The 55916-nt window shown below is 63.8% G+C and carries 55 protein-coding genes (2 of these 55 only partly in view); 25 read left to right on the top strand and 30 right to left on the bottom strand.

The window, feature by feature from the left end:
- A protein-coding gene (locus tag EV669_RS02445) for a helix-turn-helix transcriptional regulator (protein ID WP_132097791.1) crosses the window boundary here: on the bottom strand, positions 1-189 show its 5' end (the start). It extends 489 nt beyond the left edge of the window; the window shows 189 of its 678 coding nt (coding positions 1-189); it begins with the start codon at positions 187-189; the stop codon falls past the left edge of the window.
- A gap of 334 nt (positions 190-523) precedes the next feature.
- Between EV669_RS02445 and EV669_RS02440 the strand changes: the two genes are divergently transcribed.
- From EV669_RS02440 to EV669_RS02430, 3 genes are all read left to right on the top strand, one after another.
- Positions 524-919, top strand: a complete 396-nt coding sequence (locus tag EV669_RS02440) for a hypothetical protein (RefSeq protein WP_055433585.1) — start codon at positions 524-526, stop codon at positions 917-919.
- Positions 920-958: 39 nt separating this feature from the next.
- A complete protein-coding gene (locus tag EV669_RS02435; protein ID WP_054284979.1) occupies positions 959-2104 on the top strand; it encodes a hypothetical protein in 1146 nt (381 codons plus the stop codon).
- A 114-nt stretch (positions 2105-2218) separates the two neighbouring features.
- Positions 2219-2503: a hypothetical protein gene (locus tag EV669_RS02430; protein ID WP_132097790.1), complete on the top strand. Its 285-nt coding sequence runs from the start codon at positions 2219-2221 to the stop codon at positions 2501-2503.
- A gap of 65 nt (positions 2504-2568) precedes the next feature.
- Here EV669_RS02430 and EV669_RS02425 read toward each other — a convergent pair whose 3' ends face one another.
- Positions 2569-3231, bottom strand: a complete 663-nt coding sequence (locus EV669_RS02425; RefSeq protein ID WP_132097789.1) for a YecA family protein — start codon at positions 3229-3231, stop codon at positions 2569-2571.
- Between the two features lie 91 nt (positions 3232-3322).
- Entirely contained in the window at positions 3323-5011 is a 1689-nt protein-coding gene (locus tag EV669_RS02420) for an AMP-binding protein (protein ID WP_132097788.1), read from the bottom strand.
- Positions 5012-5156: 145 nt separating this feature from the next.
- Between EV669_RS02420 and EV669_RS02415 the strand changes: the two genes are divergently transcribed.
- The 9 genes from EV669_RS02415 (at position 5157) to EV669_RS02375 (ending at position 15316) form a co-directional block, all read left to right on the top strand.
- Positions 5157-5561 (top strand): MerR family transcriptional regulator, encoded by a 405-nt coding sequence (locus tag EV669_RS02415; RefSeq protein WP_132097787.1) that lies wholly within the window; start codon positions 5157-5159, stop codon positions 5559-5561.
- A gap of 100 nt (positions 5562-5661) precedes the next feature.
- A complete protein-coding gene (locus EV669_RS02410; RefSeq protein WP_055433583.1) occupies positions 5662-6831 on the top strand; it encodes an isovaleryl-CoA dehydrogenase in 1170 nt (389 codons plus the stop codon).
- A 58-nt stretch (positions 6832-6889) separates the two neighbouring features.
- Positions 6890-8488: a carboxyl transferase domain-containing protein gene (locus EV669_RS02405; protein WP_132097786.1), complete on the top strand. Its 1599-nt coding sequence runs from the start codon at positions 6890-6892 to the stop codon at positions 8486-8488.
- 5 nt (positions 8489-8493) lie between these two features.
- A complete protein-coding gene (locus tag EV669_RS02400) occupies positions 8494-9009 on the top strand; it encodes a GNAT family N-acetyltransferase (RefSeq protein ID WP_054284985.1) in 516 nt (171 codons plus the stop codon).
- Positions 9006-9800 carry an enoyl-CoA hydratase/isomerase family protein gene (locus tag EV669_RS02395; protein ID WP_054284986.1) on the top strand — a complete coding sequence of 265 codons (795 nt, stop codon included), beginning with the start codon at positions 9006-9008 and terminating at the stop codon, positions 9798-9800. The genes EV669_RS02400 and EV669_RS02395 overlap by 4 nt, the downstream gene beginning before the upstream one ends.
- Complete coding sequence (locus tag EV669_RS02390) at positions 9797-11851, top strand: acetyl/propionyl/methylcrotonyl-CoA carboxylase subunit alpha (RefSeq protein WP_318271281.1); 2055 nt, start codon at positions 9797-9799, stop codon at positions 11849-11851. The genes EV669_RS02395 and EV669_RS02390 overlap by 4 nt, the downstream gene beginning before the upstream one ends.
- 38 nt (positions 11852-11889) lie before the next feature.
- On the top strand, positions 11890-12393 hold the full coding sequence (locus tag EV669_RS02385; RefSeq protein WP_132097785.1) for a GyrI-like domain-containing protein: 504 nt from the start codon (positions 11890-11892) through the stop codon (positions 12391-12393).
- A 13-nt stretch (positions 12394-12406) separates the two neighbouring features.
- Entirely contained in the window at positions 12407-13300 is an 894-nt protein-coding gene (locus EV669_RS02380) for a hydroxymethylglutaryl-CoA lyase (RefSeq protein ID WP_132097784.1), read from the top strand.
- 60 nt (positions 13301-13360) lie between these two features.
- On the top strand, positions 13361-15316 hold the full coding sequence (locus EV669_RS02375; RefSeq protein ID WP_132097783.1) for an acetoacetate--CoA ligase: 1956 nt from the start codon (positions 13361-13363) through the stop codon (positions 15314-15316).
- A 60-nt stretch (positions 15317-15376) separates the two neighbouring features.
- Here EV669_RS02375 and EV669_RS02370 read toward each other — a convergent pair whose 3' ends face one another.
- The 5 genes from EV669_RS02370 to EV669_RS02350 form a co-directional block, all read right to left on the bottom strand.
- Positions 15377-17023, bottom strand: a complete 1647-nt coding sequence (locus tag EV669_RS02370) for an ArnT family glycosyltransferase (RefSeq protein WP_132097782.1) — start codon at positions 17021-17023, stop codon at positions 15377-15379.
- A gap of 100 nt (positions 17024-17123) precedes the next feature.
- Positions 17124-17339, bottom strand: a complete 216-nt coding sequence (gene rpmE / locus EV669_RS02365; protein WP_054284991.1) for a 50S ribosomal protein L31 — start codon at positions 17337-17339, stop codon at positions 17124-17126.
- 113 nt (positions 17340-17452) lie between these two features.
- On the bottom strand, positions 17453-18826 hold the full coding sequence (gene cysS / locus EV669_RS02360; RefSeq protein ID WP_132097781.1) for a cysteine--tRNA ligase: 1374 nt from the start codon (positions 18824-18826) through the stop codon (positions 17453-17455).
- Between the two features lie 159 nt (positions 18827-18985).
- Positions 18986-20623 (bottom strand): bifunctional UDP-sugar hydrolase/5'-nucleotidase UshA, encoded by a 1638-nt coding sequence (gene ushA / locus EV669_RS02355; RefSeq protein WP_055433576.1) that lies wholly within the window; start codon positions 20621-20623, stop codon positions 18986-18988.
- Positions 20624-20717: 94 nt separating this feature from the next.
- Positions 20718-22400 carry a glutamine--tRNA ligase/YqeY domain fusion protein gene (locus EV669_RS02350; protein WP_132097780.1) on the bottom strand — a complete coding sequence of 561 codons (1683 nt, stop codon included), beginning with the start codon at positions 22398-22400 and terminating at the stop codon, positions 20718-20720.
- A 205-nt stretch (positions 22401-22605) separates the two neighbouring features.
- Between EV669_RS02350 and EV669_RS02345 the strand changes: the two genes are divergently transcribed.
- From EV669_RS02345 to EV669_RS02330, 4 genes are all read left to right on the top strand, one after another.
- Positions 22606-24885, top strand: coding sequence for a YgiQ family radical SAM protein (locus tag EV669_RS02345; protein WP_055433574.1), 2280 nt, complete (start codon positions 22606-22608; stop codon positions 24883-24885).
- A 51-nt stretch (positions 24886-24936) separates the two neighbouring features.
- Positions 24937-26412 (top strand): protein adenylyltransferase SelO, encoded by a 1476-nt coding sequence (locus tag EV669_RS02340; RefSeq protein ID WP_132097779.1) that lies wholly within the window; start codon positions 24937-24939, stop codon positions 26410-26412.
- 89 nt (positions 26413-26501) lie between these two features.
- Positions 26502-26939, top strand: coding sequence for a GNAT family N-acetyltransferase (locus EV669_RS02335; RefSeq protein ID WP_054284997.1), 438 nt, complete (start codon positions 26502-26504; stop codon positions 26937-26939).
- A 55-nt stretch (positions 26940-26994) separates the two neighbouring features.
- On the top strand, positions 26995-27924 hold the full coding sequence (locus EV669_RS02330; RefSeq protein WP_132097778.1) for a 2-hydroxyacid dehydrogenase: 930 nt from the start codon (positions 26995-26997) through the stop codon (positions 27922-27924).
- A 49-nt stretch (positions 27925-27973) separates the two neighbouring features.
- On the opposite strand, the gene EV669_RS02325 is transcribed toward EV669_RS02330, so the two are convergent.
- Positions 27974-29230 carry an MFS transporter gene (locus EV669_RS02325; protein ID WP_132097777.1) on the bottom strand — a complete coding sequence of 419 codons (1257 nt, stop codon included), beginning with the start codon at positions 29228-29230 and terminating at the stop codon, positions 27974-27976.
- A gap of 110 nt (positions 29231-29340) precedes the next feature.
- Between EV669_RS02325 and EV669_RS02320 the strand changes: the two genes are divergently transcribed.
- Both EV669_RS02320 and ppk2 read left to right on the top strand, forming a co-directional pair.
- A complete protein-coding gene (locus EV669_RS02320; protein ID WP_132097776.1) occupies positions 29341-30279 on the top strand; it encodes a LysR family transcriptional regulator in 939 nt (312 codons plus the stop codon).
- A gap of 310 nt (positions 30280-30589) precedes the next feature.
- Entirely contained in the window at positions 30590-31441 is an 852-nt protein-coding gene (gene ppk2, locus EV669_RS02315) for a polyphosphate kinase 2 (RefSeq protein ID WP_235445403.1), read from the top strand.
- Between the two features lie 45 nt (positions 31442-31486).
- Here the strand turns inward: ppk2 and EV669_RS02310 are convergent, their stop codons facing one another.
- Both EV669_RS02310 and EV669_RS02305 read right to left on the bottom strand, forming a co-directional pair.
- Complete coding sequence (locus tag EV669_RS02310; RefSeq protein ID WP_132097774.1) at positions 31487-33145, bottom strand: SulP family inorganic anion transporter; 1659 nt, start codon at positions 33143-33145, stop codon at positions 31487-31489.
- 103 nt (positions 33146-33248) lie between these two features.
- Positions 33249-33593, bottom strand: coding sequence for a DMT family protein (locus EV669_RS02305; protein WP_054285002.1), 345 nt, complete (start codon positions 33591-33593; stop codon positions 33249-33251).
- A 63-nt stretch (positions 33594-33656) separates the two neighbouring features.
- Between EV669_RS02305 and EV669_RS02300 the strand changes: the two genes are divergently transcribed.
- From EV669_RS02300 to EV669_RS02285, 4 genes are all read left to right on the top strand, one after another.
- Positions 33657-34220: a peptidylprolyl isomerase gene (locus EV669_RS02300; protein WP_200906430.1), complete on the top strand. Its 564-nt coding sequence runs from the start codon at positions 33657-33659 to the stop codon at positions 34218-34220.
- A gap of 16 nt (positions 34221-34236) precedes the next feature.
- On the top strand, positions 34237-34728 hold the full coding sequence (locus EV669_RS02295) for a peptidylprolyl isomerase (protein WP_055433568.1): 492 nt from the start codon (positions 34237-34239) through the stop codon (positions 34726-34728).
- A gap of 56 nt (positions 34729-34784) precedes the next feature.
- Entirely contained in the window at positions 34785-35507 is a 723-nt protein-coding gene (locus tag EV669_RS02290) for a UDP-2,3-diacylglucosamine diphosphatase (protein ID WP_054285004.1), read from the top strand.
- 244 nt (positions 35508-35751) lie between these two features.
- Complete coding sequence (locus EV669_RS02285; protein ID WP_132097773.1) at positions 35752-37428, top strand: L-lactate permease; 1677 nt, start codon at positions 35752-35754, stop codon at positions 37426-37428.
- Positions 37429-37509: 81 nt separating this feature from the next.
- Here the strand turns inward: EV669_RS02285 and EV669_RS02280 are convergent, their stop codons facing one another.
- Complete coding sequence (locus EV669_RS02280) at positions 37510-38403, bottom strand: LysR family transcriptional regulator (protein ID WP_054285006.1); 894 nt, start codon at positions 38401-38403, stop codon at positions 37510-37512.
- A 284-nt stretch (positions 38404-38687) separates the two neighbouring features.
- On the opposite strand from EV669_RS02280, the gene EV669_RS02275 reads away from it, so the two are divergent.
- From EV669_RS02275 to acs, 3 genes are all read left to right on the top strand, one after another.
- On the top strand, positions 38688-38999 hold the full coding sequence (locus EV669_RS02275; protein ID WP_054285007.1) for a DUF485 domain-containing protein: 312 nt from the start codon (positions 38688-38690) through the stop codon (positions 38997-38999).
- Positions 38996-40663, top strand: a complete 1668-nt coding sequence (locus EV669_RS02270) for a cation acetate symporter (RefSeq protein WP_054285008.1) — start codon at positions 38996-38998, stop codon at positions 40661-40663. The genes EV669_RS02275 and EV669_RS02270 overlap by 4 nt, the downstream gene beginning before the upstream one ends.
- Positions 40664-40731: 68 nt before the next feature.
- Positions 40732-42696 carry an acetate--CoA ligase gene (gene acs / locus EV669_RS02265; protein ID WP_054285128.1) on the top strand — a complete coding sequence of 655 codons (1965 nt, stop codon included), beginning with the start codon at positions 40732-40734 and terminating at the stop codon, positions 42694-42696.
- A gap of 102 nt (positions 42697-42798) precedes the next feature.
- Here the strand turns inward: acs and EV669_RS02260 are convergent, their stop codons facing one another.
- From EV669_RS02260 to fliI, 18 genes are all read right to left on the bottom strand, one after another.
- On the bottom strand, positions 42799-43059 hold the full coding sequence (locus tag EV669_RS02260; protein WP_054285009.1) for an acyl-CoA-binding protein: 261 nt from the start codon (positions 43057-43059) through the stop codon (positions 42799-42801).
- A gap of 103 nt (positions 43060-43162) precedes the next feature.
- Positions 43163-43963 (bottom strand): energy transducer TonB, encoded by an 801-nt coding sequence (locus EV669_RS02255; protein WP_165922681.1) that lies wholly within the window; start codon positions 43961-43963, stop codon positions 43163-43165.
- Positions 43929-44666: a DsbC family protein gene (locus EV669_RS02250; protein WP_054285011.1), complete on the bottom strand. Its 738-nt coding sequence runs from the start codon at positions 44664-44666 to the stop codon at positions 43929-43931. The genes EV669_RS02255 and EV669_RS02250 overlap by 35 nt, the downstream gene beginning before the upstream one ends.
- A 12-nt stretch (positions 44667-44678) precedes the next feature.
- Positions 44679-45836, bottom strand: coding sequence for a UbiH/UbiF family hydroxylase (locus tag EV669_RS02245; protein WP_132097771.1), 1158 nt, complete (start codon positions 45834-45836; stop codon positions 44679-44681).
- Positions 45837-45868: 32 nt separating this feature from the next.
- The gene (locus EV669_RS02240) at positions 45869-47035 is read right to left on the bottom strand and encodes an FAD-dependent monooxygenase (protein WP_132097770.1); all 1167 of its coding nucleotides are present in this window, start codon (positions 47033-47035) and stop codon (positions 45869-45871) included.
- 29 nt (positions 47036-47064) lie between these two features.
- Positions 47065-48360 carry a Xaa-Pro aminopeptidase gene (gene pepP / locus EV669_RS02235; RefSeq protein WP_055433562.1) on the bottom strand — a complete coding sequence of 432 codons (1296 nt, stop codon included), beginning with the start codon at positions 48358-48360 and terminating at the stop codon, positions 47065-47067.
- A gap of 73 nt (positions 48361-48433) precedes the next feature.
- Entirely contained in the window at positions 48434-48817 is a 384-nt protein-coding gene (locus EV669_RS02230) for a VanZ family protein (RefSeq protein WP_054285014.1), read from the bottom strand.
- A gap of 80 nt (positions 48818-48897) precedes the next feature.
- Complete coding sequence (locus tag EV669_RS02225) at positions 48898-49623, bottom strand: YebC/PmpR family DNA-binding transcriptional regulator (RefSeq protein ID WP_054285130.1); 726 nt, start codon at positions 49621-49623, stop codon at positions 48898-48900.
- A gap of 75 nt (positions 49624-49698) precedes the next feature.
- Positions 49699-50475: a flagellar biosynthetic protein FliR gene (fliR, locus tag EV669_RS02220; protein ID WP_132097769.1), complete on the bottom strand. Its 777-nt coding sequence runs from the start codon at positions 50473-50475 to the stop codon at positions 49699-49701.
- Positions 50475-50744, bottom strand: coding sequence for a flagellar biosynthesis protein FliQ (gene fliQ / locus EV669_RS02215; RefSeq protein ID WP_054285016.1), 270 nt, complete (start codon positions 50742-50744; stop codon positions 50475-50477). The genes fliR and fliQ overlap by 1 nt, the downstream gene beginning before the upstream one ends.
- 49 nt (positions 50745-50793) lie before the next feature.
- Positions 50794-51540, bottom strand: a complete 747-nt coding sequence (fliP, locus tag EV669_RS02210) for a flagellar type III secretion system pore protein FliP (protein ID WP_132097768.1) — start codon at positions 51538-51540, stop codon at positions 50794-50796.
- Positions 51537-51992 carry a flagellar biosynthetic protein FliO gene (gene fliO / locus EV669_RS02205; protein ID WP_245622697.1) on the bottom strand — a complete coding sequence of 152 codons (456 nt, stop codon included), beginning with the start codon at positions 51990-51992 and terminating at the stop codon, positions 51537-51539. Before fliO ends, fliP begins: the two co-directional genes overlap by 4 nt.
- A gap of 3 nt (positions 51993-51995) precedes the next feature.
- The gene (fliN, locus tag EV669_RS02200; protein WP_054285018.1) at positions 51996-52436 is read right to left on the bottom strand and encodes a flagellar motor switch protein FliN; all 441 of its coding nucleotides are present in this window, start codon (positions 52434-52436) and stop codon (positions 51996-51998) included.
- Positions 52433-53437, bottom strand: a complete 1005-nt coding sequence (fliM, locus tag EV669_RS02195) for a flagellar motor switch protein FliM (protein WP_132097767.1) — start codon at positions 53435-53437, stop codon at positions 52433-52435. The genes fliN and fliM overlap by 4 nt, the downstream gene beginning before the upstream one ends.
- A gap of 7 nt (positions 53438-53444) precedes the next feature.
- Complete coding sequence (gene fliL, locus EV669_RS02190) at positions 53445-53966, bottom strand: flagellar basal body-associated protein FliL (RefSeq protein ID WP_132097766.1); 522 nt, start codon at positions 53964-53966, stop codon at positions 53445-53447.
- A 101-nt stretch (positions 53967-54067) separates the two neighbouring features.
- On the bottom strand, positions 54068-54994 hold the full coding sequence (locus EV669_RS02185) for a flagellar hook-length control protein FliK (protein ID WP_132097765.1): 927 nt from the start codon (positions 54992-54994) through the stop codon (positions 54068-54070).
- A gap of 47 nt (positions 54995-55041) precedes the next feature.
- Positions 55042-55491 carry a flagellar export protein FliJ gene (gene fliJ / locus EV669_RS02180; RefSeq protein WP_054285022.1) on the bottom strand — a complete coding sequence of 150 codons (450 nt, stop codon included), beginning with the start codon at positions 55489-55491 and terminating at the stop codon, positions 55042-55044.
- Between the two features lie 11 nt (positions 55492-55502).
- Positions 55503-55916 carry the 3' end of a flagellar protein export ATPase FliI gene (gene fliI / locus EV669_RS02175; RefSeq protein ID WP_054285023.1) on the bottom strand. Its footprint extends 984 nt past the window's final position, so 414 of the gene's 1398 nt are visible here — the last part of the coding sequence; its start codon lies off the right edge, out of view — the gene reads right to left on this strand; the stop codon is at positions 55503-55505.

The raw sequence follows: 55916 nt of genomic DNA, 5'->3' as shown, positions 1-55916 counted from the left end.
CGGCAGCGTAGCCCCGGTGATGCCGGAAGCATCCATCACCAAGAGGGCGGCTTCCCGTAGGGTACGGTCCGCGGTCATCTGGCTCAGGGGCTGGATGCTGCAGTGCACACCAAGCTTGGCTTCGATGACCGAAGTCAGGAGGTCGTCCTGCGTGGAGGGGTGGTCCACCAGAAACACAACGTTTTTCATTGCATTCTCCCTACATGGTTTGCATAGCCCATCAATCCTCTCTCCCTGTGTTCCGTTTCCCGTCTACGAAAAAAGCATTAATCCGCTCTTTCAAGTGTTTTTATAAGTCCTGCTTATAGGCGCGCCCATCATCGTCAGCGTTTATGACAGTGTCTATCCGTAGTTCTACGTACCCCTCACCGGATTAGCTCAAAAAGCCGCTTCTGCAATGTAAGCCAATGAAAAATCAGTAATAGGTGGGAAAACGCGCTGTTGCAAATTCAGGCTTTGCAGCGATAGGAAAAACCCCGGGCGTCGCCGATAGTGCAGGCAACCACAGGGAGCACGATGCCAAATGAAAGTTGCCGTGATGTTGCTGACGCTTATGGCTGCCACCGCCTGGGCAGGAGGTCCGGCCGAAGAGGCCCTGCTGAAAGAGCTGCGCCTGCAGCCCCCAGCCTATACCGCCCCGGCCCCAGCCGCGCTGGGCAACGCGGCGGCCGTCAGTCAAACGGGCGAGGCCAATCTGGCCACCGTGCTCCAGAGCGGCCACGGCAATGTGGCCGGCCTCCTGCAGGTGGGACAGGGCAACGAAGCACACATCCAGCAGCAGGGCCTGCTCAACTTTGCGCTGGTCTCACAGAACGGTACCAACAACCTTGTGAACATCACCCAGTTTGGAACGGGGGGGATCGCCTCCGTTTGGCAGCAAGGCAGCAATCAGGTCGTCAACATTACCCAGATGCCCTGATCGGTTGCCCTAACTTCAACGCAGTCCCTGGAGAATGATATGAAACGCCTGAACACCATCGCTCTTGCCGTATCGCTCGCCTTCGGCGCCACCGCAGCCCACGCAGCCGGCAGCGCTGCCACCGCTTATCAGGAAGGCGATGCCAACAACGTGGTCATCACCCAGACGGGCAGCACCTTGGCCAACGCCACCAGCACCCAGCTTGGTAACCGCAACCAGGCCACCATCGACCAGAACGATGCGCCGAAAGCCAAAGCTGCCGTAGAGCAGAAGCAGGACGGTAACAAGGCCACCATCACCCAGAAAGTGGACGCCGGTAACGCCGAAGCCGCGATCCGGCAGGACGGCCTGAACAACGTAGCCTCCATCAAGCAGACCGATACCGACAACATCAAGATGTGGGCCGAGATCGTTTCGAAGGGCGAAGGCAACACCGCCGATATCGATCAGAAGTGGTCGTACAACGCCGAGGCCCAAGTGCTGCAGACCGGCAACCTGAACAAGGCCGCCATCAAGCAGGATGACGCGGACGACTTCTCGCCCACCAACGGCTTCAAGGAAGCCACCATCACCCAGACGGGCAACCTGCAGACCGCTTCCATCCAGCAGCTGAACGCCGATGAAAGCCGCGCCGACATCGTGCAGAACGTGAGCCTCAACTCGCAGGCCACCATCAACCAAGGCAAGGGCGTGGGTCTGACCGCCAAGATCCTCCAGGATGATTCTTGGAACTCGCAGGCCACCATCAACCAGAAGGGCAACCTGAATGATGCCCAGATCAGCCAGACCAACGTCAGCGACTACACCACCGCGCTGATCGATCAGGACGGCAACGCCCAGAAGGCCACCATTGCCCAGAAGGCGGCCTATGACAGCGAAGCCACTGTTACCCAGAAGGGTTCGGCCAACCTTGCCGGCATCAACCAGAACAACCTCGCCTACGGTAAGGCTGTGGTGCTGCAGGACGGTCTGGCCATGGTGACCGATGTCAACCAGAGCGGTCGCTTCAACGAAGCCTACGTGACCCAAACCGGCAGCCTGCACTATGCCTTGGTCAACCAGACCGGCACGGGCACCGGCAGCAACCTGAACGTGGCTACCATCACCCAGGGCGGCCTTGGCCACACCGCGACGGTGACGCAGGCAGGCGGCGCCGGCAACGTGGCTACCGTCACCCAGAACTAAGTTTTAGCCCAAGCGAGGAACGGGGGAGCATGCTCCCCCGTTTACATCATGAAGACAGGCAAGAAACTGGCATGCGCGCTGGCGCTTTTCGCCGGCACGGCTCAAGGACAGGGCATGATCGTACTGAACGCCAAGGATCAGGCGGGGCAGCGGCTGCTTTCCCCGGCCTGGGTCGCAGAGGACGCCACTCCAATCCGCTACCAGGTCACGCTGGAACAGGAGAAAACCGGGAATCGCAACCGTTCGCAGCAAAGCGGCATCGTCCCGACACCCGCCACGGGAGTACCCACCCCGCTGGGGCTGCTGAGCTATGCGCCGGGCGGCACGGTACGGGTGGATATCCTCATCAGTGACATGAGCGGACGGGAACTGGCCCGACAGGCCTACTTCAACCCCTAGCATCGGCCCGCAGACAATGAAAAACCCGCCTTCGGGCGGGTTCGTGCCTGCAAATACCCAGCGGGTCACTCGCCGCAACAGGCCTTGAACTTCTTGCCACTGCCGCAGGGACAGGGATCGTTTCGGCCAACCTTGCCGGCGGTACGGCGTACCGTTTTGGGTGCCTGCATCTTGGCACGCCAGTACTGATAGACCGCCAGGACCGCCTCCGGCAGTTCCTCACGGAATCCTTCCAGCTCGTCCTCGCTGAACTCCATCAGCACCTTGCCGTCCTCTTCCTCGAACATGCCGCCTAGCGCCATCAACGGCATCAGCAGATCCTCGAAGCCCTCATCATCGGCTTTTTCGAACCAGTCGGTGGGTACCACGTCCAGGGTGTACAGGTAAGCATTGCACCAAGGCCAAAAATCGGGGGACTCGCTGTCTTCCTCGGCGTAGAGGATCATCTCCGGCATGCGGCCTGCCGCAAGTTCGGCAGCGGTATGGTCGTACAGCTTCTGCAGCAAGGCGGCCAGCTCGTCGCGCTCGCTCTCGTTCTCGAAAGCCGGCGCATCGCCCAGCACCTCGGACAACCAGTCCTCCCGTGCCAGGGTGTCGGGCCCGCTGGCGAGGGCCACGAAAAAGCCCTGCACCTCGTCGGGGCGCATGGTGCTGCCCGCCTGCGAGAGCGGTGTCAGCAGGGTTTCCAGGCGGGTGAGGTCGGCATCGTCAAAAGCGGCAGCAGTCATGGGAGTTTCCTTCGGATCATTCACTGTGGCGCATTGTAGCGAAAAACCCCGGCACAGGCCGGGGCATTGCAGCGCCTGGTCGAAACCGGCCTCAGGCGGTACGGCTTTCCTCCAGCCCCAGCCTCTCCTTCATCTGCTGACGCATGACGAACTTCTGAATCTTGCCGGTGATGGTCATCGGGAAATCGCTGACGAACTCGATGTAGCGCGGAATCTTGTAATGCGCGATCTGTCCTTGGCAGAAGGCCCGCACGCCGTCCGCATCCAGCGACGCCCCCTCGCGCACCCGGATCCAGGCACACAGCTCCTCACCGAAGCGTTCGTCAGGCACACCGATCACCTGTACATCCTGGATATCGGGGTGTCGGTACAGGAACTCCTCGATCTCGCGCGGATAGATGTTCTCGCCGCCGCGGATCACCATATCCTTCACCCGGCCTACGATGTTGCAGTAGCCGGACTCGTCCAGTGTGGCCAGGTCCCCGGTATGCATCCAGCCTGCCACATCGATTGCCTCGCGGGTGCGTGCCTCGTCTTCCCAGTAACCGAGCATCACAGAGTAGCCGCGTGTGAGGAGTTCGCCTGTTTGTCCACGCGGCACAATACGCCCTTCCGGGTCCACGATCTTCACCTCCACATGCGGGTGGATCAGGCCCACAGTGGACACCTTCTTGCTGACCGGCGTATCGGTATGGCTCTGGAAGCTGACCGGGCTGGTCTCGGTCATACCATAGGCGATCGTCACTTCCTCCATATGCATGCGCTCCACCACACGCTTCATCACCTCGATCGGGCACGGGCTGCCGGCCATGATGCCGGTGCGCAGGCTGGAGAGGTCGAATTCGTCGAAGCGGGGATGGTCCAGCACGGCAATAAACATCGTGGGCACCCCGTGCAGTCCGGTGCAGCGTTCGGCCTCCACCGTTTCCAGCACCGCCAGCGGGTCGAAGGCCTCAGAGGGATACACCATCGTGGCGCCATGGGTAACGCACGCCAGGTTGCCCAGCACCATCCCGAAGCAGTGATACAGCGGCACCGGAATGCACAGGCGGTCCTCGGCGGTCAGCCGCATTGCCTCACCGACGAAGAAGCCGTTGTTCAGGATGTTGTGATGCGAAAGTGTGGCGCCCTTGGGGCTGCCGGTAGTGCCGGAAGTGAACTGGATGTTGATCGGCTCGTCGAACTGCAGCGTCTCGCCCCGCTGGGCAAGCGCCTCCAGCGCCTCTTGCCCCGGCGCGTTCAGCAGATCATCGAAATTTAGCATGCCCGGGCTCGTCTCCCGCCCCATGCGGATCACCCAGCGCAACGCCGGCAGGCGGGCCGCGGCGAGCTGGCCGGGAGCCGCACTGGCAAGTTCCGGCGCCAGATCGCCAAGCATGGCCAGGTAGTCACTACTCTTGAAGCTGGGCGAGAGCACCAGCGCCTTGCAGGCCACCTTGTTGAGCGCATATTCCAGTTCGGCACGACGGTAAGCCGGGTTGATGTTGACTAGGATCAGGCCGGCCTTGGCGGTGGCAAACTGCATTAACACCCATTCGACATTGTTCTGCGACCAGATGCCGATGCGATCACCTGCCTCGAGCCCTAATGCCATCAGCCCGCAGGCGAGGCTGTCCACTTGCCGGCGAAGCTCGGCATACGTCCAGCGCACCGACTGGCCTCGCACCACCAACGCTTCCCTTTGTGCGTGCCGGTGGCAGATGTCGTCAAAGAACTGGCCGATGGTCTGACCGATGAGTGGCTGGCTGCTGGCGCCGTGTACGTAGCTGTTGCTGCTCATGAGGTGCGACTCCTCCATTTCCATTCATGCGTGGATGTATTGTTTTTCGGTTCAAGTTACTATTACGTAAACGTAAGCGCAAGACTGCGCAACCATGCCTGCACCCGAACCGTTACAATCGCCGGAAATCGTCAGGAACTTTCCCATGCAAGAACGCGACACCTTCACCATTTCCGACCTGGCCAGCGATTTCGACATCACGCTGCGCACTATCCGCTTCTACGAGGAGCAGGGGCTTATCGAACCTCAGCGCGAAGGACGGCAGCGCATCTTCAACCGGCGTGACCGCGCCCGGCTGAAGCTGATCCTGCGCGGCAAGCGCATCGGGCTTTCCTTATCGGAGATCCGCGAGATCCTCGACCTTTACGAACTGGCGCGCGATGAAGCCAGTCAGTCGCTCAAGCTGCTGCAGCTCCTCAGCGACCGAAAGCAGCAGCTGGAAGAACAACGTCGGGACATTGATGCGGTACTCTCAGAAATCGATATGCTGGAACAGCATTGCCGGACCGTGATCGACCAGATGACCGACAAACCGGTCCACGCCGAATAGCCCCTGTCCTGCCCGCCGGGGCAGTGTTACACGCTATTGACGTTAACGTAAGCGTAATTCAAGATAAAAACCATAACCCTGCTTACAGAGGAGAAACACCATGTTCACCAGCCTGCGTTTTGACTTGGGCGATACGCTGGAAATGCTGCGCGACACTGTCCGTCACTTTGCGGAGACCGAGATTGCACCGCGTGCGGCCGACATCGACCGTGACAACCTCTTTCCAGCCGACCTGTGGCAGAAGTTCGGCGAACTGGGGCTTCTGGGCATCACCGTAGCCGAAGAGTACGGCGGCGCCAACATGGGTTACCTGGCCCACATGATCGCGATGGAGGAGATCTCTCGCGCCAGCGCCTCGGTCGGGCTGTCATACGGTGCGCACTCTAACCTGTGCGTCAACCAGATCCACAAGAACGGCACCGAGGCACAGAAGCGCAAATACCTGCCCAAACTGGTGTCGGGCGAACATGTGGGCGCGCTGGCGATGTCCGAACCCAACGCAGGGTCCGACGTGGTCAGCATGAAGCTGCGCGCTGAACGGCGCGGGGACGTATACGTGCTCAACGGCAGCAAGATGTGGATCACCAATGGCGGCGATGCGGACACCCTGGTGGTGTACGCCAAGACCGACGTGGATGCCGGTCCGCGCGGCATCACCGCTTTCATCATCGAGAAAGGCTTCAAGGGCTTCTCTGCGGGCAGCAAGCTGGACAAGCTGGGGATGCGCGGCTCCAACACCTACCCCATCTTCTTCGACGACTGTGAGGTACCGGCCGAGAACGTGCTGGGCCGGGAAGGCGAAGGGGTGAAGGTGCTGATGAGCGGCCTGGACTATGAACGCGCGGTACTGGCGGCCGGTCCGCTGGGTATCATGCAGGCCTGCATGGACGTGGTGGTGCCTTATCTTTCTGATCGCAAGCAGTTCGGCCAACCCATCGGCGACTTCCAGCTGATGCAGGGCAAGCTGGCCGACATGTATGTGAAGCTGTCCGCCAGCCGTGCGTACGTGTACGCCGTAGGCCAGGCGCTGGACCGTGGCGAGCAAGGCCGCCAGACGCGCAAGGACGCCGCCGGCGCCATCCTGTACGCTGCCGAAGGCGCCACCCAGATGGCGCTGGACGCCATCCAGTGCCTGGGCGGTAACGGCTACATCAACGAATACCCCACCGGCCGCCTGCTGCGTGATGCCAAGCTGTACGAGATCGGAGCCGGAACCAGCGAGATCCGCCGCTGGCTGATCGGCCGCGAACTGATGGCGGAAACCCGCTAAGCCCCGCGGGCGGCCATGTGCCGCCCAGCCCGCACCCCCCACGGAGACCGGACCCATCATGCCCGTGATCGAATCCCGCCTCTCGCCCCGGAACAGCGACTTCCAGGCCAATGCCGAAAAGATGCGCGCCCTGGTGGCGGACCTGAAGGAAAAAGTGGCCCGTGCCGCCCTGGGCGGCGGTGATAAGGCCCGCGAAAAGCACATCGCGCGCGGCAAACTCTTGCCGCGCGAACGTATCGACTTGCTGCTGGACCCGGGCGCGCCGTTCCTAGAGCTGTCGCAACTGGCCGCCTTCGGCATGTACAACGATGAAGCGCCTGGCGCCGGCGTCATCACGGGCATCGGCCGCATCAGCGGCATCGACTGCATGGTGGTCGCCAACGACGCCACTGTAAAGGGCGGCACCTATTACCCGATGACGGTGAAAAAGCACTTGCGCGCGCAGGAGATCGCCCGCGAGAACCGCCTGCCCTGCGTCTATTTGGTCGATTCGGGCGGCGCCTTCCTGCCGCTGCAGGACGAGGTGTTCCCTGACCGCGAGCACTTCGGTCGTATCTTCTACAACCAAGCCAACCTGTCAGCCGCCGGCATTCCGCAGATTGCGGTGGTGATGGGCAGCTGCACCGCCGGTGGCGCCTACGTGCCGGCCATGAGCGACGAGACCGTCATCGTCAAGGAACAGGGCACCATTTTCCTGGGCGGCCCTCCGCTGGTGAAGGCCGCTACCGGTGAAGTGGTGTCGGCCGAAGAACTGGGCGGGGGCGATGTGCACACTCGCATCAGTGGCGTGGCCGACCACTTGGCTCAGAGCGATGCACATGCGCTCGCCATTGCCCGGCGCATCGTAGCCGACCTGAACTGGCAGAAGCAGGGCCGTCTGGACCGAGCCGCACCCACGTCCCCCCGATACCCGGTGGAGGAGCTCTACGGCGTGATCCCCGCCGACCCTAAGAAGCCCTTTGATGTGCGCGAGATCATCGCCCGCCTGGTGGACGACTCTGACTTCGACGAATTCAAGCAAAACTATGGCACCACACTGGTCACCGGCTTTGCCCGCCTCAACGGCTACCGCGTCGGCATCATTGCCAACAACGGTATCCTGTTTTCCGAGTCGGCGCTAAAGGGCGCCCACTTTGTCGAACTGTGCTGCCAGCGTGGCATTCCGCTGATCTTCCTGCAGAACATCACCGGCTTCATGGTGGGCAAGAAATACGAAAACGGCGGCATCGCCAAGGACGGCGCCAAGCTGGTCACCGCCGTGGCCTGCGCCAGCGTGCCCAAGTTCACCGTACTGATCGGCGGCAGCTTCGGCGCGGGCAACTACGGCATGTGCGGCCGCGCCTACAGCCCGCGCTTTTTGTGGATGTGGCCCAACAGCCGCATCTCGGTGATGGGGGGCGAACAGGCCGCCGGCGTCCTTGCCCAGGTCAAGCGCGACCAGCTGGGCGAAGGTTGGCCGAAGGAGGAGGAAGAGGCCTTCAAGGCCCCCATCCGTGACCAGTACGAGCAGCAGGGTCACCCCTACTATGCCAGCGCCCGACTGTGGGACGACGGCGTGATCGACCCGGCGCAGACCCGGGACGTACTCGCCCTGGCGCTGGAAGCTGCGCTGTCCGCGCCGGTCGAACAAACACGCTTCGGCGTGTTCCGGATGTGAGGTCGATGATGCGCACACTCGACCCGGCCATAACATTGGAGCCGCAAACCGCCGACCACGCCGTCGAGCTTTATCCGCTGCTGGCGGACCCGGCACTGTATACCTATATCGACCGCCCACCGCCGGACAATCTCGAAGCTTTCACCAACCGCCTGCGACGACTGGAGTCCCGACGCTCGCCGGATGGCAGCCAGCAGTGGCTGAACTGGGCAGTCAGGCTGGAGGATGGTGAGCTTGCGGGTTACGTCGAGGCCACCGTCTATCCGGATGCGGCAGCCGACATCGCTTACGTACTGGGCTCGCGCTTCCATCGCCGCGGCATCGCCACCGTGGCCTGCCGCCAGATGCTGGAGCGTTTGCGCGTCGAGTGCCACGTCGCGCACTGCTATGCCACGGCCGATCGCCGCAACCTGGCTTCAACCGCGCTATTGAACAAATTGGGTTTCTGCGAGGGGCACCACCACCCCCACTATCCGGTCTCGCCAGAAGACGTGCTCTACTTCCTGGAGATGCAGGCATGAGCTACACCACACTGCAAATCGAACATACCGGCAAGGTAGCCACCATCTGGCTGAACCGCCCGGAACTGCACAACGCGCTGAACGAAGCGCTGATCGCCGAGCTGACCGAGGCGGTGTGCCAGCTCAACCGCGACGAAGCCGTGCGCGTCATCGTGCTGGCCGGCCGCGGCAAGAGCTTCTGCGCCGGCGCGGATCTCGACTGGATGCGTCGCGCCGCCGGCTACAGCGAAGCCGAAAACCTGGCCGACGCGCAAAAACTGGCCACCATGCTCAAAGCCATTTACCGCAGTGCCAAACCGGTAATCGCCCGCATCCACGGCGCAGCGATGGCCGGCGGTACGGGTCTCGCAGCGGTGTGCGACATCGCCATCGCTACCGATGCCGCCAAGTTCGCCCTGACCGAGGTGCGGCTGGGCCTGATCCCGGCCACCATCGGCCCTTACGTCGCCGATGCCATCGGTCCCCGCCAGGCGCGGCGCTACTTCCTCTCCGCCGAGCGCATTCCGGCTGCCACTGCCCGCAAGATCGGGCTGGTTCACGAACTGGTGGCGGAAGAATTGCTGGACTCGCGGGTGGCAGAAATCGCCGAAGAGCTGGCCAAGGGCGCGCCCGGCGCGCTCCGCGAAGCCAAGGCACTGCTGGCGGAACTGCGCGAGGGCTCGCCTTGGGACGACGCGTTGCTGGAGCATACCGCCGGCCGCATCGCTGCCATTCGCGCCGGCGACGAGGCGCGCGAGGGGCTGGCTGCCTTCTTTGACAAACGCCCCCCGGCCTGGCAGGAGAACCGATGATGCACGCCTACCCGACCCCGATTGCTTCCGCTGCGGCTTCGGCCAACCCGGAACCCCCGGCCAGCGCACAGAGTGCACGGCCGATGTTCCGCACGCTGTTGGTGGCCAACCGCGGCGAAATTGCCTGCCGCGTCATCAAGACCGCCCGTGCGATGGGCCTGCGCACCGTGGCGGTATATTCCGACGCCGATGCCAATGCACGTTTCGTGAAACTGGCCGACGAGGCCTGGCACCTGGGTCCCGCACCGGCAGCCGAATCCTATCTACGGGCAGACCGTATCCTGGAGGTAGCTCACGCCAGCGGTGCCGAAGCCATCCATCCCGGCTACGGCTTCCTGTCGGAAAACGAGGACTTTGCCGCCGCCTGCGAGGCGGCGGGCATTGCCTTTGTTGGCCCGCCTGCGTCGGCCATTGCCGCCATGGGCAGCAAGTCTGCTGCCAAGGCTTTGATGGAGAAGGCGCGCGTCCCGCTGGTGCCCGGCTACCACGGCGACGAGCAGGCACCGGACTTCCTGCAGGCGCAGGCAGATGCCATCGGCTATCCGGTGCTGATCAAGGCCAGCGCCGGCGGCGGCGGCAAAGGCATGCGCATCGTCGGGAAAAGTGCCGATTTCGAAGCAGCGCTAGCCAGTTGCCAACGCGAGGCCCGCGCCAGCTTCGGTGACGACAAGGTCCTGATCGAGAAATACCTCACCCGACCGCGCCATGTGGAAATCCAGGTTTTCGCCGATCAGTATGGAGACTGCGTCTACCTGTTTGAACGCGACTGCTCGGTGCAGCGCCGCCATCAGAAGGTGCTGGAGGAGGCCCCTGCCCCGCACCTGCCAGCCGAAACCCGCCGCGCCATGGGCGAGGCCGCCGTGGCCGCCGCACGCGCGGTGGGCTACGTCGGAGCCGGCACCGTCGAGTTCATCATGGATGTGGACAGCGGCCGCTTCTACTTCATGGAGATGAATACCCGGCTGCAGGTGGAGCACCCCGTTACCGAGATGATCACCGGGCAGGACCTGGTCGCCTGGCAGCTCAAAGTGGCGGCCGGCCAGCCACTGCCGCTGACCCAGCAGCAGTTGGCCATCCACGGGCACAGCATCGAAGCGCGTATCTATGCAGAAGACCCGGACAAAGGCTTCCTTCCGGCCACCGGTACGCTGTTGCATTTGCGGCCTCCGGCGGAGTCCGACCAGGTACGGGTGGACACCGGGGTGCTGCAGGGCGACAGCATCAGCCCCTTCTACGACCCGATGATTGCCAAGCTGATCGTATGGGGCGAGACACGCGAGGCCGCCTTGCAACAGATGGATGCTGCGCTCGCCGCCTATGAGGTAGTGGGCGTCACCACCAACCTGCGCTTCCTGCGTCGCATCGTCGCCAATGCGGACTTCGCCAGCGGCAATGTGGACACTGGCCTGATCGCACGTCACCAGGACAGCCTGCTGCCACCACCCGTTGCGCCCGGTGCCGAAGAACTGGCACTGTTTGCCTTGGCCGAAGCGCTTGCGAGCGGTCCGGATACCCCGGAAGCCGCCGCGTCTTTGGCAGGCTGGCGGCTCAACGGCCCTGCAAGGCGGCGCTTCCTCTTCCGTCAGGGAGAGCACTCTCATACGGTGGTCCTGTGCGGTACCCCGGGTGCGCTGACCCTGGAGGTGGATGGCCAGACCCTGCAGGCCACGGCCCGGCTCGAAGGTACCCGGCTGACGGCGGTGATCGATGGCCACCGCCGCAATGCCGCCTGGGTACGGCATGGATCACAGCGGGTGCTGTTCGCTGAAGGCGAGCGATGGCTGGTGGAGCATGTGGATCCGTATGCTTTCAGCGAGGCCGGCAGCCATGGCGAAGCCCATCTGCGCGCCCCGATGCCCGGCCGGGTGGTGGCGCTGATGGCCGAGCCCGGTCAGCGGGTGGCACGTGGCGCGCCCTTGCTGATTCTGGAAGCGATGAAGATGGAGCACACCATCGCCGCGCCGGCCGACGGTGTGGTGAAGGCCCTCTACTTTGCGCCCGGCGAACAGGTGAGCGATGGCGACGAACTCGTGGACTTCGAGGCGGATTGAGGACGAGGACGCCCCCGGCACAGAGGACGATACAGACGATGACTCCGCAGATTACCGAACACCCCGGCATGACGCTGGCCGGGTTTTCCATACACACCGGGCTGGCCGGTTCGGCCAACCTGCGCGACATCCCGGCCTTCTGGCAGCACTACAGCCAGCACCATCGGGCCGCGCTGCTGGCAGCGCTCGGCACGCAGACCGCTCCGGAGTACGGCGTGGTCTGCCGTTTCGACCCCTATACCGGCAGCTTCGACTATCTGGTGGGTATGGAGTGGCCTGAAGGCCACCCACTGCCCGAGGGCGCAGAGCGTTACATCTTGGCGCCGGCCACCTACGCCGTCTTCACCACACCTCCCGCTGCCACCGACGCCGACTTCCGGGCAGGCATCGTCGACACATGGCAGGCAATCTACCGCGACTGGCTGCCCGCGTCGGCGTGGCAGGCCGCGCCGCGCGAGGTCTTCGAGCGTTATGACGGCCGCTGCCTGCCAGGCCGGCCTGACCGACAGATCGACATCTACCAGCCGGTCATCCCGCGCTGACCAGGAACATCGCATGGACAAGGCAAGAATCGTCGAAGTGGGTCCGCGCGACGGACTGCAGAACGAAAAGGGCGTGATTCCGCTCGCCACCAAAGTGGAGTTGGTGCAGAGGTTAGCCGAAAGCGGCCTGTCCACCATTGAGGCCGGGGCCTTCGTCTCGCCCAAGTGGGTGCCCCAGATGGCGGACACGGCCGCACTGCTGGCCACGCTGGACCTCGGTGGGCCGGTGCACTACCCGGTGCTGGTGCCCAACGACCGGGGGCTGGACGCTGCGCTGGAAGCCGGGGTGCGCGAGATCGCCGTGTTCGGCGCCGCCAGCGAAGCCTTCAGCCAGAAGAACATCAACGCCACCATCTCGGAGAGCCTGAAGCGCTTCGAATCGGTGATGCACCGGGCGCAACAGGCTGGTATACGCGTGCGGGGCTATGTGTCCTGCGTGGTGGGCTGTCCTTATGAAGGCGAGGTCGCCCCGCGCAAGGTAGCCGAGGTGGCCGCGGAGCTTCACGCCATGGGCTGCTATGAGGTGTCGCTGGGTGACACCATCGGCGTCGGTACCCCGCGACAAGTGCAGGCGATGCTGGAAGCAGTGATGCGGACAGTGCCGGTAGAGCGGCTGGCCGGACATTTCCACGATACCTACGGCATGGCCGTGGCCAACATCCATGCGGCCTATGCCGCAGGCGTGCGCACCTTCGATGCTTCGGTGGCCGGACTGGGCGGTTGTCCCTATGCGCAGGGCGCTTCCGGCAACGTGGCCACCGAGGACGTAGCCTACCTGCTTCACGGGCTGGGCGTGGAGACCGGTATTGATCTCTCCCGCCTGGTGGCAACGGCCTGGTTCATTGCCGATGCGCTGGGCCGGGCACCGGCCTCGCGGGTGGCCCATGCGCTGGGCCGCCCCGCCTGACGGACTGCCTTTTCACAATGACATCAGCGGCTTGCCCTGCGCAAGACCGGGAGGAGACCCATGCAAGACGCCCCACTCTGGCAGCCGGACGCCCATCGACTGGCGGCTGCCCATCTCACCGCCTTCACGCGCTTGGCCGAAACAGCTTTCGACCAGGCGCTTCCCGATTATCACAGCCTGTGGCAGGCCAGCTGCGAGCGGCCCGACCGTTTCTGGTCGCTGGTATGGGATTACACCGGCGTCATCGGCAACAAGGGGCAGACGCTGCTGTCCGATCCCGAAGACATGTTGCGGGCGCGCTTCTTTCCGGACGCTGCGCTCAACTATGCCGAGAACATGCTCCGCCGCCATGACGACGGTCTGGCCATTGCCTTCTGGGGTGAAGACAAGGTCAAGCGCGAGATGCGGTGGCAGGCGCTCAGCGCGCTGGTATCACAACTGCAGCAGGCTCTGGCGGGCGCCGGCGTGCAGCAGGGCGACCGGGTGGCGGGCTTCATGCCCAACATGCCCGAAACCATCGCGGCCATGCTGGCGGCCGCCAGCCTCGGCGCCATCTGGACCAGCTGCTCACCCGACTTCGGGGTGGACGGGGCGCTGGACCGCTTCGGCCAGACCGAACCGGTGGTGCTATTCTGCCCCGATGGCTACTGGTACAACGGCAAGCCGGTGGAAATCCGGGATAAGGTCGTACGCTTGGCCGAAGGGCTGGCTTCGGTACGCAAGGTGGTGGTAGTGCCTTATCTGGACAATGCATCGGCCTTTGCCGCTGCCGTGCCCAAGGCCGTCAGCCTGGAAGCCTTCACCGCGCCCTATCTTGCCGGACCGCTCACGTTCGCACGTGTGCCCTTCAATCACCCTCTCTTCATCCTGTACTCAAGCGGCACCACTGGCAAACCCAAGTGCATCGTGCACGGGCACGGTGGCACACTGCTGCAGCATCTCAAAGAGCACCAACTGCACGGCGACATACACGCCGGCGACCGCCTGTTCTACTTCACCACCTGCGGCTGGATGATGTGGAACTGGCTGGCCTCCGGCCTGGGCACGGGTGCCACCCTACTGCTGTACGACGGCTCGCCCTTCGCGGCCGGCGGCCGCATCCTCTGGGACTATGCTCAAGCTTACCGCTGCACCCACTTCGGCACTTCGGCCAAGTACATCGACGGGCTGCGCAAGCTGGAGCTGGAACCCATACGGCACTGGTCGCTGACCGAGCTACGCGCCCTCTTCTCCACCGGCTCGCCGCTGGCGCCTGAGAGTTTTGAGTGGGTGTACCGGGCGATCAAGGCCGATCTCAACCTGGCGTCGATTTCCGGAGGCACCGACATCGTGTCGTGCTTCGCACTGGGCTGCCCCACCCTACCGGTGTACCGGGGCGAGCTGCAATGTCGCGGCCTGGGGATGGCGGTGGAGATCCGCGACGAGCACGGGCAACCCGTTGTGGGAAAGAAGGGAGAGCTGGTCTGCACCCGCCCCTTCCCCAGTATGCCGGTCGGATTCTGGAACGACCCGCAGGGCGAGAAATACCGCAGTGCCTACTTCAGCCGCTTCGACGGCATCTGGTGTCATGGAGACTATGCGGAGATCACCGCCCACAACGGTGTCATCATCTATGGGCGCTCCGATGCGGTGCTCAATCCGGGAGGCGTGCGCATCGGTACGGCGGAAATCTACCGGCAGGTGGAGGCATTCGAGGAAGTACTGGAAAGCCTGGCCATTGGACAGCGCTGGCAGGACGACGAGCGGGTGGTGCTATTCGTACGGCTACGCGAAGGCTACCGCTTGGACGAGGGCTTGACACAGCGCATTCGCGACCGCATCCGTCAGGGTGCTAGCCCACGGCACATGCCGGCGCGCGTCATCCAGGTCGCCGACATACCGCGCACGCTGAGCGGCAAGATCGTCGAGCTGGCGGTCAAAAACGTCATCCACGGCGAGCCGGTCAATAATCTCTCGGCGCTCGCCAACCCCGAAGCACTCAAGCTGTTCGAAAACCTGCCGCAGCTTCAGCACTAACAGCGTCGAGGGACCATGAAAGAAGCCACCCCGTAGGGTGGCTTCTTCCGTTTGAGGCCGTCAGCCTGATGTGCGCTGCAAGAGCCCGAACAGCTCGTTCTTCTCTCGCGGGCGGGCACCCTCCCAGAGCAGGGTCCAGCCGGGTTCGGCCAAGCCCTGGGCGCGGTTGCGCACCACGAGCCGGAAATCACAAGGCACCGCCTCTTCGCGCGCAAAGGGACGCAGCACCAGGTCGCCGTAATAGGCCCAGCTGATGCGGGCAATTTGGTTGTTGCTCTCGGTGGCCACGCACTCCGCCTCGCGCGGCAGCACAGCCATCATCCGCTCCACCACCGGCCGGTAGCTCTTTGCGGCGTCCAGCCAGGGCAGCCATAACGTTAACGCCAAGCCCCAGCAAAGCGTCATCCCAGCTGCCCAGTTGGTCACTGCCTGCCGGCCACGCAGGTGACGACGTGTTACCGCCCACACCCAGGCGGCGGTTGCCACCAGCGCGCAGCCAGCGGCAAGCAGCGACACCTCCGGCTGGTAATACGGGCTAAAGTAGGCGGCGCGGCGTGCCAGCCGCTCGGGCCAGCCAAAGTTCATCGCCGCCCAGCCCGCCCAGATCAGAAGACCGAACAGGCCAAAAGCCATCAGGCCGAACCAGTTGAGGAAGGACGCCGCCCCTCGGCGCAGGGTATCCAGCTCCACCGCGCCCAGCACCGCCAGCGGCAGGAGCAGTGGCAGGGCATATTCCGAGCTCTGCCGGTCGGACAGCGTGAGCAGCACGATCACCACGGCAAAGAACATTAGCGGCAGCTGCAGCAGGGGACGCTGCAAGCGCCGGTTGCGGTACAGCGTCCAAGCGGCCAACGGCCAAGCAGGCCAGGTGTACCACAGCGACACAAGGCCGTAGTAGCCAAAGTCATGGAAAAGACCGATGCGTCCGAAGCCGTTGATCGGCCCCAGCGCGCGTACCTGCCACCATTCTGTCAGTACTGCTGGCGCCGCCCTTCCCAGCATCCAGGGCCAGAAAAGCGACACAGGGATCGAGAGGCCGAGCGCGATGCCCAAAGTAATCAGGTAGCGGTTGCTGCGCCAGGCGCGGAAGGCGGGCAGCACCAGGGCGACCATCCACACCAAGGCGACCTCCAGCAGGCTGGAGGAGAGGAACAGCGCCACCGTTGCCAGCGCCAGCAATGCGCCGGCCAAGCCCGGCGCACGCAGGGTGAGCGCAAGGGCATAGAAGGCGGCGGCGAAGCCTGCGAAGGCGGCTACTGCGGTGTTGAGCTGGTGCCCGGTGGCGATCAGCCCCACGCAGCCGATCAGGATCATTACTACGCTGCGTCCGTGACGCCGCCCGACCAGCTCGCGTCCGGCCCCACCGGCAAAGGTGAGTCCCAGTGCCATGAAAAAGGGGGTGGCCAGTCGGGCCGCGTCCGGCAGTGACAGCCAGTCCGGGGCCAGCCAGTAGCCGAAGGTAGCCGCCACCCAGTAATAGAGCGGGGGCGCCTCCAGATAAGGGGTGTCGCCGATCATCGGCACCACCCAGTTGCCGGTGTCGAGCATGGTTTCCACCACGGCCAGCACGTAGGGCTCGTCCGGCTTCCACGGGTCGTGGCCGAAGATGCCCGGCCACAGCCAGATGAAACACAGCAGTAGCAGCAGCCACGGCTTCTCGGTGGGCTTGGGAAGATGGTGGTCGGAGTGTGGGGAGTAGGTCAGCATGAAACCGGGGCAAACGGGGAAAACAGGGCAAGCTTAACTGCTGGGCAACAAAAAAGGCAGCGAAAGCTGCCTTTGGGTGTTCTTGCGGTCCGCGCGCGGATCAGCGCTTGAAGAAGCCGCCGAACTTCTGGTTGAACTTGTCAACGCGGCCGGCGGTGTCAACGATCTTCTGCTTGCCGGTGTAGAACGGATGGCACTGGGAGCACACTTCAATGTGGAAGTTGTCCTTGCCCATGGTGGACTTGGTGACGAACTGGTTGCCGCAGGAGCAGGCCACGGTCACGTCTTTGTAAGCCGGCTGGATATCGGTTTTCATTTACGGTTCCTTAGAGTAACGGGCACAGGGGTTTTGCCTGTGCTGCTTGCGAAACAATGGATTATCCGCCTTTTGACAAGGCTTGACAAGCCGCGCAACGCGCGGCCTGCAGTTCACGCCCGGCGCCAAGTAGTACCCTGCGGGCCATCCTCCAGCACCACGCCTTGAGCCAGCAGCGCATCACGGATGCGGTCGGATTCGGCCCAGTTGCGGCTGGCCCGCGCTGCCTTGCGTTCGGCAATCAGGGCCTCGATCGCCTGCGCCGACAGCTCGCCCTCTCCTGCCCCGGCTTGGAGGAAGTCTTCGGGATCACGCTGCAGGAGCCCTAGTACGCCCGCCAGGTCTTTCAGGAGCCGTGCCTGCTGCAGGTCATGCGTCTTGTTCACTTCCCCTGCGAGCTCGAACAGTACTGCTACCGCTTCGGAAGTGTTGAAGTCGTCGTCCATGGCGGCCTTGAAGCGGGCAGCCATCGGCTGGTTCCAGTCGATGCCGGTAGACGCCGGCAACTCAAGGCCGCGCAGGGCCGTGTACAGACGGGTAAGGCCTTGCTTGGCATCCTGCAGGATGGTGTCGGTGTAATTGACCGGACTGCGATAGTGACTGCGCACGATGAAGAAGCGGATCACCTCGCCGTCGAAGTGTTGCAGCACGTCGCGGATGGTGAAGAAGTTGCCCAGGCTCTTGGACATTTTCTCACCATCCACGTTGATGAAGCCATTGTGCAGCCAGTAGTTGACGTACTTGTGGCCGTGCGCGCCCTCGGACTGGGCAATTTCGTTCTCATGGTGAGGGAACTGCAGGTCCTCGCCACCCCCATGGATGTCGAAATGCTCGCCCAGATGGTGGCAGCTCATCACCGAGCACTCGATGTGCCAGCCGGGACGGCCCGGCCCCCAAGGGCTGTCCCAGGCGGGTTCGCCCGGCTTCGCCGCCTTCCACAGCACGAAATCGAGCGGATCGCGCTTGTTCGGGTCGATCTCTACGCGCTCGCCGGCCCGCAGCTTGTCCAGCGTGCGGCCGGAGAGCTTGCCGTAGCCCTCGAACTCGCGCACAGCGTAGTAGACGTCGCCATTGGCCGCCGGATAGGCCTTGCCGTTTTGGATCAGCTGTTCGATCAACCGAATCATGCCTTCGACGTGGTGCGTGGCGCGCGGCTCGTGGGTGGGCGGCAGCAGGCCCAGCGCGGCGGCATCCTGATGCATGTCGGCGATGGTTTCTTCCACCAGCTGCTCGGGGGTGATGCCACGCTCGAGCGCGCGGTTGATGATCTTGTCCTCGATGTCAGTGATGTTGCGCACGTAGGTCACGTCGTACCCCGATTCGCGCAGCCAGCGGTAGATGACGTCGAAGGCGGCCAGCATGCGCGCATGGCCGATGTGGCAGAGGTCGTAAACGGTCATGCCACACACGTACATCCGCACCTTGCCGGGTTCGATCGGTTGGAATACTTCTTTCTGGCGCGTAAGCGTGTTGTACAGGGTCAGCATGACGGCGTTCACCTCGGGTGGAAAAAGAAAAACACTTGGTATTGTAGCAAAGCGGTCAAGCCCCCCGTGGCCCACCAGAAAAAACCGGGGGCAGAAATGTTTCGGCCAACCCGCACGGGTTGGCCGAAGGAGGGTGCCCCGGTACGGGGCTTGGTGCGCTTACTTGCGGACCACAGCGTCGCCGGGACGGAAGTCCGCGGTGCGCAGCGGCGAGCGAGCCGCGATGAAGTCCTTGAGAATGTCAGCATCGACAAAGCCGGTATTGACGAAACCGCGCAGCTCCGCCAGCTTGGGATAGCCGTCCCCGCCAGCTGCGACGAAGCTGTTGGTGGCCAGCCGATAGGTACGTGTCGGATCGATCGGCTGCCCCTTGATCCGGGCAGACTTCAGTTCGCCGTTCTCGATCAGCAGACGCACACCGGCAAATTGCGGGAAGGCACCGGCCCCCGGGGTCATGCGGGCAGCCGCAGCCAGATAGTCAGTCAGCTCCTTGCCGCTCAGGTCGGCATACACCAGCGTGCTGGCAAAGGGCTGTACCTTCAGCACATCGCGGTAGGTGACCACGCCGGCCGGCAGCGAATCCCGAATACCGCCGGAGTTGAGCACCGCCACGTCGGCCTTGGCCTTTTCCATCATCGCGGTGGCCAAGAGCACTCCCAGGTTGGTCGGTTCCTTGCGCACCACTGCGCGGTCGCCTTCCAGCTTGCCGTCAGTCCGGCCTACTTCCACACCCAGCTTCTCCTGACCTTTGTCCTGGAAGGGTTTCAGGTAGGCCAGCATATGCTGATCCTCAGGGATGAGCTCGGTGTAGGCCGTCTTGACGACCTTACCGTCCGGGGCCTTGACCGACTTCATCAGGTTGACCGGGATCAGCGCGTACTTCACCAGACGCAGCTGACCGTTGCGGAACTCGAAATCTGCGCGACCAACGTACTTGCCCCATTCGTGTGCCTGCACGATCCAGGCACCGTTCTGGCGGTCCGGACGGCAAGGCCCACCGGGCACGTATTCCTTGTCGGTGACGTTCTCGGCCTTCATGCACACCGGGTTCTGGCTGTGCCCGCCCACGATCAGGTCGATGCCCTTCACCGCACGCGCCATCTCGACGTCGCCCGCAGCGTTGACGCCGTGCCTGCCGTCCTCGTAGTGCCCCATGTGCGTGGCTGCAATCACGACATCGGCCTGGGCACGCAGTTCGGGCACCAGACGCGAGGCTTCCTCGATGGGGTTGCGGAATTCGACGCCCTTGATGTTGTCGGGGTTGACGAGCTTCCAGGTGTCGTCAGTGGTCAGGCCCATCACCGCCACCTTGATACCGCCGAGATTGAAGATCTGGTAGGGCTTGAACAGTCGCTGCCCGCCCTGGTAGACGTTGGCCGAAAGCAGCGGGAAGTCGGCCCAGCGCGCCTGCTTCTTCAGTACCGAGAGGGGCTTGTCGAACTCGTGGTTGCCCACGGCCATCGCGTCGTAGCCCAGTTTGTTCATGCCCTTGAAGTCGGGCTCGGCGTCGAGGAGGTCGGACTCGGGTACGCCGGTATTCACGTCCCCGCCGTCCAGCAGCAGGGTGTAGCCGCCCTGGGCCTTGACCTCGGCGCGAATGCGGTCCACCAGTGTCTTGCGTGCCGCCAGACCGTACTCACCGTCGGCGTTCTTCCAGAAGTGCCCGTGGTGATCGTTGGTGTGCAGGATGGTAAGACGATAGGTGCGGTCCTGCTGGTAGGGGCCAGTCTGGGCGCAGCCGGCCAGAACGGCCACCGCCACCAGCGACAGGCCGAAGGTCCTCGCGGTCAGTTTCATGTTGTTTTCTCCCTTGGGGGTTTGCCACGCCCGGCGCCCGAGTGCGCTGCGGCAGGAGATTGGCCAAAGCAGCTTCGGCCAACCCCGGTCATCCTCACTTGCCGAATGAATCCTTCAGCCCGACGGTGCGGTTGAACACCACCTTGCGGCCCGGCTGATGGTCGTGTCGGTCGGTGACGAAGTAGCCGATGCGCTCGAACTGGTAGCGTGCTTCCGGCGGCAGCTCCAGCGCCACGGGCTCCACGTAGCCTGTCACTACCTGTAGCGAACCCGGATTGAGGAAGCGCACAAAATCGGTATATTCGCCATCCTCGCCACGCACTGCGTCGGGGCGCGGCTCGGTAAAGAGGCGGTCGTACAGACGCACTTCGGCCTCCACCGCATGCTGGGCGGAGATCCAGTGGATCACGCCCTTCACCTTGCGACCTTCGGGGTTCTTGCCGAGGGTGTCGTGGTCGATCGAGCACTTGAGCTCCACTACCTTGCCGCTGGCGTCCTTCACCACCTCGTCACAACGGATCACATAGCTGTAGCGCAGGCGCACCTCACCACCGGGGGTGAGGCGCTGCCACTTGGGTGGCGGCACTTCGGCGAAGTCGTCGCGCTCGATGTAGATCTCGCGCGCGATCGGCACTTCGCGCTCGCCGAATTCGGGATGATGCGGGTGGTAGGGCGCGCTGCGGCTGGCGGTCAGGCCCGCCTCGAAGTTGGTGAGCGTGACGCGGATCGGATCGAGTACAGCCATGATGCGTGGACTGCCGCTCTCCAACTCTTCGCGCACAGCGCCTTCCAGCACGCTCATGTCGATGATGTTCTCCGACTTGGAAACACCGATGCGCTGCGCGAACAGGCGCAGCCCAGAAGGGGTGTAGCCGCGGCGGCGCATGCCGGCCACGGTGGGCATGCGCGGATCGTCCCAGCCGGACACGTAGCCTTCAGTCACGAGACGGTTGAGCTTGCGCTTGGAGGTGATGGTATACAGCAACTCCAGGCGGGAGAACTCGTACTGCCGCGGGTGGCATTCGATGCTGATGTTGTCCAGCACCCAGTCGTACAGCGGACGGTGGTCTTCGAACTCCAGCGAGCACAGCGAATGGGTGACGCCCTCGATCGCATCGGAGATGCAATGGGTGTAGTCGTACATCGGATAAATGCACCACTTGTCGCCGGTGCGGTGGTGATGGGCGCGGCGAATGCGGTAGATCACGGGGTCGCGCAGGTTGAGGTTGCCGGACGCCATGTCGATTTTCAGGCGCAGCGTCTTGCTGCCGTCCGGGAACTCGCCGTCGCGCATACGTGTGAAGAGGTCGAGGTTCTCCTCCGGGCTGCGGCTGCGGTAGGGGCTCTCGCGGCCCGGCTCGGTCAGCGTGCCGCGGTACTGGCGGATCTCCTCGGCGGTGAGGTCGTCCACGTAGGCCTTGCCGGCACGGATGAGTTCGACTGCATAGTCGTACAGCCGGTCAAAATAATCCGAGGCGTAGCGAACTTCCCCGTTCCATTTGAATCCCAGCCAGGCCACCCCTTCCTTGATGGCCTGCACGTACTCGTCCGACTCCTTCTCAGGGTTGGTGTCGTCCATGCGCAGGTTGCACGAGCCTTGGTAATCCTCGGCCAGGCCGAAGTTGATGCAGATGGCCTTCACGTGGCCCACATGCAGGTAACCGTTGGGTTCGGGCGGGAAACGGGTGACGATGCTGCGGTACTTACCGGAAGCCAGGTCTTCGTCGATGATGTTGCGAATGAAGTTGCTCGCAACCGGCGTGTTTTCGGTGCTCATCTTTTATTCTGAAGTAAGGCGTTACGTTTGCAATGGGCGCGATTGTAACGCATTTGACCGTTTGGCACCTTGCCACCCGGCAGTACGCCCTGTCCGCCCCCGTCTGGCGCGCCGATGCGCTAGTGCGATGAAATACAAGCGTTTTCCCGTGCCCCGGCCGCCTGTTTGCGGCATAATGCGCGTCTTCCGAAAAACACCACCCGCCATGAACCACCCACACGCTGCCGTCAAACCGATCTTTTCGTACCGGAAATACTGGGCGCACCGCTTCGGCACGGCCCCGTTCCTGCCTACTTCCCGCGCTGAAATGGACGCGCTGGGCTGGGACAGCTGCGACATCATCATCGTGTCCGGCGATTGCTATATCGACCACCCCAGTTTCGGCATGGCGCTGATCGGCCGGCTGCTCGAGGCGCAGGGCTTCCGCGTGGGCATCATCGCCCAGCCGGACTGGCATTCGGCCGAACCCTTCCGCCAGTTGGGCCGGCCCAACCTGTTCTTCGGCGTGACTGCCGGCAATATGGATTCGATGATCAACCGCTACACCGCCGACCGCAAGCCGCGTTCGGATGATGCCTACACACCGCATGCCGCGCCCAACAAGCGGCCGGACCGGGCGGTGACGGTGTACGCGCAGCGCTGTCGCGAGGCCTACCCTGGCGTGGGGGTAATGATCGGCTCGATCGAGGCCTCGCTGCGCCGCATCGCCCATTACGACTACTGGAGCGAGAAGGTGCGCCCATCCGTGCTCGCCACCTCCAAGGCGGACATTCTGCTGTACGGCAACGCCGAGCGGGCACTGGTGGAGATCGCGCACCGCGTCGCGGCCGGCGAAAAACTGTCGCAGATCCGGGACGTGCGTGGGACGGCTTTCGTGGTACCGCACGGTTGGCGGCCTTCGGACGACTGGAGCGAGATGGATTCCACCACGGTGGACACGCCGGGCCGTATCGATCCGCACCTGAGCCCCTACGAGGACCTGCCCGAGCAGGCCAGCCAGGCCCAGGCGGCCGCGGACCCTTCGGCGCCCCAGCCGGTGCGTATCGTCTCGCGCGAGGAAAGGTTGGCCGAACGCCGCGCGCAGCGGGCGCGCACCGTGATCCGCATCCCGGCTTACGAGGCGGTGGCCCATGACCCGGTACTGTACGCGCACGCCAGCCGCACGCTGCACCTGGAGTCCAACCCCGGCAACGCCCGGGCGCTGGTCCAGCTGCACGGCGAGCGCGACGTGTGGCTCAACCCGCCGCCGATTCCGCTCACTACCGAGGAGATGGATTTCGTCTACGGCCTGCCTTACGCCCGCAACCCGCACCCGAGTTATGGCGACGCGCACATTCCGGCATGGGAAATGATCAAGTTCTCGATCAATATCATGCGCGGCTGTTTTGGCGGCTGTACTTTCTGCTCGATCACCGAGCACGAGGGTCGCATCATCCAGAGCCGTTCGGAAGACTCCATCCTGCGCGAGATCGAGGAAATCCGCGACAAGACACCCGGCTTTACCGGCCACATCTCCGATCTGGGGGGCCCCACCGCCAACATGTACCGCCTGCACTGCAAGGACAAGAAGATCGAATCGTCCTGTCGCAAGTTGTCGTGCGTGTACCCGGACATCTGCGAGAACCTCAACACCGACCACAGCCACCTGATCCAGCTCTATCGCAAGGCACGCGCGATTCCGGGGGTGAAGAAAATCAACATCCAGTCCGGTCTGCGCTATGACCTGGCGGTACGCTCGCCCGAATACATCAAGGAACTGGTACAACACCATGTAGGCGGCTACCTGAAGATTGCGCCGGAACACACGGAGGACGGCCCGCTGTCCAAAATGATGAAGCCGGGCATGGGCGCTTATGACAAGTTCAAGGAGCTGTTCGAGCGCTTCAGCCGTCAGGCGGGCAAGGAGCAGTATCTGATTCCGTACTTCATCGCTGCCCATCCGGGCACCAGCGACGAGGACATGGTCAACCTGGCGCTGTGGCTGAAAAAGAACAACTTCAGGCTCGATCAGGTGCAGACTTTCACGCCGACGCCGATGGCGCTGGCCACCACCATGTGGCATACCCGCCGCAACCCGCTCAAGAAGCTGTCACGCAGCTCGGAAAAGGTGGATGTGGTGCGCGACGGCTACCGTCGCAAGCTGCACAAGGCCCTGCTGCGCTACCATGCCCCCGAGAACTGGCAGATCATCCACGATGCCTTGGTGGACATGGGGCGCACCGACCTGATCGGCAACCGGCGCGACCAGCTGATTCCGCCGCGGCCGCCCGGTTCCGGCCTGGCTGCGCCGGGGCGCTTCAACCCGGCGCGTACCGCCCACCACCCGACCAAACGCTTTCAGGATGCGCCGCCCGCGCGCGCGCCCAAGATGGGGGGCCCCAAGCCTGCGCCCTCCTTCACGCAGGGCAAAACCCCCAAGCCCGGCGCCAAAGCCGCACCGGGCCGGGCCGGGGGCAAACCACGCAGCAAGGGGCGTACTGCCTGAACCCGAACGCCAAAGCCGTCCAGCAGGACGGCTTTTTGCTGGAGTGAAGCCATGATCCGCATACGATTCGACCACAGCTACCAGCGCGACCTGCCCGATGCCTGCATCGCTGTCGCCCCCGAAACGCCGCCCGCCCCGGCGCTGCTTTACTGGAATGCCCCCTTGGCCGAAGAGCTGGGCATCACACTTGGCGATACCGACGACGCCATGGTGGCGCGGCTTTTCTCCGGAGCAGAGCTGCCCGAGGGCGCGGAGCCGGTCGCTCAAGCGTATGCCGGCCATCAGTTCGGCGGTTTCTCCCCGACCTTGGGGGATGGCCGTGCCCTGCTGCTGGGCGAAGTACTCGACCCGCAGGGGCGCCGCTACGACCTGGCCTTCAAGGGGAGCGGGCGCACCCCCTTCTCCCGACGCGGCGACGGCAAGGCCGCGGTCGGGCCAATGCTGCGCGAGCTAGTCATCGGCGAGGCGATGCACGCACTGGGCATTCCCACCACCCGCGCGCTGGCGGTGGTGGCGACCGGTGAGCGCATACTGCGCGAACGTGCCCTGCCCGGTGCGGTACTGACGCGCGTTGCAGCCAGCCACATCCGCGTTGGCACTTTTCAGTTCTTTGCGGCACATGGCGACCACGAAACACTCCAGGCGCTGGCCGATTACACCATCGCCCGTCACTACCCGGAGCTGGCCGGCAGCAAGACCCCTTACCTTGCACTGCTGGAGGCGGCCTGCGAACGGCAGGCGGCACTGATCGCGCGCTGGATGCACGCCGGCTTCATCCACGGCGTGATGAACACTGACAACATGACCCTTTCCGGCGAGACCATCGATTACGGTCCCTGCGCTTTCATGGATGCGTACGACTCCGCCACGGTGTTCAGCTCGATCGACCGGGAAGGACGCTACGCCTACGGCAACCAGCCGCTGATCGCGCCCTGGAACCTGGCAAGGTTGGCCGAAGCCCTGCTGGTGCTGATGGCCCCCGACGACCCGGCCAGTGCGGTACCGGCCGCCACCGAGGTAATCCAGGGCTTTGCCGCCTGCTACCGCAGGCATTGGCTGGTGCAGGCCACCCGCAAGCTGGGGCTGACAGCCGAACGCGAAGGTGATGCAGGGCTAGCCGACGATTGGGTAGCGCTGCTGGCCGCCGCACACGCCGACCACACCCTGGCCTGGCGGCATCTGGCAGACGCGGCCGAGGGTGACGCAGCCCCCCTTACCGCCCTGTTCGCCGATGCGGCCCAGCTGAACGCCTGGCTTCCCCGCTGGCGTGCCCGGTTGGCCGAAGAGCCCGGCAGTGTCCAAGACAGTGCCGCCCGGATGCGGGCCGCGAACCCGCTCTACATCCCCCGCAACCACCTGGTGGAAGAAGCGCTCCTGGCGGCCAGTGCCCATGACGACCTCGCGCCCCTGCTGCGGCTGCTGGAAGTGGTGCGGGCGCCCTATACCTTCCGGCCGGGGCTGGACCGGTATGCGCTGCCACCCGTCCCCGAGCTAGCCGAGGGCTACCGCACTTTCTGCGGCACTTGAGCCAATGCACGGCCCTCTTGCCACAGCAGGCCCTTGCCAGGCCCCCGTCGGGTACCGCTACACTGACGGTTCTGTCATACGGAGGTCTCATGTCCCAGAGCCCGCTGCACCTTGCTTTTGGCGCCGACCCGGCAGCCCGCGCCCTCATCAGTGACGGCCTGACCTTATACAACACCGGACACGTCGGGCCGTACGCCTACGAAGCCTTCGAACTTTATGCGCGTGATGACAGCGGGCGGGTGATGGGTGGCCTGTTCGGCCAGGCCGGCATGGGCTGGCTGTATGTCGACTACCTGTGGCTGCACCCGGAGGCCCGACATGACGGGCTGGGCAGTCGCCTGATGGCCGAGGTGGAAGCCAAGGCACGGCAGTTGGGCTGCGTCGGTATGTTCCTCTACACCTACGACTTTCAGGCGCCCGACTTCTACCGCAAGCTAGGCTTTGACTACATGGGCGAACTGGAAGACTGCCCGCCGGGTCATCGGCGCATCTACCTCAAGAAGCGTCTGACGCCCGAAAGCGCCTGACACCCTCTATCCATCCTCCCCGGTCGCCTGCCGGCGTTTCCTGCTCCCTGCATCCATGATCCTGATCCATACCCCGGCACCCCGCGAAGTGGCTGCCTACCTCGACCTTTTCCGCACCGCGCTACCACAGCATGTCTTCAACGACCTAGAGGGCCTGAGCCGGCCCGAGGATGTGGAATACGTCATTACCTGGGGGCCACCTCCGGGCCTGTTTGTCGGCATGTCGCGGCTGAAGGGCGTATTCAACCTGGGAGCTGGCGTGGACAGGCTGCTGCAGCGTGACGACCTGGCAGCAGAGGTGCCGATCTACCGTCTGCTCGACGGCGGCATGGCGCAGCAAATGGTGGAGTATGTGCGCTACGGCGTACTGGGCTACCAGCGCCACATGGATATATACCGGCGCCAACAGACGGCTGGCGTGTGGAAGATGCTGCCGCCCCGTCTGCCGGCTACGGTACGGGTGGGCGTGCTGGGACTGGGAGAGATTGGCGGCCAGGTGGCGCGTGCGCTCGCGGCCGACGGATACCGGGTGCAGGGCTGGAGCCGCAGCGCCCAGACCCTGCCGGGCATCCTCTGTCATCATGGCCCCACAGGGCTGGACACCGTGCTGAACGAAAGCGACGTACTCGTCTGTGTGCTGCCCTCCACCCCTCAGACGCGGGGCCTACTGGATGCGACCCGCCTTGCCCGGCTGCCGCCGGGCGCAATGGTCATCAATGCCGGTCGTGGCGACCTGCTGGACCTGGATGCCCTGCAAGGGCTGCTGGAGAGCGGCCATCTGCGCGCGGCCCAGCTGGACGTTTTTCCCGAGGAGCCTCTGCCACCGGCGCATCCGCTGTGGCGACATCCGGCGGTAACCATTACCCCGCACGTGGCCGCCATCACCCTGCGACAGGAGGCCGTAGAGCAGATTTCGGCCAACCTGCGGCGCCTGGCAGAAGGCAGCGAGCCACTGGGCAAAGTGGCACGCACACAGGGCTATTGAAAAGCGCGCCGCGGGCTCGATGGCAGCCCCGACAACCGGACGCGCCCGGCTAACCTCCGCTTGGCAGCGGTGCCAGCCGGCGCAGCTTCAGGCCGGCCACGAGGCTCAGGGCGAGGATAGCGCCCAGCACGCCGACCATGCCGCTCCACCCATGGTGGGTCCACACCGGGCCGGTGGCGCTACCCACCAGGCTGGAGCCGAGATAATACGCCGTCAGATAGAGGGCAGACGCCAGTCCCCGGGCCTTTAGGGCACGCCGGCCGACCCAGCTGCTGGCCACGGCATGGCTAGCGAAGAAACCAAAGGTGAAGAGCCCCACCCCGGCCATCACCAGCGGGAGCGGGCCGAACAGCGTCAGCAGCAGGCCTGCCCCGGTCAGCAGCACCATGCGCCACAGTACGGTACGCCGCCCGAAGCGGTCGGCCATTCGACCGCCCCAGGTGGAACTCCACATTCCTACCACATACAGCAGGAACACCAGCCCGATCTGCCCAGGCGATAGCCCGTAGGGCGCCTGGGCCAGCCGGTAGCCCAGATAGTTGTACAGACTGACGAAGGCGCCCATCAGCAGAAACGCCACCGCAAACAGCCAGGGCAGGCCTGCGTCCGAGAAATGGCCGCGCAGCGCCCCTAGCACCGCCCCGGGCGTCAGCCTTCCCGGTGAAAAGAACCGGGAAGGCGGCAGGCAGCGCCAGAACTCCAGCGCGGCCAGCAGGCCCAGCGCCCCCAAGAGTCCGACACCGACCCGCCACGACACCCATTCGGTCATCAGCGCCATGAAGAAACGCCCGCACATGCCCCCCAGCGCATTGCCGGCGATGTAAAGACCGATCGCCCCACCCAGGGAAGCGGGCTCCATCTCCTCTGCCAGATAGGCCATTGCCACAGCAGGCAGCCCGGCAGCGGCAACACCCATCAGCGTGCGCAACAGCAGAAGTTGGCCGAAGCTGTCGGTCCATGCCGCCAGCAGGGTGAACAGTGCTGACAGAAAGATGGAGGCGTTCATGATGGCGGTACGGCCATAGCGGTCGGCCAGCACGCTCACCGGAATCAGCGTAAGCGCCAACGCACCGGTAGCGACGGACACCACGCCACTGGCCACGCCAGCCGAGAGACCGAACTCGTGTGACAGGTGCGGCATCAGGGGCTGCATGCAGTACAGCATGGAGAACGTGGCAAAACCCGCCACGAACATGGCGCGCGCGGTACGCAGGAAGGCCGGGGTGCCGGCACGGATACGCCCGGCTGGCGCGGGGTCGGTCCCACCAAGCGCCGCAGGTAGTGCGGAAGACAGATCGGTTGCCATGAAGCCATAGGAAAGAGTAGTCAGGCCTGTATCTTCGGCCGCACCCAACCTAAGGTCCAATATATATTTGGCGTATTATTAATATGTAAAACATCTTAGAAGAAACCGGTATGGACCTGCGTCATCTGCGGTATTTCCTCGTGGTAGCCGAGGAGCTTCACTTTACTCGGGCCGCGCAACGTCTGCACATCGCACAGCCGCCGCTGAGCCAGCAGATCCGCGCCCTGGAGGAGGAGTTGGGCGTCGAGCTCTTCGAGCGCAACCGGCGGCGGGTGGCCCTGACCCCGGCCGGCGAACACTTCCGCAGGCGGACAAGCGCGCTGCTGGGCGAGCTGGCGGTGGCGTGCGAGGAGACACGCCGCATCGGCGAGGGACGGGCGGGCGAACTGAGCGTGGGGTTCACCTCGTCGCTGCCGTTCACCAGCCTGCTACCGGAGGTACTCCTGGACTTCCGGCAGACCTATCCGGGCGTCACGCTGACACTGCGCGAGCTTTTCACCGCCCGACAGTTCGAGGCGCTGCGCGAGGGCACGCTGGACATCGGCTTCGTCCGCTACGACGGGCTGGCACCGCCCGAGGATCTGGTGCTGACCGAAATTCGCCGTGACCCGCTGCGGCTGGTCATCAACGCGCGTCACCCACTCGCCGGACAAGCGCAGGTGGCACTGTCCGAGTTGGCCGATGAGCCCTTCATCGTGTATCCGGCAGGGGTGGGTACCGGCCTCAACAGTCGGGTGCGCACTCTGTGCAAGGCAGCCGGCTACGCCCCGCGTGTGGTACAGGAAGCAGGCGAAGCCACGACCCAGATCGGTCTGGTGGCCGCCGGACTGGGGGTGGCAATCCTGCCCGCCCCGCTCGAATGCGTGCACATCGGCGAAGTGCGCTACCTGCCCCTACGTGACGAGGGAGCCCATGTGTCACTGGCGCTGGCCACGCGCAGCGGCCCCCAGCCGGCGCTGCTGCGCAATTTCGTGGAGCGGGTCCAGGCCCATCTCTCCCCGGAGGCCGGTGCCTTGCTCCGGCAGCAGGCAGCGCATCTGCTTCCCTAATAGGCTGTTTGTTGACATGCGGCAAATGCGGACGGCCGGAGCATCGACGCTGCGCCCGCGCCGGCAGTAGGATGGAATCAGGACCACAACGAAAAGGAGAAGAGCGCCTGTGAACGAGAAACCCCTTATCCCCGCCCCCACCGATGAAACAGCCGCCTTCAGCGAGCAGGCGGCCCCGGATACACCTGCCGCAGCGGCAGCCTCCGCCCGCCCCGCCCGAAGCCGTCGTCGCCGGCCTCCGACCGAGACGTCAAAGGCGCACGACGAATCGGTGCAGGCGATCGAAGCGGCCCAGCCCGGCCCGGTAGCCTTGGAGGTGGCACTGGCGCCCGGTGGCAGCACCGAGGATAGCACCACCGCCCCGCTGCCCGCCTGCTATCCCTATCGCACGCGCATGCGGCGGCCGGAGTACGAGCGGCTGAAGGCCGAACTGCAGATCGAGCTGCTGAAAGTGCAGAACTGGATCAAGGAAACCGGTCAGCGGGTAATCGTGCTGTTCGAGGGACGGGATGCCGCTGGCAAGGGCGGCACCATCAAGCGTTTCATGGAGCACCTCAATCCGCGTGGCGCCCGGGTAGTGGCACTGGAGAAGCCAACCGAGGTGGAGCGCGGACAGTGGTATTTCCAGCGCTATATCCAGCACTTCCCTACCGCTGGCGAGATCGTGTTCTTCGACCGTTCCTGGTACAACCGCGCCGGCGTCGAGCGCGTGATGGGCTTCTGCACCCCCAATGAATACCTGGAGTTCATGCGCCAGGCGCCAGAACTGGAGCGCATGCTGGTCAACAGCGGCATCCGGCTATTCAAGTTCTGGTTCTCGGTCAGCCGTGAAGAGCAGCTGCGTCGCTTCATCGCTCGCCGTGACGACCCGCTCAAGCACTGGAAGCTTTCGCCGATCGATATCCAGTCTCTGGACAAGTGGGACGAGTACACCGCTGCCAAGCAGTCGATGTTCTTCCACACCGATACTGCGGATGCGCCCTGGACGGTGATCAAGTCCGACGACAAAAAGCGCGCGCGCATCAACTGCATCCGGCATTTCCTGCATCAGCTGCCATACCCGGACAAGAACCCACGCGTAGCCTGCCAGCCCGATCCGCTGCTGGTGGGCAATGCCAGCAAGGTGCTGGAACCGCACGAAACGCAGGTGTTGACGTTCTGAACATCATCCCGGTCAAGGCCCGCCAAATGGCGGGCCTTTTTGCGTTCAGGCTGCGGGCGTCAGCAGTGCCCGGGCACGCTCGAGCGCGGTGGTAAGGTCTGGCTGAAGGTTGTCCGCCCCCACCTCCTCCGCCAGGCGCGAGCCTTCCATCAGGCCCTGCATTTCGGGGGCCGCCCCGCACAGCACCAAGGTGCGCCCGTTTTCGGCCAACCTTGCATTGAGGGCAGACAACGCCAGCAGTCCGGTGGTATCGAGCAGCACCATCCGATGCAGTTGCAGGATGATCACGTGTGCCTCGGGGGCCTGCTTGAGGATGTCCTCCACTACATCGGCGGCCCCGAAAAACAGCGCCCCCTCGATCCGGAAAGCGGCACAGCCCGGTGGAACGGTCTTGCCGGCGATGGAATGCCGCTCGAACAGCACGGCGTGCTCCGGCACCAGCCGGTGCACACCGGTGTGGCTGGCCATGCTCTGGATGAAGAACACCGCCGCCATCAGTAGCCCCACCTCTACCGCCACCGTCAGGTCGAAGGCCACGGTCAGCACGAAGGTCACTACCAGGATGGCGGTATCGCGCCGCGGATACTGCCTGGCCTTATGCCAGTCCCAGTCGCCCATCTTCAGCGCCACCGAGATCAGGATCGCGGCCAGCACCGCCAACGGAATGTAGGCCGCCAAGGGGGCGGCCACCAGAATTACCAGCAGCAGCGCCAGCGCATGCACCATGCCGGAAACCGGAGTCTGCCCACCGTTGCCGATGTTGGTGGCAGTGCGGGCGAGCGCACCGGTGGCCGGGATTCCGCCGAAAAAAGGCACCACCAGGTTGGCGATGCCCTGGCCGATCAGCTCTTGGTTGGCATCATGCTTGTCGCCGGTCAGGCTGTCGGCCACTACCGCGCACAGCAGCGATTCGATCGCCCCCAGCAGCGCGATGGTGAAGGCGGGTGCCATCAGATCCGACAGCGTGTTCCAGTCCAGCGACAGCGGTGCGAACGCAGGCAGCCCCTGCGGAATGCCCCCGAAGCGTGAACCGATGGTGGCTACCGGCAGCTGGAACAGTGCCACCGCCAGCGTGGCCAGCAGCAATGCTGCAAACGGTGACGGCAGGTACTTGTTGATGCGTCGCGGCCACAGCAGGATGAGCAACAGAGACGAGGCGGACAGGGCCAAGGTGGGACCATCGAAGTGCCCGAGGTTGGCCGAAAGCGTCTTCACCACTGCGAAGAAGCCGGCGGGCATCTGTGCGATCGGCAAACCAAAGAAGTCTTTCAGTTGCGTAAGAAAGATCAGCACCGCGATACCGTTGGTGAACCCGGTGATGAGCGGCATGGGAAAGAAGCGGATCACCTGCCCCAGCCGCAGCACCCCCATCAGCACCAGCATCGCCCCGGCCATGAAGGTACACACCAGCAGGCTGGCCACCCCGTACTTGGCCACGATGCCATAGATGACGACGATAAAGGCCCCGGTGGGGCCGGTGACCGAGGTGCGCGTGCCCCCAAAAAAGGCGGCGAGAAAACCCGCGATGATCGCGGTAAAGAGACCAGCCTGCGGGGTAACACCGCTGGCCATGGCAAACGCCATCGCCAGCGGCAACGCCACGATGCCCACCGTCAGGCCGGCAAAGACATCGGCGCGCAGCCGAGCGCGGTCGTAGCCGCGCAATACGGAAAAAAGACGGGGACGAAATACAAGGGAAACCATCGGGTAGCCAGGGAAGGGGAAACGCGGCCATTCAGGCTACCCCTGCCACGGTCGGATGCTCAAGTCCTGAATCCCCAAGGTTTGCGCCGGCGCAAGGGGGCCCCTAGCTGCGGAACATGAAATACACCGCCCCCACCATGCACAACGCGGCCCATACATAGTCCCAGCGGAAAGGCTGCTGCATGTAAAAGACGCTGAAGGGGATGAACACGGTGAGCGTGATCACTTCCTGCATGATCTTCAGCTGCGGCAGCGTCAGCGTGGTGTAGCCGATGCGGTTGGCCGGCACCTGCAGCAGGTATTCGAAGAGCGCGATTCCCCAGCTCACGAGAGCCGCTACGTACCAGGGCCGGGCTGCCATATCCTTCAGGTGGGCATACCAGGCGAAGGTCATGAACACGTTGGAGCAGACGAGCAGGAGTGCGGTAATGACGAGCGGTGGAGGCATTTGGGCGGCGCGATGCTAGAATGCGGGGTTGCGAAGTCACCGATTCTAAACCAAGAGGCACCGATGAAACCTCTGCTTGCAACGCTAGCCCTCGCCTTGCTGCCACTGGCGGCACAGGCCGCACCCGTGGTGGAACTGACCACCAACAAGGGCGCCATCGAACTGACGCTGGACGCCGCCCGTGCACCCAAGACGGTAGCCAACTTCATGGCCTACGTGAAGAGCGGCCACTACAACGGAACCGTCTTCCACCGCGTGATCGACGGCTTCATGGTCCAGGGCGGCGGTTTTGACACCCGCCTCAACCAGAAGCCCACGCGCCCGCCCGTCCCCAACGAAGCCAACAACGGCCTGAAGAACACCGTCGGCACCGTGGCCATGGCCCGGACCATGGACCCGAACTCCGCCACCGCCCAGTTCTTCATCAATGTGGCCGACAACGACTTCCTCGATTACAAGGCGCCCACCCCGCAGGGCTGGGGCTACGCCGTGTTCGGCCGCGTCACCCGCGGCATGGACGTGGTCAACCGTATCGCCAAGATCCGCACCGGACGCATGAACGGCATGGACGATGTCCCTTTCGAGCCGATCGTGATCCAGAAGGCTGTGGTCAAATCCGAGCAATAACCCGAAAGGACACTCCATGATCAAGTTCACCACCAGCTTCGGCGACATCCTGATCGAACTGGATCACGAAAAGGCCCCCAAGACGGCGGCCAACTTCGAGGACTACGTGAAGAGCGGCCACTACGATGGCACGATCTTCCATCGTGTGATCAACGGCTTCATGATCCAAGGCGGCGGCTTCGACCGCGACATGCAGCAGAAAGACACCAACGCCCCCATCGAGAACGAGGCCAACAACGGTCTGCGCAACGACCGCTACACCCTCGCGATGGCACGCACCATGGACCCGCATTCGGCAAGCGCCCAATTCTTCATCAACGTGGCCGACAACGATTTCCTGAACTTCCAGTCGGAAACCCCGCAAGGCTGGGGCTATGCCGTCTTCGGCCGCGTCGTGGAGGGGCAGGAAGTGGTGGACCGCATCAAGACGGTCAAGACCGGCCGTCACGGCATGCACCAGGATGTCCCGGTGGAGCCGGTGGTCATCGAGAAGGCCGAGATCGTCTGAGCGAACCGGCAAGCAAACCCAGGCCGCCCGCGTGCGGCCTTTTTTTGGCACAAGGCATGGCCATTCACTTCATTTCCGACCTTCACCTGGCCGAGGATACACCGGCGCTGAACGCGCTGTTCATCCGCACGCTGGACGACTGGCAAGGCCGCATTGAGGCCCTCTACATTCTGGGCGACCTGTTCGAGTACTGGGTGGGCGACGACGATGTATCGCCCTTTCTCGACACCATGCTGGGCGCCATGGCGCGCTTTGCCCGTCACACCCCGTTATATGTGATGCATGGCAACCGCGACTTCCTCCTCGGGGCAGGTTTCGAGGCGCGCAGCGGCGCCCGCCTGCTGCCGGACCCGACGCTGATCGAAGCCTGCGGCGACCGCATCCTGCTGACACACGGGGACGCCCTCTGCACCGACGACCTGGCCTACCAGGCCTTCCGGGCCCAGAGCCGCAACCCGGCCTGGCAGGCGGCGATGCTGGCCAGACCGCTGGCCGAGCGGCACGCCTTTGCACGCCAGGCAAGGGTGCAGAGCGAAACGGCACGGCGCGAGCACGGCGTGAGCGCCATTTCCGATGTCACCGAAAGTGCGGTGCAGGCGCTGCTGGCCGCGCACGACTGGCCCACCCTGATCCACGGCCACACCCACCGCCCTGGGGTACACCTGCACCGCGACGGCGAGCGCTCGGCCCGACGCTGGGTGCTGCCCGACTGGCACGGTGCTGCCGGCGGCTACCTGCGGCTGGATGCCACCGGGCTCTCGCCGCATCCGCTGCGCTGAGGCCGCTGGGTTGGCCGAAGCTGGTGGCGCTTCGGCCAACCCCTTCCCTGCCTCTTCCACTACCGTACTTCTCCTTGTCCGTTCCGTCCGTCAAGGGTTTACCCGCAAGGGTAGGCCCCAAATGACGTCTGCGTGACACCCGGCTAGAGTGCCGGCTCCCGGCCCCGAAGAGGACCGGGCGCTCGTTGGCAGCCGCGGCACGGCCCGCCTGCCGGCCAATAACAAAAGGAGAACCGTACCGATCATGTGGTCCCATGTTTACGACCCGCTGGGCAATCCCTGGCTTTCCACACTCTGCGCCGCCATCCCCGTCATCGTGCTTCTGGGTGCGCTGGGCCTCTTCCACATCAAGGCCCATATCGCCGCCCTGATGGGCCTGGTGGCCTCGCTCGTCGTTGCCATTGGCATCTTCGGCATGCCGGCAGACATGGCGATGAGCGCCACGCTGATGGGGGCGGCCAACGGCCTGATGCCGATCGGCTGGATCATCCTCAACGTGATCTTCCTGTACCAGCTCACCGAGCGCAAAGGGCAGTTCGCCGTGCTGCGCGAGAGCATCACCGGCGTCACGAACGACCGCCGGCTGCAACTGCTGCTGATCGCCTTCTGCTTTGGCGCCTTCTTCGAGGGCGCTGGCGGCTTCGGCACTCCGGTGGCGGTAACGGGTGCGATGCTGATCGGCCTGGGCTTCTCGCCGCTGGCCGCGTCCGGCCTGTCGCTGATCGCCAATACCGCCCCGGTGGCCTATGGCGCCTTGGGTACGCCGATCAACACCCTGGCCAAGGTCACCGGTCTGGATGTGATGCAGATCTCATCCATGGTGGGCCGTCAGATGACACCCTTCGCCATCATTGTGCCGTTCTGGCTGCTGATCGCCTTTTGCGGCTGGCGCAACACTCTGCGCATCTGGCCGGCAGCGCTGGTGGCCGGAGTATCCTTCGCTATCCCGCAGCTGATCGTCTCCAACACCATGGGACCGGAACTGGTGGCCGTGATCGCCTCGGTCTGCTCCATCGCCGCCCTGGTGCTGTTCCTCAAGGTTTGGCATCCGGCCGAAATCTACGCCTCTACCGCGGGCACCATGGCCGGCCGGGAGGTGGAAGCCGCGCATGCGAATGGCCCAACCGAGAAGCGCAGCCGCCATGGCTACTCCACCGCCGAAGTGGTGCGTGCGTGGCTACCCTGGCTGGTGCTGTCGGTGATGGTGTTTGCCTGGGGCTCGCCCACCATGAAAAAGGCGCTCGACGCGATCTTCACCCTCGACATCCAGTGGCCGGGGCTGCACAACCTGGTGCAGAAGATGCCGCCGGTTGTGGCCGAGCCGCACTTGGAAGCTGCGGTCTACAAGCTCAACATCCTGTCCACCACCGGTACCGGCATTCTGGTGGCGGGGCTGATCTCGGGCCTGATCATGGGTTATCGTCCGGGCGAGATGATGCGCGTGTACCGCGAGACCTTCTGGTCGCTGCGCTACTCGCTGATGACCATCGTGGCCATGCTGGCGCTGGGTTACCTCACCCGCTACTCGGGCGTGGACATCACCCTAGGCCTGGCGTTCTCGCACACCGGTGTCCTCTACCCCTTCTTCGGCACCCTGCTGGGCTGGCTGGGCGTGGCCCTGACAGGCTCGGACACGGCCGCCAATGTGCTGTTTGGCGGTCTGCAGAAGGCATCTGCCCAACAGCTGGGCCTGTCGCCAGTGCTGATGGCGGCCGCCAACTCTTCAGGCGGCGTGATGGGTAAAATGATTGACGCCCAGTCGATCGTGGTGGCCTCCACCGCCACCCAGTACTACGGCAAGGAGGGCGTCATTCTGCGCTATGTGTTCTTCCACTCCCTCGCACTCGCCTGCCTGGTGGGTCTGGTGGTCACTGCCATGGCCTACCTGCCGCCGTTCACCAGCCTGGTGCTCTGGCCCTGACCACCCCCTGCGGGTCGGACAGAAAAGGCTCCCCACGGGGAGCCTTTTTCATGCTGCAAAGACAAGGGCGCTGCCACGGCTTCAGCCCTGTGGCACGGACATCTGCCAGCAGTGGGCAAGTTCGGTCAGCAGCGCCTGCAGGATCGGGTCACCGCCCCGGTCGGAGGGGTGGACGAACTGCAGCTCGGCCAGCTTGACGAGTCCCGGCACCAGTACCACCCGCCCAGCGGCCTCCAGTGCCAGCGCCTCTTCCTCGCGCACCAGCGCCAGCCCAACGCCAGCGATCACCAGTTCGCGAATGGCATCCAGATGGTCGCACTCGGCCACTTTCTTGGGGGCGATGTTAAGCTCGCGCCACAGTTCGGCGGTGATCTTGGAAATGCTGGAAAACTGCGAGATACCCACCCAAGGCAACTTGCCCAGGTCCCGGGGTTGGCCGAAATCCACCTTTCCTGCCCAGGCCGTCGGCAGGGCGATGCGGAAAGGCAACTGCGCCAGCAGCACGGTATTCACGTTCACATAGGGGTTCTTGCCCAGGTAGAAGCCGCCGTCCAGCTCCTTCTTGCGCACAAGGTTGAGCACGTCACCGGTGACCCGGTGGTGCAGCCGCAAGTCCAGAAGCGGATAGCGCTGTGTCAGCGCCGACACCCAGGGGCCAATGCGTAGCAGGTCGGGCGTAAGCGTCACGCCGATCTGGGCCTTGCCCGACAGCTGGCCCTTGAGCCCGCGGGCATGGTTGATGAGGTCTCGTGCGCCCGCCAGGATGCCCTGCGCCTGGGGCAGGAGTTCCTGACCCGCCCGGGTGAGCGTCACCCCGCCTGCGGTGCGCTCGAAAAGCGGCATGCCCACCTCTTCCTCAAGCGCCTTGATCTGGGCAGTGACCGCCGGCTGCGACAGGTGGAGCTGTTCGGCAGCCTGCGTCAGGTGTCCTTGCTGGGCAACGGTGACAAAGGTGCGCAGCTGGTAGATTTCCATCGTTCCCTTCCGTATGCGATGTAAGGCCTGAGCCGAACGGACATTTTCCTGTCATCACGGCGGTTTTCACAACCAGAACGGGAAATTCACCCCGCGTCCGCCACGCGGGAAACAGCTTTCTGGAGTAAAAATACCATTTTATTCCAATGATTTTAAAAGGTTTTTGCGATGCACCATCGGTCTGGCAAATTTGCTTTATCAAAAAATGCGATTAGCGTGGTGCGGCGGCGTTCCCTTATGTTCACCACAGCGATGCATGGATCGCTATGACAAAGGAGGATGCAATGAACGAGGACGTACTCATCAAGGTACAGTCCAACCCGAAGTTCAGGGAGCTTGTCCAGAAGAAGACAAGCCTGGGTTGGATGCTCACCATCGTAATGCTGGTCATCTACTACGGCTTCATCCTGCTGTTGGCCTTCTCGCCGGCCACGCTCGGGACGCCGGTGGCCGAAGGGGCCACGATGACCCTCGGGATCCCGGTCGGGATCTTCATCATCGTTTCGGCTTTCCTGCTGACCGGCATTTACGTCCGCAAGGCCAACACCGAATTCGACCAGCTCAACCAGCAGATCGTCGAGGAGGCCCGCAAATGAAGCAGCCTTTCGCTAAACTGGCCGCCACTGCGCTTCTGGCGGCACCGGCCCTGGCCCAGGCAGCCGATGCCATCAGCGGCGAAGTGAAACGCCAGCCGATGAACTGGCACGCCATCATCATGTTCTTCATCTTCGTGGCGGCCACCCTCGGCATCACCTACTGGGCAGCCCGCCGCACCCGGTCGGCCAGCGACTTCTACGCAGCCGGCGGCGGCATCTCGGGCTTCCAGAACGGGCTGGCGATCGCGGGCGACTACATGTCCGCCGCTTCCTTTCTGGGCATCTCGGCCATGGTGTTCGAAAAGGGCTACGACGGCCTGATCTACTCCATGGGGTTTCTGGTGGGCTGGCCCATCATCCTGTTCCTGGTGGCCGAACGCCTGCGCAACCTCGGCAAGTACACTTTTGCCGACGTAGCCTCCTACCGCCTGAAACAGACGCCGGTGCGCATGTTCGCCGCCAGTTCCACGCTGGTGGTGGTGGCCATCTACCTCATCGCGCAGATGGTGGGCGCCGGCAAGCTGATCCAGCTGCTCTTCGGCATGAACTACACCTCCGCCGTACTGCTGGTGGGCGTGCTGATGGTGATGTACGTGATGTTCGGTGGCATGCTGGCTACGACTTGGGTACAGATCATCAAGGCGATCATGCTGCTGTCCGGTGCCACCTTCATGGCAATCATGGTACTGGCCTCCGCCGGCTTCAGCCCCGAGATCATGTTCGAGAAGGCCGTGGCCGCACACAGCAAGGGTGCTGCCATCATGGCACCGGGCAAGGCCGACCCGATCGACTCGATCTCGCTTGGCATTGCACTGATGTTCGGTACCGCAGGCCTACCGCACATCCTGATGCGCTTCTTCACCGTGTCGGACGCCAAGGAAGCACGCAAGTCCGTGTTTTACGCCACCGGCTTCATCGGCTACTTCTACATCCTGACTTTCATCATCGGCTTCGGCGCCATCATCCTGGTAGGCCCCAACCCGATGTTCCATGAAGGCGGCGACATCGGTGCCAAGCTGCTGGGCGGCGCCAACATGGCTGCAGTGCATCTTGCCAATGCGGTGGGCGGCGACCTCTTCCTCGGCTTCATTTCGGCCGTAGCCTTTGCCACCATCCTGGCCGTGGTTGCCGGCCTGGCTCTGTCCGGCGCCTCGGCGGTATCGCACGACCTCTACGCTTCGGTTATCAAGAAAGGCCATGCCAACGAAGCCGACGAGATCCGTGTCTCCAAGATCACCACCATGGTGCTGGGTGTGGTCGCGATCATCCTGGGCATTGCCTTCGAAAGCCAGAACGTGGCCTTCATGGTGGGCCTGGCCTTCTCGATCGCTGCTTCGGCCAACTTCCCGGTGCTGTTCCTCTCCATGTTCTGGAAGGGTCTGACCACCCGTGGTGCGGTGCTGGGCGGCTTCATCGGCTTGGCCACCGCTGTGGTCCTGATCGTACTCGGCCCGGCAGTGTGGGTGGACGTGCTCAAGCACGAAGCCGCCATCTTCCCCTACAAGAACCCAGCCATCTTCTCGATGACTCTGGCCTTCATCAGCACCTGGCTGTTCTCGGTGCTGGACAATTCGCGCCAGGCTCACGAAGAGAAAGCCAAGTTCGATGCCCAGTACGTCCGTGCCATGACCGGCATCGGGGCGTCCGGCGCATCCAAGCACTAAGGTCTCATCCGTAACAGGCCGCACCCTTCGGGGTGCGGCTGGCATACCGCATAATCAAGGAGATGTTTATGTCGACCCTCGAATCGATCCTGAAGGAAACCCGCAGCTTTCCGCCCAACGACGACTTCCGCCGCAAGGCCACCGTCTCGGGCATGGAAGCCTACAATGCTCTGTGCGAGCAGGCGGATGACCGCTACCTCTCCTTCTGGGGCGATCTGGCGCGCGAACTGATCACCTGGAAGAAACCGTTCTCCCGCGTCTTCGACGACAGCAACGCGCCGTTCTTCAAGTGGTTCGACGATGGGGTGCTCAACGTCTCCTACAACTGCCTGGACCGCCATCTGGCCACCGACGGCAACAAGATTGCCGTTATTTTTGAAGCCGACGACGGGGAAGTGACCCGCGTCACCTATGCCGAGCTGCATCGCCGCGTCTGCCAGTTTGCCAATGGCCTCAAGAGCCTGGGCGTCGGCAAGGGCGACCGGGTGGTGATCTACATGCCGATGGTGATCGAAGCCGTCGTCGCCATGCAGGCCTGCGCCCGGATCGGCGCCATCCATTCGGTGGTGTTCGGTGGCTTCTCGGCCGGCGCTGTGCGTGACCGTATTCAGGATGCCGGCGCCAAGGCCGTCATCACCGCCAACGAAGGCCTGCGCGGCGGCAAGGTGGTGCCGCTGAAGGCCACGGTGGACGAAGCGCTGGCAATGGAAGGCTGCGACACCATAGCGCACGTGGTCGTCTATCAGCGCACCAACGGCGGCGCCAGCTGGACCGAAGGCCGCGACGTATGGTGGCACAAGCTGATCGAAGGTCAGGCCGAGACCTGCGAACCCGAATGGATGAATGCCGAAGACCCGCTCTTCATCCTTTACACCTCGGGCTCTACCGGCAAACCCAAGGGTATTCAGCACAGCACCGCCGGCTACCTGCTTGGCGCGGCCAACAGCTTCCGCTGGGTGTTCGACTACAAGCCCAACGACGTCTACTGGTGCACCGCCGACGTGGGCTGGATCACCGGCCACAGCTACATCTGCTACGGCCCACTGGCCAATGGTGCCACCCAGGTGATCTTCGAAGGCGTACCCACCTATCCCGATGCCACCCGCTTCTGGCGCATGATCGAGAAGCACAAGGTCACCATTTTTTACACTGCTCCCACGGCGATCCGTTCGCTGATCAAGTTGGGCGCAGACCTACCCAAGCAGTTCGACCTCTCCAGTCTGCGGCTACTGGGCACCGTGGGCGAGCCGATCAACCCCGAAGCCTGGATGTGGTACTACGAGGTGGTGGGTGGCGGACGCTGCCCGATCGTAGACACCTGGTGGCAAACCGAAACCGGTTCCGTGATGATCGCACCGATGCCGGGCGCGGTAGCCACTAAGCCGGGCTCGTGCACGCTGCCGCTGCCGGGCATCATGGCCGATATCGTCGACGAATCCGGCGCACCGGTGGAGCCGGGTCGCGGCGGCTTCCTCGTCATCAAAAAGCCCTTCCCCTCGCTGGTCCGTACCATTTGGGGTGACCCGGACCGCTTCAAGAAGACTTACTTCCCCGAGGAATTCAACGGCCAGTACTATCTGGCGGGCGATTCGGCCAACCGTGACGAGAACGGCTACTTCTGGATCATGGGTCGGATCGACGATGTGCTGAACGTCTCCGGTCATCGCCTGGGCACGATGGAAATCGAATCGGCGCTGGTGGCCAACCCGCTGGTGGCGGAAGCCGCTGTGGTAGGCAAGCCGCACGATGTCAAGGGCGAGGCTGTCGTGGCGTTCGTGGTGCTCAAGGGGGCACGTCCGGAAGGCGACGAGGCCAAGAAGGTCGCCACCGAGCTCAAGAGCTGGGTGGCGCACGAAATCGGAAAAATTGCGCAGCCGGACGACATCCGCTTCGGTGAGAACCTGCCCAAGACCCGCTCGGGCAAGATCATGCGTCGCCTGCTGCGCTCGCTGGCCCGCGGCGAGGAAATCGTTCAGGACGTGTCCACGCTGGAGAATCCGCAGATCCTCGCCCAGTTGAAAGAAGGCGTCTGACGGCCAAGTCACCAGACAAGACAAAACCCGGCCTAGGCCGGGTTTTTTGCTGGGTGCGCACAAACGTCGGGACGCAGCCGGCTCTTGTACGGAGCAGGCGGATCAGGCCGCCAAGAGCCCCTTCACCACGTCCACGTAGCCTTGCTTGGCCTCGTCGGACGACATGCCCTTGAGCTTTTCCCACGCGTCGTACTTGGCGCGGTTGATGAAGTCCATCATGCCCGGGCGCTCGCCCGAAACATCGCCGTCAGTCGCCTGCTTGAACAGCGCATACAGCTGCAGCAGGGTCTGGTTGTCCGGACGCTCGGACAGGGTTTTCACATCGGCCTGGGCCTGCTCGAACTGGGTTTGCAGATCGGACATCGTTGTTTTCCTTTGCTGTGGAAGCGGTGGCTTCCGGTGTTGCATGTGGTGTGCCCGCCGGCCTCGTTGCCGGCGCTTACACTCTAGCATGAAACCGGCATCGTCACGACCCGCTGAGCACCTCCACCAGCTTGTAGCTCTTGACGGGCTGCCCCGCCCGCTCACCAGGTGAAAACGGCGTGGCAGCAAAGGCTTCAGCCACCGGCACTTCAAGCAGGCCGGCCGGCTCGGCCGACACCACTTCGAAGAATACTACCCTGCCTGTCTCGTCGATATACACCCGTGCCACGATGCGCACGCTGCCGGGGCTGGCCTCGTCGGAGCGGGGAAGTGGCACCTCTGCCAGCGCCGCAGCCTGCACATCGAGCATTGCCGGCGGGTAGTAGATGTCCATGCCAAAAGCACGCGGCTGCGCCTCAAGGTTTGGCATGGTGGTGTCCCGGCCGGTCTCGGGCGCAGGAGCAGCCTCTACCGTTGCAGGCACAGGCAGGTCAGCAGAAGGCGCAGGCGCATCCGCACTAGAGGCAGAAAGGGCAAAAGGAACGGACGGGAAGGAGCCAAGGTTGGCCGAAGCAGCGCCCGGACGCGTCAGCAGCGTTTCCGCGCGTGGTGCGCGCCCGGCATCGGTCGTTGCCCGCGGCGCGGTCACTTTCACTGGCGGGGCCAGCCGCACCTGCAGCACTGCCGATGCAGCGCCGTCCGCCGGCAGCCCGCCCCCGATGCCGGGCGACAAGGTCCACCGGTACAGCACCACATGCAGCAGCATCGAAGCCAGCAGGGCCAGCGCCAGCAGATTATCGTGCGGAAAGCGCGGGCTGGCGGGTGGCTGCCACAGTGCCGGGTCGGCAACGGCGGCGGCCCCAACTGGATCAGCGCGCGTTGAGCAGGCTTTCCAGACGGTCACGCGGAATCGCACCCGGTACCAGCTCGCCATTGGCGAAGATCAGTGCGGGCGTGCCGGTGATGCCGAGCTTCTCGCCCAGTTGGCGAATCTTTTCGATCGGCGCATCGCAGTCGGCCACTTCAGGCAGGGGCTTGCCATCGCGCATGAAGCCTGCCCAGGTTGCAGCACGGTCGCTGGCGCACCACACCTGCCGGGACTTGCGCGTGGCGTCCGGATGTAGCTCTGCGATCGGATACAGGAAGGTATAAATGGTGACGTTGGTCACGCCGGTCAGGCTCTCCTGTTCCAGCTTCTTGCAGAACGGACAATCCGGGTCGGTGAAGACGGCCAGCTTACGTTCGCCATTGCCGCGCACTTCCTTGAAGGCCAGTTCCAGCGGCAGCGTCTTCCAGTCCACGCGGGAAAGTTCCACCATGCGCTGTTCGGTCAGGCTTTCGCGCTTCGCGGTGTCGATCAAGTCGCCCACGAACAGATAGTTGACCTTGGCGTCCACATAAACGATCTGTCGGCCCTTCACTACCACTTCATAGAGCCCGCCCACCGGGGCGGGCCGCACGCTGACCACCGCACGGTTGGGAAACTTGGCCTCGAAGGTCTTCTTCACCGCAGCGGGCGAGACTGTCTCAGGGGTGGCATTGGCGGTACACGCCACCGTGCCGAACAGCGTAAGCGCGAGGAGGATCGACTTCAGCGGAAACTTCATGACTTCCCTTTCTCAGTACCCGATCGCATGCCGGGCGAACTGGCGCCGCAACGGGCCCAGCCGTCCGGCCAGCGTCAGGCCGGTATTGCGCAGCCAGGCAAGGCCCGGCAGGTCGTGGGTATGGAACAGCGAGAACAGGCCATCACACGCAGTTTGCATGGTGTGGATGGCCTCGCGGCGGCTGCGCTCGTAACGGCGCAGCAGCATCCAGTCACCCGCATCCGCAGCCTCGCGCAACAGGCCGGCCAGCACAGCCGCATCCTGAAAACCGAGGTTAACCCCTTGGCCCGCCAGCGGATGCACGGTATGCGCGGCGTCGCCAGCGAGCGCCACGCGTTCGCGCACCATGCCCTCCGGGCGGATCAAGCGCAGCGGAAAGGCGGCAGCCGGGGTGAGGGTCTCCAGCCGGCCCAGCGCATGCTGGCCGGCGGCAGCCACGGTGTCGGCCAAGCGTGCCTCGTCCAGGGCCAGTAAATCCTCAGGACGGAAGGTGGACCAGACGATCGATATCCGGTTGCCGGCCATTGGCAGCCAAGCGAGGATGCTGTCGCCGGTAAACCATTGCCGGGCCACACCTCCGTGTGGCCGCTCGCAGGCAAAATTGGCGACCACGCCCGACTGGCCGTAGGGTTTGATGGCCGCGTCGACGCCGGCCAGCGTGCGGATGCGCGAAGCGGCACCGTCGGCGCCCACCACCAGCCGGGCCTCAAACTGGCGACCGTCATCCAGTGTCAGCTGCGCACGGTGGGGATCGGTGGCAAGCTCGGCCACCCGGGCGCCGGTCATGCAGTGGATGCCACTTTCGGCCAACCGCTGCCAGAGCGCGCCCAGCATCCAGCGGTTCTCGGCGATGTAGGCCAGCGCCTGTGCGTCAGCATCCTCGGCCGAGAACCGGATCGCCCCACCTGCATCGCCGCGCACGTCCATCTCCCGGATGATGCCGATACGCGCGCTGTCAGGCCAAGCGCCCAAGCTTTCCAGAAAGCGACGGTTAGCCGGGCTGATGGCATAGATCCGGCTGTCCCAGCCTTGAAGCAGCGCGGCCGGGTCGGTCGGCATGCCGCCCTCGACCAGTGCCACCTTCTGGCGGCTACCGGCCAGCGCCAGCGCCAGACTGGCACCCACCAGACCACCTCCCACGATCACCACATCGAAGCGGGTTTCGTTCATCTCGAGCTTTTCATCAGAATGGTTCAAAACGCTCATCTCTGTCCAACGCCGAACACCAGATGGCTGGCAAAGGCTCGTCGCAGCGGCGGCACCACGTCCAGCAGGTTCATGCCGGTGCCGCGCAGCCACTGGCTCAGTGCATCGTGCCCGTCAAAAAGTTGGATCAGGCTGTGGGTAAAGCCTACAACCGCCCGGCTGTCCAGGCGACGACGGGCAGCATAGCCCGATAGGACCTCGGGGCTCCCCGGATCCGGGCTGCCGGCCACTGCCTCGATCAGGCCCGAGGCGTCGCGCAGACCCAGGTTGAGCCCTTGGGCTGCCACCGGATGCATGGTCTGGGCGGCATTGCCGATCAGCACAACCCGGCCGCTTACCACGCGGTTCACTTCCTTGAGCACTAGCGGGAACACCGCACACGGGCCGGTATGGGTGACCGCGCCCAGGCGACCGCCCATCGCCCGCTCAATGGCGACCTTGAGCATGTCCGCATCCCCGCTCAGGGCGGCCGCCTCTTCCGGCGAGCGTGTCCAGACAAGCATGTAGCCATCGCCATAGGGTAAGAGGGCAAACGGGCCATCTAGCGAGAAGCGTTCGTACGCCGTGCCAGTCTGGGGGGCCTCGAAGGTCACCGGGGCCAGCAGTGCGCACTGCCGGTAATCGTGGACGCTGCGGCGGATGCCGGGCAGGGTTTCGGCCAAGGCACCGCCTTCTGCCAGCACGGCCAGACGGCAGGTAAGCGCTGCCCGCTGCCCGGCCGATTCCACCTCCAGCGCCGCATAGCGTGCCAGCGACTTCACAGCCGTCACGCGGCTCTCCCATAACACCGTCACGCCGGCCTCCTCCAGCCGGGCATTGAGCGCGGCGGTGAGCGCTGCATAATCCGCCACCAAGCCCAGATGCGGCAGCCCCAGGTCCTGGCGGGAGAGCACCGTGCGACCGCACGCCCCCTGCTGCGATACATGCACCACATCGATCGGCGTGGCTGGCAGCGTGGCGGGCCAGGCTCCTTCTTCCTCAAGCCGCTGGCGGCTGGCCCAGGAAAGCGCCAAGGCGCGTGCATCGTGAATGGGCGCGCGCCGGGCCCGGGTTTCCACCAGCACTACCTTGCGCCCGGCCCGGGCCAGGCCCAGGGCGGCCAGCGCCCCCACCGGACCGCCGCCCACCACGGCCACGTCTGCATGGTCGATCGTCGGTTTCATCGTTCGTATCCTGCCAGACTGGTTGAGCGTCACGCCTGCTGCATCAGGGCTTCGATCTCGTCGATGCGTTTGGGTACCGCCTCGGTATAGATCTCGTGTCCTGTTTCGGTCACCAGCACGTCGTCCTCGATCCGGATGCCGATGTTGTGGAAGACCTCCGGCACACCCTCGGCCGGACGGATGTAAAGCCCGGGCTCGATGGTGGTACACATGCCGGGGCGATAGGCGATCCACTCGCCCGCTTCTTTGCGACGGCCGACGTCGTGCACGTCCAGACCGATGAAGTGACCAATGCTGTGCATGTAGAACTGCCGGTACGCCCCCGATTCGATGACACCATCCACCGAGCCTTGCAGTAGACCCAAGTCCAACATGCCCTGCGTCAGAACGCGTAGCGCCGCATCGCCCGGCTCGTTCCAGCGGGCGCCGGGGCGCACCTTGTCGATGGCGGCCAGTTCGGCGGCCAGCACTACCTCATAGACGTCGCGCTGGGCCGCGCTGAAGCGGCCGCTTACCGGGAAGGTGCGGGTGATGTCGCCCGCATAGCCGTTCAGCTCGCACCCTGCGTCGATCAACAGCAGGTCACCATCGTTCAGGCGGCTGTTGTTGCCCACGTAATGCAGGGTGCAGGCGTTGGCGCCCCCGGCGACGATGCTCTCGTACGAGGGCGAGCGAGCGCCGTGCCGCACGAAAGTATGCAGAATTTCAGCTTCGATCTCGTATTCGTACATGCCAGGCCGGCATGCCTTCATCGCCCGCACATGCGCTTCGGCAGAAATCTGGCCGGCCCGGCGCAGCAGGCCGATCTCACCGTCGTCCTTCACCACCCGCATCGCATCCACCAGCATCAGCAGGTCACCGAAGTCGGCCGGCGCCTCCTCCCCGGTACGGTAACGGGCGCGTACTGCATCCAGCCACCCCGCCACCCGGCGGTCAAAGGACTGGCTGCGGCCCACCGGCCACCAAAGCTTGGACGCATTAGCCAGCAGGTCCGGCAGGCGGCTGTCCAGCTCGCTGACGGGATACGCTTCGTCAAAGCCAAACATTTCGCGCGCGCCTTCCGGGCCGAAACGGAAGCCATCCCAGATTTCGCGGTCGAGATTCTTTTCGCGACAGAACAGAATCGACTTACCCGCGGTGGCGTCCAGCACCAGTACCGCCTCGGGCTCGGTGAAGCCGGTCAGGTAGTAGAAGTGACTGTCGGCACGGTAGGGATAATGAGTGTCGGCATTGCGGATGGCCTCGGGCGCGGTGGCGAGGACGGCGATCCCCTCCTTCATCAAGGCCATGAGCGCCTGTCGGCGCCCGGTATGGTTCTGGTGCATGGGTCCTCTTCCATTCTTTGACCGGCGGGGCAGGCCCGGGCGGTGGCTGCAGGAGAAAGCGTACAGCGCGAGTTTACACCGGCTTGACGGCCAGCAGCAGCCGCAGCCGCGCCAGTGCCAGGCCTGCGGCAATGCCGAGTCCGTCTGCCAAGGCATCGGCCACTTCGGCCGACCGGTAACTGGTCAGCGTGCCCTGCAGTACCTCGGAGAGCACCGCCCATCCACACAGGCAGCACCACACCTGCTGCCGGGCTACGACCTCGCCAAAACGCACGACCAGCCCGCGGAACAGCAGCAGCGCCTGCACGGCAAACAGGCTGAAATGACCTATTTTGTCGAAATAGGGGATGCCGGAATGGCCCCCACCCTGCCGGAACAGCATCCACACCCCAAACAACCACCACAGGGCTGCCAGGGTCAGTGCGGCTTGCGGCCGCCCCTTGTACCACCGGGCCATCTTCGGCCAACCTTTCCCAGCGGATGCGCCAAGAGAAAAGGCTTGCCAGCGGCAAGCCTTTTCCAGTTCACATCGGTGTTTTATTCTTCGAGCACAGCCGAGGTGTAGACATGCTGTACGTCATCCAGGTCTTCCAGGGCATCGAGCAGCTTCTGCATACGGACCGCATCGTCGCCCGCCAGTACCGTCTCGTTCTGCGGCTTCATGGTAACTTCGCCCATTTCAGCCTTGAAGCCGGCGGCCTCCAGCGCCGCCTTGACGGTGGAGAACTCGTTGGGATCGGTGATTACCTCCAGCGAACCGTCATCGTTCGTCACCACATCGTTGGCGCCGGCTTCCAGAGCGGCTTCCATCAGCGCGTCCTCGTCCACGCCCGGGGCGAACACCAGATAGCCGCAGTGCGTGAACTGAAAGGCCACGCAACCGTCGGTACCCATGTTGCCGCCATACTTGGAGAAGGCATGGCGCACGTCTGCAACCGTACGGGTTTTGTTGTCGGTCAGGCAGTCCACCATCACGGCCGCCCCGCCGATGCCGTAGCCCTCGTAGCGGCACTCCAGGTAGTCCACGCCTTCCAGGTTGCCGCTACCCCGGTCCACTGCCCGCTGGATATTGTCCTTGGGCATGTTGGCGTCCAGTGCCTTGTCGATGGCCAGGCGCAGACGCGGGTTCATGTTCGGGTCGCCTCCGCCCAGTCGGGCGGCAACGGTGATTTCCTTGATCAGCTTGGTAAAGACCTGGCCGCGCTTGGCGTCCTGGCGACCCTTGCGGTGCTGGATGTTAGCCCACTTGCTGTGACCTGCCATAATTGCCTCAGTCGGTTGGTGCGGGCCGTCCCGGCCCTGCAGCATCGTCAAAAACCCCGGGATTCTAGCAGAAAGCTAGGGGGCCTTCAGCATCCCCTGCATGAAGTGGAAGGCTTCGCGGTAGATGGCTTCCAGCGCGCTCATCATCAACGGCAGCGAGAAGTACAGTGCCCCGAAGCCAATCAGGAGGGTGAGCGGAAATCCGAAGGAAAAGATGTTGAACTGTGGGGCGGCACGGGTCATCACGCCGATGGCGAGGTTGGTGACAAGCAGCGCGGCCACCACGGGCAGAGCCAGCCAGAGACCCCACGAGAAGAGATGCCCACCCCACTCGGCCATGGTGCGCAGGTTGGCCGAAGGCAGGGCTGCGCCGATGGGCAGCACACGAAAGCTTTCTACCAGGGTGGACAGCACGATCTGGTGGCCGTTGAAGGCCAGGAAGACGAGGAAGACGAACAGCGTCAGCACCCGCGAAACCGCTGGCACCTGCGCTGAGTGCTGGGGATCGTAGAACATCGCGAATCCCAGCCCCATCTGCATCCCCATGATAAAGCCCGCCATTTCCACCGCAGTGATCACGATGCGCATGGTGAACCCCATCGCCAAACCGATTAGAAGCTGCTGCGCCAGAATCAGCAGGCCTTCGCCGGATACCACGGGCGTTGCCGGCAGCGGTGGCAGCAGAGGGGCCAGCAGCAATGTCAGCAGCAGGGCAAACCCGGCCTTGAAGCGGCGGGGCACGGAGCGCGAGGAAAGCAAGGGGTCGGCCAGCATCAGCCCCACGATCCGGGTGAAGGGCCAGCCGAACGCCGCCACGAAGGCGTTGATCTCGATGTCGCTGATCGGGACCATCAGCCGATCACATTAGGAATGCTCTGGAACAGCCGCACGGTGTAGTCGATGAGGGTGTTCACCATCCAGGGGCCCGCCACCACCAGCGTGACGAACAGGGCCAGCAGTTTGGGGATGAAGGTGAGCGTCATTTCGTTGATCTGCGTGGCAGCCTGCAGGATGCTCACCAGCAGGCCCACCAGCAGCGCCACCAAAAGCACCGGTGCCGATACGATGATCAACATGTAGAAGGCGTTCTGGACGATATTGATGGCAAGTTCGGGCGTCATGGCAGGTTCGCGTGAAGGTGGGCCGGGCGGGAGACGGGCAGACCGGACGTCAACCGGTATAGAAGCTCTGCACCAGCGAGCCCATGAGCAAAGTCCAGCCGTCCACAAGCACAAATAGCATCAGCTTGAACGGCAGTGAGATTGTAGTGGGCGACACCATCATCATCCCCATGGCCATCAGGATGCTCGCCACCACCAGATCGATGATCAAAAAGGGGATAAAGATCATGAACCCGATCTGGAAGGCGGTCTTCAACTCGCTGATGGCAAAAGCGGGAATCAGGGTCTTCATCGACACGTCGGCGGGCGTGGCAGGCGCCGGCGATTGCGACACCTCGATGAAAAACTGCAGGTCCTTCTCACGGGTCTGGCGCAGCATGAAGGCTTTCATCGGACGTGAGGCCTCATCCAATGCCTGCACAAAGGTGACCTTGTCATCCGAGAAGGGCAACCAAGCCTTGTTGTACACCTCGTCGAAGGTGGGACCCATGATGAACAGCGTCAGGAACAGTGACAGTCCGATCAGCACTTGGTTGGGCGGAGACTGCATCGTACCCAGAGCCTGCCTCAGCAGCGACAGAACGATGATGATGCGGGTGAACGAGGTCATCATCAGCAGCATGGCCGGGATGAATGTCAGCGCCGTCATGAAGAGCAGCATCTGCAGGCTGAGCGAATAGCTCTGCCCACCTCCCGCAGCCGGCGTGCTGGTCATCAAAGGCAGGCCTGCGGCCGAGGCGCCCAGCGGCAGCACCAGTAGCGCAGCCAGGCCAAAGGCGAAAAAGCGGTGTTTCATGAACGCGGAGTATCGTCCCGTCGCGAGGCTCTGTCGAGTGCGGTCTTGAGCCAGCGGGAAAAAGGTTCGGCCGGTACGGCGGCCGCAGCAGAAGGCGCGTCGTCTGGACGAGGCTGGCGGGTCAGCAGGTTGACTGCATGTGGCGTCACACCCAGCACCAGCCACTCCCCTTCCACCTCGACGATAACCACCCGCTCCCGCTGGCCGATCAGGGTGCCCCCAATCACGCGCACACGCCCGTTCCCCGCCATCATGCCTCCGGCAAAGCGCCGGAAGAGCCAGGCCATTGCGACGATTAACGCCAGCACAAGGGCCAGTCCCAGCACCATCTGCAGCATGCTCGACAGTGGTGTGGGCGCGGTGACGGCAGGCAGGGCCGCGGCGGCGGCACCGGCCGCCCAGGCCGGGCTGGCCAGACCCGCGTACATGACAGCCCAAATCAGGCGAGGCATGGCTTATTTCTGCAAGCGGCGGATGCGCTCGGCCGGCGTGATGATGTCAGTCAGGCGGATGCCGAACTTGTCGTTGACCACCACCACCTCGCCCTGCGCGATCAGGCAGCCGTTGACGAGCACGTCCATCGGTTCCCCGGCCAGACCGTCGAGCTCCACCACCGAACCCTGCGCCAGTTGGAGCAGGTTGCGGATGGCGATCTTGGTGCGCCCGAGCTCCACCGTCAGCTGTACGGGGATGTCCAGAATCATGTCGAGGTTCTGAGGCACTTGACCGGCCCCAGGGGTCTGGTTCAGTTCCTGGAAGAGATTGTGGGCGGGCTGAGCCACCGGCTCGGGGGCCTGCTGGGCGTCGATGGCCTCCTGCTCGGCCATGGCGGCTGCCCAGTCATCCATCGACACTTCTTCATCAGCGGGAGGGTTGTTGACCGATTCGTCACTCATGCACTGTCTCCTTTGCCTGGGTCCGCAAACTCCTGCGTCCCGGCCAGTATTTTTTCCACCCGCAATGCGTATCGACCCTGCAACGTGCCGTAGCTGCACTCAAATACGGGGATCCCGGACACGTCTGCAACGAGATGCTCCGGAATTTCCAGGGTGACGATGTCCCCCTGCTTCAGGTTGAGAATCTGCCCCAGTGTCACCGAAGCCTGGCCGAGCGTGGCCACAAGGTCGACGTCGGCAGCCTGGACCTGACGCGTCATCAGGCTGACCCAGCGGTTGTCCACTTCGGTACGGTCGGCCTGCATGGTGCTGGATAACAGGTCGCGGATCGGTTCCACCATCGAGTACGGCAGGCACACATGGAAATCGCCGCCCCCGGCGCCCAGTTCGATGTGGAAGGTCACCGCCACCACTACCTCGGTCGGCGTGGCAATGTTGGCAAACTGGGTGTTCATCTCGGACCGAAGGTAGACGAACTCGATCGGATGCACGGGCTCCCAGGCCTTCTGGTATTCGGAGAACACCACTTCCAGCAAACGGCGGATGATGCGCTGCTCGGTTGGCGTGAAGTCGCGCCCTTCCACACGCACGTGGTAACGACCATCGCTGCCGAACAGGTTGTCCACGATCAGGAACACCAGGTCCGGATCGAAGATCAGCAGGCCCGTGCCGCGCAACGGCTTGACGTGAACCAGGTTGAGGTTGGTGGGCACCACCAGGTTACGGATAAATTCGCTGTACTTCTGTACTCGTACAGGCCCGACCGAAATCTCGGCGTTGCGGCGAATGAAGTTGAACAGCCCGATGCGCAGGTTACGCGCAAAACGCTCATTGATGATCTCGAGCGTCGGCATGCGGCCACGGACGATCCGTTCCTGCCGTCCGATGTCGTAGGAGCGGATGCCCTGGCTATCTTGGGCGGCGTCGTTGTCGTCGTCCTCGCCGGTCACGCCCCGCAGAAGGGCATCGACCTCGTCCTGCGACAGAATATCGTCGGCCATCTCGCCTTTACTGGTTCTGGATGATGAAGGAAGTGAACTGGACGCTTTCTACCGGTTCGTCCTCGCCCGCTTCCATGGCCTCGTTGATGATTTTCTTCACCTGGGCCTTCAGCTTGACCTTGCCGTCCGGAGAGGACAGTTCTTCCGGCGTCTTGGAGGACAGAAGCAGGATCAGTCCGCTGCGGATCTTGGGCATGTACTCCTCGAAGCGCTTTTTGGCGGCCTCGTCGGCCAGTTCGGCCTGCATGTCCACCTGCAAGAGGCTCCCCCCATCGCCGCTGAGGTTCACCACGAAGGTCTCCAGCTTGGCGAATACCGGCGGCGCGTCCTTGTCCTTCTTGGGCGCCTTTTCCTGATGGGCAGCTTCCTGCCCGGCGGCCTGCTGGTGGGCATTGGTGAACATGTAGAAGGCTAGCCCCCCCACAGCGGCCAAGAGCAGCACCAGCAGGATGATCACCACCAGCATCAGCTTGTTGCCAGGTTTCTTTTCGCCTTGCTCAGCCTTGGCTACCTTTTTGTCGTCGGCCATAAGTTCTTCCGTCCAGATCGGAGCGCGTAATGTAATCAGGCGCTATTTTCCCGAATTCCGGACGGACTGACCAGACGCTTGACCGGGTTTCTCTGTATCGATCAAGCAAAAATGCTGACGATGCTACGCGCGGCACGGATTGCAGCCAGCGGATCGTCCTCGGCTACGGCCGCGCCTTTCTGCCGAGCAGCGGCCTGCTGCTGGAAGAACTGCTGGCGCGGGTCACCGGACTGGCCGCTGGAAACCTGCGCATCGGTTAGCTGGATTCCACTGGCGGACAGCATTGAGGCGAGGCGGGGCATGCTGTTTTCCAGCGCCTCGCGCGTGGCCGGCAGGGCGGCGGTGAAAACGACCTGGGCTTGGTCATTGTTGAGCTTGAGGTTGACCTCGATCGGTCCGAGATGGGGTGGGTTGATCTGGATCTGGGCAGTATCAGCCTTGAGCAGGGCCATGTTCATCAGCTGCTGGCCCATGGCCTTCGGCCACTGCTGGTCCGACACCGGCACCTGTACCGTGAAGACAGGAACGTTGGCCGAAGTGGCGCGGCCCGTTTCGGCACCCCCGTGCGTGCCCTGCGCCTGCATAAGCGGCAAGAACCCGGCACCCTCTTCCGCCTGGGGCGGCAAGTTATTGCCGTCCTCCTGCCGGCGGGCCAGCGAGGTGGCCCACAGGGTTGGATCGCCCGCTGCAGCCGCCTCGCCCACCCCGGTCGCCTCGGCCGTTGCATCAAGCTTCAGCGGCTGGGCAGGTTGCGGCACGACCGGTAGCGTAACCGGCACCATCTGGAAGAGGGGTGTGGCCGCGTTGGCCTCGGCACCCAGCGTGGCCGGCTTTTCCTTGGCCATCGAGGCATCCCCTTCGCCTTGGGCGCTTGTCTTCAGGGGGTCGGAGAACGCTTGGCCCAGTTGCGCACCAAGCAGCAAGGAGAAGAGACCACCCGCGTCAGCAGGTGTGGCAACAGCGTTGCTGCCAGGCTGGGAAGACGCGGAAGGCGCAGCCTTGGCGGCGGTGTGCACGGTAATGGTCATGGCGGTCTCCAGGGACAGATGCCGCCATTAAGCAACATACATGCCAGCTATTCGGGCTTGTGTTGGGTATCCCAGAACTTGCGTGCAGCAAACTCGTCAGTGGTCTTCTGCTGGGCGCGGTTCTCGCGCTTGAGCGCCTCTTCGGCCTCACGTTCCATCAGTTTCTCGAAGGCCTTGACGCGCTTGCGCTCCTCCTGCCAGGCGTGCTTTTCCAGCGCATGGTTCTGACGGGCGCGATCGACCTCGTTTTCCTGCGTCTTCAGCGCTTCGGCCAACCTGGCGATGAAGGCCTGAAAGTCGCGCCACTGCAGGACGCTCATGCCCTTCATTCCGCTGGCTACCAGCCGCTGCTGGTACTCAGCATGGAAGGTACGCAGCTGCTCCAGCCGTGTCTCGGCCTCGGACAGCCTGCTCTGGGCTACCCGCATGCGCTCGGCAGCAGCCTCTTCCTTGTCCTGCGCAAGTTTCTTGAGGAACAGGTATTTGCTCTCGGCCATTGCCCCTCACGTCAGGCAAGCACGCCCTGCAACTGGACGAGTGTTGAAGGATAGTCATGGGCTTCGTGCATCGGCTGCGTCAGGAACCCCACCATCGGCAGGTGCCGACGCATAGCTTCATCCAGCACCGGATCGGAGCCGGCCACATACGCTCCCACGCTGATCAGGTCGCGGCTGCGCTGATAGCGCGAATAGAGTTGCTTGAAACGCCGCGCCAGGTCCATCTGCTCGCGCGGCACCACATCCACCATGACGCGGCTGATCGACTGCTCGATGTCGATGGCGGGATAATGCCCCGCCTCCGCGAGGTTGCGCGACAGCACGAAGTGGCCATCCAGGATCGCCCGCGCCGAATCGGCAATCGGGTCTTGCTGATCATCGCCTTCGGAGAGCACGGTATAGAAAGCGGTGATCGAGCCCCCACC

Origin of the sequence: Gulbenkiania mobilis (assembly GCA_004346645.1) — a bacterium.
Taxonomy (GTDB): Bacteria; Pseudomonadota; Gammaproteobacteria; order Burkholderiales; family Chromobacteriaceae; genus Gulbenkiania; species Gulbenkiania mobilis.
This window is presented reverse-complemented; position numbering and strand designations above follow the sequence as displayed.

Bases quoted from the DNA above. Each gene is read 5' to 3' on its own strand.
- EV669_RS02440 (WP_055433585.1), top strand. From the start codon at position 524: ATGAAAGTTGCCGTGATGTTGCTGACGCTTATGGCTGCCACCGCCTGG.
- EV669_RS02435 (WP_054284979.1), top strand. From the start codon at position 959: ATGAAACGCCTGAACACCATCGCTCTTGCCGTATCGCTCGCCTTCGGC.
- EV669_RS02430 (WP_132097790.1), top strand. From the start codon at position 2,219: ATGATCGTACTGAACGCCAAGGATCAGGCGGGGCAGCGGCTGCTTTCC.
- EV669_RS02425 (WP_132097789.1), bottom strand. From the start codon at position 3,231: ATGACTGCTGCCGCTTTTGACGATGCCGACCTCACCCGCCTGGAAACC.
- EV669_RS02420 (WP_132097788.1), bottom strand. From the start codon at position 5,011: ATGAGCAGCAACAGCTACGTACACGGCGCCAGCAGCCAGCCACTCATC.
- EV669_RS02415 (WP_132097787.1), top strand. From the start codon at position 5,157: ATGCAAGAACGCGACACCTTCACCATTTCCGACCTGGCCAGCGATTTC.
- EV669_RS02410 (WP_055433583.1), top strand. From the start codon at position 5,662: ATGTTCACCAGCCTGCGTTTTGACTTGGGCGATACGCTGGAAATGCTG.
- EV669_RS02405 (WP_132097786.1), top strand. From the start codon at position 6,890: ATGCCCGTGATCGAATCCCGCCTCTCGCCCCGGAACAGCGACTTCCAG.
- EV669_RS02400 (WP_054284985.1), top strand. From the start codon at position 8,494: ATGATGCGCACACTCGACCCGGCCATAACATTGGAGCCGCAAACCGCC.
- EV669_RS02395 (WP_054284986.1), top strand. From the start codon at position 9,006: ATGAGCTACACCACACTGCAAATCGAACATACCGGCAAGGTAGCCACC.
- EV669_RS02390 (WP_318271281.1), top strand. From the start codon at position 9,797: ATGATGCACGCCTACCCGACCCCGATTGCTTCCGCTGCGGCTTCGGCC.
- EV669_RS02385 (WP_132097785.1), top strand. From the start codon at position 11,890: ATGACTCCGCAGATTACCGAACACCCCGGCATGACGCTGGCCGGGTTT.
- EV669_RS02380 (WP_132097784.1), top strand. From the start codon at position 12,407: ATGGACAAGGCAAGAATCGTCGAAGTGGGTCCGCGCGACGGACTGCAG.
- EV669_RS02375 (WP_132097783.1), top strand. From the start codon at position 13,361: ATGCAAGACGCCCCACTCTGGCAGCCGGACGCCCATCGACTGGCGGCT.
- EV669_RS02370 (WP_132097782.1), bottom strand. From the start codon at position 17,023: ATGCTGACCTACTCCCCACACTCCGACCACCATCTTCCCAAGCCCACC.
- rpmE (WP_054284991.1), bottom strand. From the start codon at position 17,339: ATGAAAACCGATATCCAGCCGGCTTACAAAGACGTGACCGTGGCCTGC.
- cysS (WP_132097781.1), bottom strand. From the start codon at position 18,826: ATGCTGACCCTGTACAACACGCTTACGCGCCAGAAAGAAGTATTCCAA.
- ushA (WP_055433576.1), bottom strand. From the start codon at position 20,623: ATGAAACTGACCGCGAGGACCTTCGGCCTGTCGCTGGTGGCGGTGGCC.
- EV669_RS02350 (WP_132097780.1), bottom strand. From the start codon at position 22,400: ATGAGCACCGAAAACACGCCGGTTGCGAGCAACTTCATTCGCAACATC.
- EV669_RS02345 (WP_055433574.1), top strand. From the start codon at position 22,606: ATGAACCACCCACACGCTGCCGTCAAACCGATCTTTTCGTACCGGAAA.
- EV669_RS02340 (WP_132097779.1), top strand. From the start codon at position 24,937: ATGATCCGCATACGATTCGACCACAGCTACCAGCGCGACCTGCCCGAT.
- EV669_RS02335 (WP_054284997.1), top strand. From the start codon at position 26,502: ATGTCCCAGAGCCCGCTGCACCTTGCTTTTGGCGCCGACCCGGCAGCC.
- EV669_RS02330 (WP_132097778.1), top strand. From the start codon at position 26,995: ATGATCCTGATCCATACCCCGGCACCCCGCGAAGTGGCTGCCTACCTC.
- EV669_RS02325 (WP_132097777.1), bottom strand. From the start codon at position 29,230: ATGGCAACCGATCTGTCTTCCGCACTACCTGCGGCGCTTGGTGGGACC.
- EV669_RS02320 (WP_132097776.1), top strand. From the start codon at position 29,341: ATGGACCTGCGTCATCTGCGGTATTTCCTCGTGGTAGCCGAGGAGCTT.
- EV669_RS02310 (WP_132097774.1), bottom strand. From the start codon at position 33,145: ATGGTTTCCCTTGTATTTCGTCCCCGTCTTTTTTCCGTATTGCGCGGC.
- EV669_RS02305 (WP_054285002.1), bottom strand. From the start codon at position 33,593: ATGCCTCCACCGCTCGTCATTACCGCACTCCTGCTCGTCTGCTCCAAC.
- EV669_RS02300 (WP_200906430.1), top strand. From the start codon at position 33,657: ATGAAACCTCTGCTTGCAACGCTAGCCCTCGCCTTGCTGCCACTGGCG.
- EV669_RS02295 (WP_055433568.1), top strand. From the start codon at position 34,237: ATGATCAAGTTCACCACCAGCTTCGGCGACATCCTGATCGAACTGGAT.
- EV669_RS02290 (WP_054285004.1), top strand. From the start codon at position 34,785: ATGGCCATTCACTTCATTTCCGACCTTCACCTGGCCGAGGATACACCG.
- EV669_RS02285 (WP_132097773.1), top strand. From the start codon at position 35,752: ATGTGGTCCCATGTTTACGACCCGCTGGGCAATCCCTGGCTTTCCACA.
- EV669_RS02280 (WP_054285006.1), bottom strand. From the start codon at position 38,403: ATGGAAATCTACCAGCTGCGCACCTTTGTCACCGTTGCCCAGCAAGGA.
- EV669_RS02275 (WP_054285007.1), top strand. From the start codon at position 38,688: ATGAACGAGGACGTACTCATCAAGGTACAGTCCAACCCGAAGTTCAGG.
- EV669_RS02270 (WP_054285008.1), top strand. From the start codon at position 38,996: ATGAAGCAGCCTTTCGCTAAACTGGCCGCCACTGCGCTTCTGGCGGCA.
- acs (WP_054285128.1), top strand. From the start codon at position 40,732: ATGTCGACCCTCGAATCGATCCTGAAGGAAACCCGCAGCTTTCCGCCC.
- EV669_RS02260 (WP_054285009.1), bottom strand. From the start codon at position 43,059: ATGTCCGATCTGCAAACCCAGTTCGAGCAGGCCCAGGCCGATGTGAAA.
- EV669_RS02250 (WP_054285011.1), bottom strand. From the start codon at position 44,666: ATGAAGTTTCCGCTGAAGTCGATCCTCCTCGCGCTTACGCTGTTCGGC.
- EV669_RS02245 (WP_132097771.1), bottom strand. From the start codon at position 45,836: ATGAACGAAACCCGCTTCGATGTGGTGATCGTGGGAGGTGGTCTGGTG.
- EV669_RS02240 (WP_132097770.1), bottom strand. From the start codon at position 47,035: ATGAAACCGACGATCGACCATGCAGACGTGGCCGTGGTGGGCGGCGGT.
- pepP (WP_055433562.1), bottom strand. From the start codon at position 48,360: ATGCACCAGAACCATACCGGGCGCCGACAGGCGCTCATGGCCTTGATG.
- EV669_RS02230 (WP_054285014.1), bottom strand. From the start codon at position 48,817: ATGGCCCGGTGGTACAAGGGGCGGCCGCAAGCCGCACTGACCCTGGCA.
- EV669_RS02225 (WP_054285130.1), bottom strand. From the start codon at position 49,623: ATGGCAGGTCACAGCAAGTGGGCTAACATCCAGCACCGCAAGGGTCGC.
- fliR (WP_132097769.1), bottom strand. From the start codon at position 50,475: ATGGTCCCGATCAGCGACATCGAGATCAACGCCTTCGTGGCGGCGTTC.
- fliQ (WP_054285016.1), bottom strand. From the start codon at position 50,744: ATGACGCCCGAACTTGCCATCAATATCGTCCAGAACGCCTTCTACATG.
- fliP (WP_132097768.1), bottom strand. From the start codon at position 51,540: ATGAAACACCGCTTTTTCGCCTTTGGCCTGGCTGCGCTACTGGTGCTG.
- fliO (WP_245622697.1), bottom strand. From the start codon at position 51,992: ATGCCTCGCCTGATTTGGGCTGTCATGTACGCGGGTCTGGCCAGCCCG.
- fliN (WP_054285018.1), bottom strand. From the start codon at position 52,436: ATGAGTGACGAATCGGTCAACAACCCTCCCGCTGATGAAGAAGTGTCG.
- fliM (WP_132097767.1), bottom strand. From the start codon at position 53,437: ATGGCCGACGATATTCTGTCGCAGGACGAGGTCGATGCCCTTCTGCGG.
- fliL (WP_132097766.1), bottom strand. From the start codon at position 53,966: ATGGCCGACGACAAAAAGGTAGCCAAGGCTGAGCAAGGCGAAAAGAAA.
- EV669_RS02185 (WP_132097765.1), bottom strand. From the start codon at position 54,994: ATGACCATTACCGTGCACACCGCCGCCAAGGCTGCGCCTTCCGCGTCT.
- fliJ (WP_054285022.1), bottom strand. From the start codon at position 55,491: ATGGCCGAGAGCAAATACCTGTTCCTCAAGAAACTTGCGCAGGACAAG.